Here is a 57,671-nt window from a genome sequence, read left to right on the forward strand (position 1 = left end):
CAGGCAGCTTTGAGGTGCCCGAAGTCAAGTGCTGTTGTCGATTGTATTCCGGTTATTTCAAACATCAAAAATTATATCGATTTAACTTCCGGGAAAGACTCGATTTCCGGAGACAAACTGGACCCTGTCGATAAAGTAATCACAGTCATAGGGATCGCCTCCGGCCCAGGTAAAAAACTAGGTGGTGCTCTGAAAGGATTTTTTAATGGAGGAAAGAAATTCTTGAAGAGATTCGGTATCCATATCGATGATCTGGCAGAGCGGTTGGGGTTAGGCCCCAGACTGCAGCCTGCTGGTGGCCCTTCGCATATTCCCGAAAAATCTCAGGTGAATAAGTTAGAAGGGACAAACGGGGGAGGGGGTAGTGGCTCTGGAGATAACAGAAAAGGTGGATTCATAAAGGTTGATGAAAATAAAATAATCCAAACAGCCATGAAACCTAAAAAAGGTGGAGAAATGGTTGTAGGCCATGCATTACAGAAACATGCTGGCAGGAATCCTCATATTTGGGGGAAAGTAAAAGGAGGTCCAGATCAAATTAATCAAATGGCTTTAAATCATCTTCGAGAAATATTGAATGGGCCAGGTGAATTTATAAAAGTTAAAAATGCTAGAGGGATTGAGTTTCTTGAAAAGAAACTTCCTGATGGAAGAGGAGTGCGTTTGAATATGGACGGAACTTTCAAAGGTTTTATTGATCAGTAAGCGAGGTTAAAAGGAATATGGACAATATAGAAATCGTGATAAAAGATTTCAGGAAAGAGAATATCAATTCATTTATTTATGAAGAATTGAGGTTGCCTGCTTTAACGATTAAGTCATCCCATTTTTATGATCATCAATCAGAAAGAGATCTTGAATTTGCCCAAGTGAAAAATATGAAAAAGATTTTGTCGCCAAAAGGAACTGGTTATGTTGTTTTGGAGAAAATCCTGATGGGGATAGAATTGCACAATGTGGTGATGGTTTTTTCTTTTGATGAGGAAAATGGGGATATTGTAATCAACTTTCCTGAAAATGAAATTTTTACGGGTGGAGTAAAGGAGATAAAATTAAAAGTAAAAAAAATACTCGATGATCTTATTAAGCTGAGAAACAGATATGAAATAGGTAAAATAATCATTGGTTACGAACCTGCGGAGGACCAAGATACCAAATTGATTGAACTAAACAATCAAGAGATTTGTTTAGAAAAAGTATTTGAAAGAATAATTAAGGGTATTTGATTTGTTTTGGATCAAATATTTACTGTTGGAGTTTACCATGAGAGAAATTGAAAATTGCCCGAAAGTAAACTTCAGACTTTAAAAAATACCTAAAGGTTGGTTGGTGGAATATCATACTTTACCGGAAATAAATCTCAAATCTTTAGATGAAGGGATATTTGATGGTTACATTTTACCCAAGATTTATTTCCAATAAATCGGTTTTGATTGATTTGGGATGGTATCCTGATTGTCTGTGAAAGGAAACTTTAAATTACAAGTTGCTAGGGATTTTAATTAGGAGCAGCCTGTTAAGCAATATGACTCAGATGACCTGGATGAAATTGTTGCATATATTGAAAAGATTTTAGAGCAGATATCGAATGATGAGTTTACTTTATAGTTTATTTTTTAACGCAAAGCGTCCAAAAGCGTATTGGAGAGAATAGAGAATAAAAAATGATCAGAGAAAAATAACCCCTCCCGCTAGTGCAAAGACCGTTCGGAGGGGTTTTTGGATCTTTATTGTTTCTGATCAATCTGATCCAAACTGAAAGGACTTTTTAATGGCGGAAAGAAATTGTTGAAGAGATTCGGTATCCATATCGATGATCTGGCAGAGCGGTTGGGGTTAGGTCCCCGATTACAGCCAGCCGGCAGCCCCCCGGACATTCCTCGAAAACCTCAGGTTGATCGGATGGATGGGAGCGGGGGTAGCTGGGGGACCATATTTAAGAATGGAAGAATATCCATTAAAGACATAGAAGATAATCCTCATTTATTTAGTGGAAAATCTGCCAACGATATCGCGAATATGTTGAGGGAAGCTGGATATGATGTAACAATTAAAGCTTCAACTAAATCACGTTCAGGAGCACAGATTATTAAAATTAACAATCCAGGCGCTGGCAAGAATATTACTCAAGTTCAGGTTTCACCTGGTGGAGGAAGACATGGATCAAGTCCTTATGTAAAAATAAGTACTAACGATCAAGGGATTATTAAAATTGTTGATGGTCTGGAGAGTAATTATAAAACTGATGGAAAAGAAACTGCCAAAATTATTTTTACAGGGAGGAAGTGAAATTGATAAAACTGGATGCACCTATTCTTCCTTGGAAAGGAATGGGTGGGATTAGACTATATAGTCACATTAGTCAATTTTATGATCTCATCGTACACTCAAAGAGTGAGCCTGTACTTTTAGGAAAGTTTTTAATAAGATACGAAATAAAAGATTCAGTCGATTTGTGGTTTAATATAATGAATGGCAAGTTGTTTAAGATAACAGCCTTGAAAAATTATAAAGGAAAGTTATTTGATAAAATCCGTATTGGAATGCATATCGATGAGGTATTACAACACGAACCCAGCTTTATCTATGATGATTTTGAAGAGGTATATTGCAGTCCGAAAGGTGTATTTATTGAAACTGATCCTGTTGAACATTCAGTATTATGGATTGCAGTATACGTAAAAGAACTGGAAAATGAAGATTTTGAAAGAGGAAAATGGTGAGCAGATAAAGTTTATAAAATAGTTGGTTTTCCAAAAAATATTCTTGCAAGGGACAGTGTCTGTCAGGCCTGCCCCTTATTAATTTAAAAGACCAATTTTATTACAAATAAAAAAGCACTTGACCCATTCATTTGCAGTCAAGTCACAAGCTCCTGTAACAAATATTTTACTCAGTAATTCAAATCCTTGTAATTCAATTTACCTTTCCTGTCAAATCAACACACCATTCTCCAAAAAAATTTTATGAGGTTTATTGAGCTTGGATAGTTCAAATAAAGTATTTTCTTTTAAGGCTTCACAGATGGATTTTTTCAACGGAAAGAATTTTGACAGCTAAAGCATAGTATTCCTCATAACCTTCATCTTCCAACTCTAATCCATTGTCCGTTTCATAACTTGTGTCTATCAAGCCTTGAATTCGCAAACCATTTTTCCATTCCAATATCATTTTCGTACCATTTGGATACCGGAGTAACGCCTTAATAAATTCATCAACATTCATTTTTTCTCCCTCACTAAGGTCTCGGGACAATATGAGCACCATTTTTCGAATAATAATACCTTTAGTAGTATTAAAGGCCTCTCCTGTATTAAGATCTACCCATTTCCCAATAATTTGTTTAAAATTTACTCGTTCTTTATTACTACCAATTTTTTGACCTGTTCCTGCATATTCATCCAAAAGTCTTTGGGCGTTACCTGTAAAGATACTTTTTCCCTTTTGATAATTGGGGTGACCCTGTATATACTTTCCTTGTTTTCCAGGATGGACCTTAGCTTCAAATATCATATGAAAGCAGAGCTTAAACTCAAGGCTCAAAAAATGATTTTCGAGATAACAAAGAGGTGAATCCTGACAAACCGAAATTCTTTAGGATGGATAAACCTGGAGGTTGAAAGACTAGGGGTTGCTTCAAGTAAACAGAGGTAAAAGATGAGGCATACAAGTAGGAAGTCACTTTGAAGACACATGAATTTGCTGCTATTTTTTTATTTCGCGGAAAGTTTCAGTTAAATCGGGTTCAGGGAGGATGATTGGCTTTTCAGATAATTGAAGGGTTGAAAAAGCAAAAAACTCAATAAAGCTACTATTTCGATTTTTAATCATAATCTTGATTTAGTATATAAAATAATACATTATATAATTGTAAGATATATTTAAACATATATTTATATTAAAAACAATACTCCTCTTAAAAAAATCTTACTAAAAGGTGGGATGATGGTGAAGTTAATCGCAAAGTTGGTCGCAGGGATCATTGCAGGTATTTTTATTGGCCTGGCTGGAATCGACTGGATTACTCGCCTGGCTATTACATTTAAGGATGTTTTTGGTGAATTTATTAATTTCGTTATTCCTTTAATTATTTTATTTTTCATTGCTTCCGGAATTTCCAAACTGGGCAATGAATCCGGAAAGTTATTAGGCATATCCCTGGGCGCGGCATATACTTCTACTTTGATCGCCGGGATTGGTGCTTTTTTTGTCGCGACGTTCATTATGCCTTTTATCGCTTCAGGAGGTGCGGTACCAGAAGAAGGAAAAGGGCTTGAAGGTTTCCTTACTTTTGAAATTGAACCGCTCATGGGTGTTATTACCGCATTGGTTCTGGCTTTTGTGTTTGGGGTAGGTATTGCCAAGTTGAACAGCCAGTTTCTCATGAAAGTTTTTGATGAAGGAAAGTCAATTATTGAACTGGTTATTGTTAAAATCATCATTCCATTGCTTCCTTTTTACATCGCTGGTATTTTCGCGGAACTTGCTGCAGCCGGAACGGTCTTCAATACACTGAAGGTCTTTGGGATCGTACTTGTTGTTGCCGTGCTTACCCATTGGGTGTGGCTGTTCATTCTGTATACCATTGCCGGAACCTATAACAAAAGAAATCCGTTTTCCTTGCTAAAAACAATGTTGCCGGCATTTTTTACCGCACTTGGTACCATGAGCAGTGCGGCAACAATACCTGTTACGTTAAGGCAAACAAAAGAAAACGGCGTGCGGGAGGAAATTGCCAACTTCAGCATTCCCTTGAATGCAACTATCCACCTTTCGGGAAGCACGATTACAATTACCAGTTGTTCGATCGCGGTAATGGCGGTCCTGGATGGCTATAGTATCCCTGGTTTTTCCCAGATGCTGCCTTTCATTCTGATGCTGGGAGTGGTCATGATTGCTGCACCGGGTGTTCCGGGTGGGGCGGTTATGGCAGCAACGGGTATTCTTGCCTCCATGCTCGGTTTTGATAAAGAGGCCATTGGGCTGATGATTGCCCTTTACATGGCGCAGGACAGCTTTGGAACCGCAACCAATGTAACGGGCGACGGCGCGCTCGCCTTAATTATAGACAAGTTTATGGCAACCTCAAAAAAATGATATTTTTCGGCCGATTCCCTGTCTTTTCGTCAGACAGGGGATTTTGTATGGGGCAGAAGAAAGGTTAGGCAAACCCCGTTTTCAGTATGTATAAAAAACATATACAGGAAGGCATTTTCAATGCTGCCCCTTTGCAATGGTTAAACCCGAACGGTCTTGGAGTTCCGTTCGGGTTTTTATGAAATATTTAAATGTCTGTTTTCAAAGATGACTTTATTGCGCCGGGCTCCAGCCAATTGGTATGAAATGTGCCTTCCTGATCAATACGTTCATATTTGTGTGCCCCAAAATAGTCCCGCTGCGCCTGGATCAGGTTGACTCCTGTTCGGGAGGAGCGGCAGCCATCGCAGAATGACAGTGCAGAACTGAAACACGGTAACGACAAACCGCTTTCCATTCCTTTCATTACAACCTTTCGCAACGAAGCCTGATAACGGTTTGTTTTCTCCAGGAAACAGGGTGCCAGCAGCAGATTGGCCAGGTCCCTGTTTTCCTTGAAGGCACGGTAGATCTTATTCAGGAAATCTGCCCGGATAATGCATCCGCCACGGAAAATCAGAGCAATTTCTCCCAGATCAAGAGACCAGCCATATTTTGCGGAAGCTCCCTGGTATTGATAAAATCCCTGGGCGTAAGTACAAAGTTTGCCCATATACAGAGCTTCCTTCACGAGATTCACCCAGTATTCCTTATCCATTTTCTCTTTGGCAGGGGAAGAGCCTGCTAGAAGTTTTTCCGCACAGATCCTTTCCGATTTCATGGAAGAAAGATACCTGGCGTAAACTGCTTCCGTGATAATTGTGGAAGGTACCCCAAGATCCAGGGCTTCCTGGCTGGACCATTTTCCCGTTCCCTTTTGCCCGGCTTTATCCAGAATCACTTCCATCATCGGTTTTCCGGTTTCCTGATCCGTTTTGGAAAGGATATTTGCGGTAATCTCCACGAGATAGCTTTTCAATTCTGTTTCATTCCAGGAATTGAACACATGAGAGAGTTCCTGCACTGATAAGCCATTTTGTTCCTTGAGAAACTGATAGGCTTCTGAAATCAGTTGCATATCCGCATATTCAATTCCGTTGTGAACCATCTTTACATAATGTCCCGATCCCGCAGGGCCGATATAGGTGCAGCACGGTTTCCCATCGACATGTGCGGCGATCTTTTCCAGAATCGGGGCGACTAGCCGGTATGCTTCCAAATCTCCGCCTGGCATTAACGCCGGACTGTTTAAAGCACCTTTTTCCCCGCCGGATACACCAACACCAAGAAACCGGATTCCATGTTCCCGCAATTCCCGAATCCTTCTGTTGGAATCATGGAAGTCGGAGTTGCCGCCATCCATGATGATATCTCCCGGCTCCAGCAAAGGAATGAGTAATTGGATAACGGAATCTGCTGCTTCCGCCGCCACCATCAAAAATATTTTGCGCGGGCTTTCCAGTGAGTAAATAAAGCTTTTCAGTTCATAGTGGGGGTCAATCTGACGATTGGAGTATTGGCTGGAAAATTTTTGGGTCAGATCAGGCTATAGTTACAGACAGCGACCTTTTCGCCTTTGCCTGCCATATTTCTTGCCAGATTGGACCCTATTACCCCTAAACCATAGAACCGATCGAATTTTTCAATGTATGCCACCCTTTAAACAAACAAATTGAGGATCAGGACCCCGGCCAGGCCAACAACGGAAATAATCGTTTCCAATAAGGTCCATGTTGAAAAAGTTTCTTTCAGGCTGAGGCCAAAGAATTCCTTAAACATCCAGAAGCCTGCATCATTGACATGGGAAGCGATCAGGCTGCCGGCACCGGTTGCCAGAACCATCAGGGCCGGATCGACATTGGTTCCCTGCATCAGCGGGATAACCAGACCGGCTGTTGTCAGTGCGGCAACGGTTGCCGAACCAAGTGCGATTCGCAAGATTGCTGCAATCAGCCATGCCAATAACAGCGGGGACATTTGGCTGCCTGCAAACAGTGCGGATACGGAGTCGCCGACACCGCCATCGATCAGCACCTGTTTCAGGACTCCTCCGCCGCCGATAATGAGCAGCATCATCCCAATGGCACGGATGGATTCTTCCGCGGATTTCATCACCTGTTTGATAGGGATATTCTGTTTTACACCCATTGTATAGACCGCAAGCAATACAGAAATGAGCAGGGCCGTTGTTGGTTCCCCAATCAGATGAATTACGTTGAAAAGAAAGTTGTCCGGCACATTGCCCAGATCCTGGATCAAGTCGACAATGGTTGTGACAGCCATCAGAATTACCGGCAACAGGGAAGTGAAAACACTGATCCCAAACCCTGGAGTATCCTCCAGTTTAAAAGATTTGGTCGTGCTGATCGCATCAAAGTCCCCGGAAGCGGTTTTATGAAATGATTCAGAACTGATTTTTTTGACCAGTTTGGTGAATAATGGACCGGCGATAATTACAGCCGGAATAGCAAGAATGATTCCATAGATTAATACCATTCCAATATTTGCTTCATACTGTTGGGCAATAACAGTTGGACCGGGATGCGGAGGCAGGAATCCGTGGGTAACCGATAATGCCGTAGCCATTGGGATACCCAGATACAAAACGGAAACTTTTGACTGTTTGGCGATTTGATAGACAATTGGAACCAATAATACAAGGCCTACTTCAAAAAACAGGGCGATGCCGATGATAAAGGAAGAGATCACAACTGCCCATTGAATGTTTTTTTGTCCAAATTTATCAATTAACGTAACAGCAATTCGCTGCGCCCCGCCAGCGTCTGCAACCAGCCTGCCAAGGATGGCGCCAAATCCGAAGATTAATGCAATACTGCCGAGTGTAGCGCCCATTCCGCCCTCAATCGATTCGACAATTTTGTCCAGCGGCATGCCTAATGCCAGAGCAATCAAAAAGGCCGTAACAATAAGTGAAATAAACGTGTTCAGCTCTATTTTCGTGATCAGAAACAATAAAACACCGATTCCGGCAGCAACGATCAATAGCGGCAAAATATGTTCCATTGTTTTCACTCCAATCATGTTTTAATTGCCTATTGCAGGCTTTACTTTGTCAACTCTGACTGGTATTGGGCGATCTGTTCATATTCTTTTTCCAAGGTCCGCGAAAGACGGATAAAAATCGGCACCAGTTTGCGATACTCCTTGACATTGGAGGGTTCTGGCTTGTGTTTGTGTGTTTCTCCAATCAAGTCTTCCACAACATCGAAGGAATCAATTTTCCCAAAGGCCAAAAGCCCCAACAGACAGGCTCCCAGGCAGGAAGACTCGTAACTTTCCGGAACAATTACTTCCTGGTCAAAAATATCGGCCAGCATCTGCCGCCATAACTCTGATCTGGCAAAGCCGCCAGTTGCTTTTATGGAAGTGACGGGATGATCCATTACTTCGACCAATGCCAGAAATACGGAATACAGATTGTAAATAACCCCTTCCAGGGCGGCCCGGATGAGATGTTCCCGTTTGTGACTCAAAGTCAGTCCGATAAAGGATCCGCGAACATCCGCATTCCAGAAAGGTGCTCTTTCTCCGGACAGATAGGGGAGAAACAGCAATCCATCCGCACCCGGTTTGATCAGGCTGGCAATTTTGGTCAGTACATCATAAGGATTCATTCCCAGCCGTTTGGCTGTTTCCGTTTCACTCGCTGCCAGTTCATCCCGAATCCAGCGAAATACAATGCCGCCGTTATTGACCGGACCGCCAATGACCCAGCAGTCTTCGGTCAACGCGTAACAGAAAATCCGGCTTTTCGGATCGGTTTGCGGTTTGGGGATCACCGTCCGGATCGCCCCGCTGGTTCCGATCGTTACGGCGATTTCGCCTTTTTTTACCGCTCCGACACCGACATTGGACAGGACGCCATCACTTGCCCCAATGACAAATGGCGTCTCCGGCAAGATTCCCATCTGCCCGGCCCAGGTTTGATTGCAGCCGGTAAATACCTCTTTGGTGGATACAATTGGGGACAATTTATCTTCTGTGATTCCGGCAACTTCCAATGCTCCCTGATCCCAGTCCAGGGATGCCAGGTTCATCAGTCCGGTACAGGATGCAATTGAATAATCCACTGCATATTTATGGAAAAGTTTGTAGAACACATACTCCTTGATTCCGATATATTTTTTTGTTTTGGAGGCAATCTCCGGAACATCATGCTCCAGCCAGGCAATTTTGCATAAAGGAGACATGGGATGGATCGGTGTGCCCGTCCTGGTGTAAATGTCATGTCCATGAAGCCCTTGTTTTATTTTGTCCGTCCATTTGGCACTGCGGTTATCCGCCCATGTAATACAGCGTGTCAGAGGCCGGTTGTCTTCATCGACAGCAATCACGCTGTGCATGGCGCTGCTGAATGAAACAAACGACAGGTCTTTGGGATCGATGCCTGATTTTTTCATTACATTGCCAATAGACAGGAGAACCGCCTGAAAGATGTCTTCCGGATCTTGCTCGGCAGTATAAATGTCCGGAGTGTACAATTCATATCCGTTATTTTCAGATGCAACAATTTCTCCGTTCTCGCGGAACAATACTGCTTTGGTGCTGGTTGTCCCCAAATCAACACCAAGCATATACCTGTTTTTATCCATGATAGTCATTCGCCTTCTTTAAAGAGTCCGGGTTTGTCCATAATCCGTCCGATTGTTTCTTTACATCATTAAAGTTTCTGTAAAAAGCCTCATCCACCAATTTGAGGTCTTTTTTCTCAATTGGGGTTCCGCCGTCAAAACGCGGATTTTCCCCGCTAAGCGATCAAGTAATATAAAATCCCTATAACTGTTCTCCACCACAAAGGATCGCCACGGGATGAATATTCAACCGACCTGCTTTTTGTTCTTCTGCTAATATATCCATCACGGTTGGATAACCTCCCATCACAGTCGGTTGGTATTCATTCAGTTCTTTGACCAGTGTGGAAAGAGGGGATTGAATCGAAAAAACTCTGATTTTCTCATTTGAAGGCTGTTTTAAGCGCATGCGTTCAGCCGTGCTGTATGCTGTGAAATGTCCCGCTGTCGAACATACTGCCGCATTTCGTCCGCCTTTAACCCCTATTTCCACAAGTCACTCCATTTCAATTTTGTTGTTCCGCGAATAGCCATCAATATTTTCATAATCGTATCTGAACCTTTATCTTGAATAAAGATCCCAGGCACTCCAGTTGACCCCGAAGTGGTCGAAACCATATAGCGTCCTAAATAAAGCTGTCCGATTAACGACATATCTGACACGAATTCTTTTACACTTTCTATGGTTACAGCCGGGTCCGTCACCCATTCATTAAAATGGGCCATGAGTTCTGATTTGGTGACGGTAGGGGTTTGCTGTAAGTTGGTGATGTTTTCTGGTAACTCTCTGTATTTTTTTGCATAATATCGGGAGTTCAATCTCGCAAAACGGATGAGGTCAGCCAAACGAGATTGTTGTCGGGAAAGAATGTCTTCTGGTTTGCCACTCTTCATCCTCCAGATATCTATAGCCGTTTTCAACGGTGTAAGATTCTCCATCGTGGTATCCTCCATCTCTCTTCTGTTAAAACTCCATTGTCAGTAAGTGATCTGAGGGTGAAAACAGCCGATTGCCTTTTATTTCTGGAAATCGGCTGTTTTCAGTTTTACTCCTTCACCTTTAACAATCTCAGTCCATTTAAGGTTACAATCAAGGTCGCTCCCATATCAGCGAAGATCGCCATCCAGAGAGTGAGCCACCCTGGAACAATGAGTAATAGGGCTACTGCTTTAATCGCTAAAGAGAATGTAATGTTTTGCTTAATAATGCGTAGCGCTTGACGGCTTAATTTGATGGTAAATGGTAGTTTTCGTAGATCATCTGCCATGAGAGCGATATCCGCTGTTTCCAAGGCAGTGTCTGTACCAGCTCCACCCATGGCAATTCCTACGGTTGATGATGCGAGAGCTGGAGCATCATTGACTCCGTCACCGACCATCGCAACTCTGGAACCATCTGAGCGAAGTTGCTTGATAAACTCTAACTTTTGATGCGGAAGAAGATCAGCTTGAATTTCTCCGACTCCTAAACGCTCCCCAATCGCCTTTGCAGTTGCTTCGTTATCACCCGTCAACATCACGGTTTTCTTAATTCCTAATTGGTGAAGTTGTTGAATCACGTCTTTACTGCTTTCACGAACTTCATCTGCCACCGCAATCAGAGCAAGAGCCTCCATTTCAGTTCCCAAAACCATGACCGTTTTTCCTTGAGTTTGGAGTTGAAGAATCAAGTCAGACTGATCCTCAGACAACCCGTTAGGTAATAACTCATTGAACAAAGCTGGACTTCCCACATAATAAAGGGTTCCTTGGACTTTGGCTTGAACCCCTTTACCCGTAATGGAGGTAAAGTCTTCTACTGCCAATGATTGAATATCCATTCCTTTTTCTTCTGCTTTTCGAACAATCGCGGAAGCAAGAGGATGTTGGGAGTTTTTCTCGATGGCAGCTGTAATCGCTAAGTATTCATCCTCTTTTTCTTTCACAAATGCCACGATGTCTGTTACCGCAGGGACACCTTTCGTTAAGGTTCCTGTCTTATCGAAGGCGATGGCAGAGAGTGCTCCTGCCTCTTCTAAATGAATCCCACCTTTAATGAGAACTCCATTTCGAGCCGCATTTCCAATCGCTGTCACAATCGAAACAGGTGTTGAAATGACTAAGGCACAAGGACATCCAACCACTAGCAGAGCTAGCCCACGATAAATCCAATCACTCCAATCTGCATTGAAGAGAAGAGGCGGGACAACCGCTAGTAGCAAACCAGCCACTAAGATCGCAGGAGTATAGATTTTCGCAAATCGATCCACAAACGCTTGAGAAGGAGCCCGTTCCGCTTGTGCTTCTTCAACCAAATGAATGATCTTTGCGATCGTAGTATCCTCAACCCGCTTCGTTACTTTCACTTCCAATAGACCTTCTTCATTCAACGTTCCGGCAAAAACCTCATCATCAACTGTTTTGGCAACGGGGATCGACTCACCTGTAATGGCTGCCTGATTGATGGAAGAGGTTCCTTTCACCACAACCCCATCCATAGCTAACTTCTGCCCAGGCTTGACGATCATGATATCCCCAATTTGAATCTCGTCCACTGGAACCGTTAATTCTTCGTCTCCACGTCGGATCAGAGCTTGTTTAGGAGCAATGTCCATCAGAGAGCGAATGGATTGACGGGCTTTGTCCATCGAATATCGTTCTAAGGCTTCACTAATGGCAAACAGGATGACAACGGTGGCTCCTTCTCCCCATTCACCAATCGCCGCTGCTCCTATAATGGCAATCGTCATCAACGTACCCATATCAAACTGGAGACGGAATAAGTTTTGGATTCCTTTGATAAAAAGTCGGTATCCACCAATGAGAATCGAGGAAGCATAAAGAAGAATCGTAAGTAAGCCCTCTTCGCCATAAAACTCGCTGGCTCCCCAACCTGCTAACAGAAAAGCAAGGGAAAAAAGGAGTCGGATGTTCTCTTGGTTTTTCCAGAAAGGAACACGTTCCACTTGGATTTCTTGATTCTCAGGAACGACTTTCAGATTCTCAAAAGACCCTGCTTTCTCTAATTGCTCAATCGTGGGTTCAGCCCCATATACCGAGATTTTAGAGGCTCCAAAGTTGACCTTTGCATCTGTCACACCGGGTATGTCTTTTACGTTTTTCTCAAACTGCGCTGCACAGTTCGCACAAGTAAAACCTTGAACCCGATATACTTTTTTATCTTGTGCTTGCTCCATTGCTAGTCATCTCCTTCTGATGTTCAAACGCCAACTGAACAAATTGCCTTACATGATCATCATCAAGGGAATAAAAGACTAATTTCCCTTCTTTCCGATACTTTGCCAATCCCATATTTCGTAGCAAACGTAAATGATGGGAAGCCGTAGCCAACGTGGAATCAATGATATTCGCTACGTCACAGACACAAAGCTCATCCTCTTGTACTAAGGCATATGCAATTTTTAAACGAGTTGGATCTGCGAGTGCTTTAAACAGTTGGGCTGTATCTACAGGATCAACCGTTTCTAAGGAAGTTTGAACTCGCTTGACCTTTTCTTCGTCATAACAATATATTTCACAGCGTTCTTCACTCAATGATAGACACCTCACTCTAACAATCAAATATTTATTTGATTATAGTGTAATCGAATGATAATATCATAGTCAAATCATTATTTGATTGTTTCCTAAGGCACTTAGGTTTATACCAAACTCTAGGAGGGATCTAGATAGCTCAGAATACTCATCATGTTCGCTATCAGAATATGACGAGTTTCGGTATGATGAAGATATCCAACGCTGTTTTTTGGGATATTTAACTGCATTGAATCTCGTCATGTTCTACATGAGTGGATGGAGGGTGCTTGTAGAATGAGCAAACAAATCACACTGACCGATTATTATGCCTATTTGGAGAAGAAAGGATTGAGTAAATCGACTGTCGCAACTTATAGATCATCCATCAACCGTTTCGTTGCTTGGTTGGAACAGAAAGAGGCTCACGAAATGGCAGATGGAGGGCTGACTGCCTTGCAAAAGGCGTTTCAAAAACATATCCAACTGTTCAAAAAAACAGCAGGAAAAGATCTGAAATTAAAAGCAGGAACTATCAACCTTACCATTCGTCATTTAAAGCAGTGCTTCTCATGGATGTTAGCAAATAAGCTGGTTCCAGATAATCCAGCCCAGGAAATCAAGTATATCCCAGAGGATCGATTAAAGACAAAATGGATCACAGAACAACAGGAGCGCAAATTATTTGCAGAATTACGGTTACTCCTAGGCAATCCGAAACAGTATCGGAAAGTGATTCGTGAATATGCCATGATCGCACTGATGTATTTCACCAGCGCGCGAGTAGAAGAATTATGCAATATTAAATTGGTCGACATTCAAATCAATGAGAGATCTGGCTGGGTTTACTTATATGGAAAAGACAACAAGCAGCGCAAAGTAGACCTAAACAAATCCATCCGCAAATTATTGACACAATATTTAAACGAGTATGAAGGTAGCTTAAAAAGTGGATATCTCTTTGATTCACAACGGTCAGGTCAAGTGACCACTAGGGCGGTTCAGTATATCGTCGAAAATTACGCCAAACGACTCAATATGTCAAATCTCACTTGTCATGCATTACGGCATACCTGTTTACACAATCTTGTAAAGGCTGGAGTCCCTCTTTCAACCGTTGCGGAGATCGCTGGTCATTTGAAAGCAGATGGTACGCCTAATATTGATATGACTTTACGTTATATCAAACCTGGAGAAGAAGAAAAAGCTGATGCAATGGAAATGATTAGTTGGGATTAATCCATCCTAGAAGGAGAGAAGGAAACATTGAGAGGAAAGGAACTTCTAACACCTGAGCAAAGACTTGAATTGATGCAGGTTCCTATGGACATTGATGAAAGAGATTTAGGCATTTATTATACGCTTACCTCACAGGATTTAATGTTTATTAAGAGTAGAAGAAGAGACGTTAACCGGCTTGGAACAGCTATTCAAATTTGTGTCCTCCGTCATTTAGGTTGGTCACTCCCCAACATCAAAGTAATTCCAGACAAAGTGATTGAGTACGTTGCTCGCCAACTTCAAGTGGATTCAAGCGTTTTTTCCAAATACGGCCAAAGAGAAAATACCCTTTATGAACACTTAGGAGAAATCAGAGAAGAGTACGGATATATCTCTTTCTCTCCTAAAGAATACAGGAAAGGGATCAAATACTTAATGAACCGTGCTTTAGAAAATAGCGATACCATGTATTTAATTCATGAGACTCTGTCAAATCTAAAGCAGAATAAAGTGATTTTGCCCGCAATGACCACCATTGAACGCATGGTATGGTTCGCAAAAATGATAGCTGAGAGACGGATTTATCGGATACTTACTCAAGCTTTAACCGATGAACAGAAGAAACAAATAGATGAGATGCTAGAAGTAGCTACTGACAAAACCATTTCTACTCTTGCTTGGCTTCGCCAAGATCCAGGACAACCTTCGCCCGATTCGTTTAAAAGGGTATTAGATCGATTGGAGTATTTGAGGAACCTTCAACTCAAAGTGGATGTATCTTCGATTCATCCACGGCGTTTACGTCAACTTGCACGTATAGGTGCTCGTTATGAAGCACGATCCTTTCGACGTTTTAAGGAAGAGCAACGATATGGGATTCTTGTTGCTTACTTAATCAATCTCATTCAAGATTTAACCGATCAAGCGATTGAAATCAATGATAAAGTCATTAATATCTTTTTTCGAAAGGGAAAGAAAGCACAAGAGAATATGCAGAAGGAAAACGGAAAGGCTTTAAACCAGAAGTTATTGCGATTCGTTGATTTAACAACCGTTTTGCTTGAGGCAAAGGCAAAAGGCGATGATTTGGACCATGCGATCCAGTCATATATCTCCTGGGATCAGTTGAAGCAGGAAAGAGATGAAGCACAAGACTTAGCTAGACCTATCAATTACGATTATATTGATTTATTAAAAAGTCGGTTCCGCTATCTGCGACAATACACTCCTATCTTGTTAGAGAAGCTGGAGTTCAAATCAACTGAAGCCAATGAATCATTGATTCAAGCCTTACATGTAATTAAGGATATGAATGAAACAAACAAGAGAAAAGTGCCAGATGATGCACCGTTAGACTTTGTTCCGAAGCGTTTTCAAAATCATATCTTTGATTCAAAAGGAAATATTGATAAAACCTATTATGAGTTGGCTGCTCTGACAAAACTGAAAGACTACATTCGTTCAGGAGACATTCACGTTACAGACAGCAGGAAATACAAAGATTTGGAAGAATACTTTGTGCCCGAACAGGAATGGGTTGAAGCTAAAGAAAAAGGAACAACAGGCCTCTACGTTCCTTTAACAGCTAAGGAATACATAGCTGATCGGAAAAGAGCATTAGCAGATCGTCTATATTGGCTTTCCAAAAACATCAACTCTCTTGAAGGTGTAAGTCTGGAAGATGGGAAAATCCATGTAGATCGTTTAGAAAAAGAGACCCCTGAGGAAGCCGAACAGCTCAGCAAAAAACTCTATTCCTTATTGCCCCGAGTAAAATTAACGGATCTGCTCTTGGAAGTCGATAGCTGGACACATTTCACTCGTCATATGACACATGCGTCTACTGGGCATGAACCTACAGCTAAGGAAAAGAAAGCACTTCTTGCCGCTTTGATGGCATTAGGAACGAATATTGGCTTAACTAAAATGGCTGAGGCAACTCCAGAGTTTACATATAAACAGTTAGTTAATGCTTCTCAGTGGAGAATGTATGATGATGCCTTAAATCGTGCTCAAGCTACACTCGTAAATTTCCAACATCGCTTAGCCTTAGCGTTTTATTGGGGCGACGGAACAACTTCTTCCTCAGATGGAATGCGCGTTCAAGTAGGTGTCTCCTCTATGTACGCAGATTCAAATCCTCATTACGGACATGGGAAAGGAACCACCTTTTACCGCTTTGTCAGTGACCAACTGTCTTCCTATGGAGTGGAGGTCATTCCTTCCAATGCACGTGAAGCCATCCATACCATTGACAAAATCCTTCACCATGAAACAGACCTGCAAATTAAAGAACATTACACGGATACCGCAGGGTACACGGATCAAGTCTTTGCCTTGAGTCATATTTTTGGATATCGATTTGCACCCCGAATTAGAAATGTCGGTGAAGCTCAATTATTTTCTATTGATCCGCCCAAAGAATTCAAAAGAATACAGTCCTTACTCAGGAAAATTAAGACGGACGTCATTATTGACAACTATGACCATGCTCTTCGTGTTGCTCACTCTATCGTCAAAGGAAAAGTAGCTGCGTCTTTGGTACTCAACAAATGGGGATCATACAATCGGGAAAATAACGTCTCTAAAACAATTCGGTATATGGGGCAAATTGAAAAGACCCTATTCATTATTGACTATGTCACAGACGAAACATTGAGACGGCGGATTCAGAGAGGCTTAAACAAAGGAGAGGCAATGAACGCTTTAGCACGAGCTGTTTTCTTTGGAAAACGTGGAGAGTTAAGAGAACGATCCTTAGTTGCCCAGCTCCAAAGAGCCAGTGCGCTTAATATCATCATCAATGCAATTAGTGTATGGAATACCATATACCTTGACGAAGCTGCCAAGTATTTAGAGAACCAAGGGCTCCTAGATAGAGAGCTACTGAATCATGTTTCTCCTCTTAATTGGGAACACATAAACTTTCTGGGGGAATATTCATTCACTAGCAAACCAACTTCGTTAGATTCTCTTCGTTCGCTAAATATTAATTAAGTCCACAAAAAAAGACTAACTTATCTCCTTAGAGGTATTGAAAGTTAGTCTTTTTTGTGATTTTCATCCTTAGCGGGGAAAATCCGCGTTTTGACGGCGGGACCCCCAATTGACCGGATCAGCAACTGGTGATTGACAAGCACCCGCTGAAAATCATCATAGTTGTTTTTCATTCTGTGCCGCATATCCAATAAAATCAGGCACTCCATTACCGGTTTGATATTGGACCAAAGGATCCCGATATAACGATGATTAATCGATCTGATGATGGTTTCATGAAATTCAATATCCCGAAAAGAGAATTCATCGGCATCTTTGTATTTGACCGCGATTTTCATCATTTCCAGTATTTTGTTCAACTCTTTGATCAGACTGTCGTTATTTTCTTCTTCCAGCAAATGTTTGAAAACAAATGACTCCATCATCAGCCTTACATCATAGATTTCATCAATATCCTTTTCGGTAATCCCGATTACCTTGGCACCCATGCGTTTTAACTGAACCAGATCTTCCCGTTCCAACACGCGCAAGGCTTCCCGGATCGGGGATCGGCTGACATTGTATTCTTCAGATAATTTGTTTTCAGATAAAACGCTTCCACTTTTCAAATCCTTGGAGATAATTCTCATTCTTAAATCAGCAGCCACCTGTTGTCCAATTGAGGTTTCTGGTAATTTTTTTTCAGGATAAAATCCTTTCAAACGATCACCTCTTTATACTTGAATACTTGTATACTAGTATACTATCAAGAAAAAACAGTTTTGTAAACGGTTTCTGAAAATGAAATCATCAGAAAGATCCCTTTTTGGGGGAAACAGCCATTTTCTGGTCCGGCATATGAAAAAAGGCTAACTAAATCTGTTGATCCAGGATGCACAGTTTTCATTTTTTCCTTTTTGATGCGAACCAAACCGTGTGTCTCATGTGGGTGTTGAAGAGAATCATAAAAAAATTATATAAAACACAGTTGATAACTCAGAATAATATGATTAAAATATTGGCAACCAATGAATTTGTAAATACTCTTATCCAGAGAGGTGGAGGGACTGGCCAGGTGAAGCCTCGGCAACCATTGAAATTTTGTTCAAACGGTGCCAATTCCAGCAGATCCCCGATATCTGAAATATAAGAGGTTATGTTGCGATGTTTGCAGACTGGCGGCCTCTTATTTCGGGAGGTCGTTCTTTATTTCACATGCCCTTGGAAACCATTCTTGAGACACTGCAAATTGCCCCGGTTCAGCGAATTCCGGTAACAGAAATTTGTACCTGGCAGCAATTTTTGTGTTTTCAGCTTGTAAGACAAGGCAGGGGCCTGTTGCTGACAGGTTCCTTTTCTATTATGGTTACCCGTCGCAAATCAGGAAAGGGATCTTTTTTTGGTTGAAAAAAGGAGCCTGACAGCTCCTGATTTAGGATCAGACCATATCCCGATCCGGTTTGGCTGGACGAAACGGCTCTTCCAGACTTTGATTGTACTCCGGTGCCAGGACGATATTGGTATATGTTCCCCGGCCTGCAATGTAGCAATAGGCATGTGCAACTCCAGCCGGGATAAATACGGAAACCGGGCTGTGAACTACCTTTTCTTCGTTCCCCACTTGTACTGAGCAGATCAGACCGGTGCCGTCGGGAGTATCTCCCCAGAAGAGAAAGACGCTGTCGCAATGGTGGGTGTGCAGGTCGACATGGTTTTCCGGCGGATTATCGTTGAAAAAACGTTGAATGACATACAGAGTGGAACGCGGATCAACCCGGTTGTCCATGAGTACCCATCTGGTTCCGGGACCATTGCGGTGATATTTTAGTTCGGAAGCCCCTTTTTCAAATGGCTTTCCGATTTTCAAGTTGTAAGGAAAGACGGGAACGCCCAGTCTGGCTCGCTGTGGCAAAACGGTGCGGGAGCGGCCAACCCGCACTGGCGGATAAGGTTCATAACTGCGGGAATCTTTTCCCACCGCCTGTACATGATATCTGGACGTATGGGTAAAGGCGTTTTTCCCGGTCACCGGTTTTAAAGGTTCCGGACGAAAGCCGGTTATCCATTGCACCGATTGTGACAATCCGGGAATCTGTTCCAGCGGAAATTTGCGGCAATCTCTCTTTTCGTGCAAAAGTACAGCCAGCTGGAGCAGATCCACAATACCGGTTCTTTCACCAATCCCCAAAATGGAGGTATCGACGACGGTTGCGCCGGCGTCAATCGCGGTCAAAGCGTTGGCCAGTGCCAACCCCAAATCGTTGTGCAGATGGATTTCAATGTCCGGATGCAATTCCTTGATTGCTTTTTTCACCACATTTGCACAAGTCACAGGCTCCCATATCCCGGTTGTGTCGGCAAGGCTGATCCGGTCCGCTCCCGCATCGACGGCCGCTTTTCCCAGATAGCAAAGATCCTCCCATGAAGTTCGGGAAGCATCCTCGATGGTAAACCGGACCTGGAGTCCCAGCCTCTTGGCTTCCTCGACCGCACTGGCGACCTGGTCCTTAACTTCATGCCGGGTTCTTCCCCGAAATTTGGAGGCCAGCGACACCGGATTGATTGAGGCCCAAATTCCGACCCAATGGGCTTTTGCCCGGGATACTGCCTGAATCTCGCTTGAAACAGCACGGGCATGCATCAGGATTTCCGCCTTGTGTGCCTTGCCTGCCACTTCCTTGCAAATCTGCTCATCTTCCGGAGAAATGCCCGGATGGCCAACCTCCACAAGGTCTACCGAAAACTCTTCAAGAAGGCGAAGGAGATGGATTTTATCCTGACTGGTGAAGCGGACTCCGGGATATTGTTCGCCTTCCCTGAGTGTGGAATCGAGGATTTTAAGATTTTTCAACCCTTCCACCCCTCTCTCTTTAATGCTGCCTTAAAAACCGGTCGGTATTTTCCAGCAATATGTCCCTGTTTTTTTCGTACAGGACCCAGTGGGTTGCTTCCGGGATGACAACTTCTTTCTTTTCTTTTGTACCAGTTAATTTTCTCAATACTTTTTTTTCGGCAAAAAAATCGGAATCGCCATAGATGACGAGTACCGGCGAGGTGATTTTGGACAGGTCGTAAAGAGGACGATTGGTCCAGATTGAGTACAGATCTTTCAAAGGGCCCATCGGGCGGCGAATCATCCGGCTCGCCCCGTTTTTGCCGGTTGGGTCTGATTCGGCAAACACGTTTTCAACTTTTTCCATTGCTTCGCTGGAGGCAAGCGGTCTTCCATTCATCATCATGTGCCAGTGATGCATTCCCGTTTCAAAATCGACTACCTGGTAAGCCGGGGCTTGCGGATTGAACTTCCCGGGGTTTTGTTTGCTTTCAAAAGGCTCGGTCATGGAAGGAAGCCGGAATCCGTGCATAAAGCCATACAGGACCAGTTTATTGACGTTTTCCGGTTGCAAGGCGGCATATTCCCCGGCAACAACAGCCCCCCATGACCAACCGACCAGATTGATCCTGTCCACGTTCCGGTTTTTCTTGATTGTTTCAACAGCTGCGGCCAGATCTTTCAAAGCTTCCCGATGGGTAACGACAGGTGGATTTTGCCCAGGGGGAGCATTCATTTCCTTTGGACGGTCAGATTGCCCGAATCCCCGGAAATCCATGGCCCAGGTGTCGTATCCCTTTTTGGCGAAATCATTCATCCAGGAATATCCGGGCACATCAAACGCTTTGGCAGTCGGGATACTGAAAGGTTCCAAAAAGAGTACGACTTCATCCGCTTTGGGAGTTTCCTGGCGGGCCAGCTTCTTATGGCGCAGGTAGATTTTATAGTTCCCGTCTGTGCTGGGGATTCTGATTTCTTCCAATACGATGTTTTCCGGTTTGATCTGGGCGACAGAACTTAGGTTCAGGTTGGTCTGGCATCCGCCCACGATGCAGGTCAGACTTAAAATAACGATAATTTGAAGGAGCAATGTTCTTTTGCGGCTTCTCATAATTCCCTCCATCTACGATGAAATGAAATATTTGCACAAAGCGACAATTCCGGCAGCAATGATTAAACCGGCAGGGAGTCCGCGAAAAAAGAGCACACCGACCAGTGTACCGGCCAGGACACCAAACAGGATGACAGGCTGGGAAGGCAAGATTCCAAGCCCTTTGCCGCCGATAAAGGAAACGGTCAGCCCAGCGAGAAAGGCCATGATCCCGGCCGGGCTTAACAATTCTTTGGTCATTTCCATCGGGTCAAATTTTCCGCTGGCCAGTGGAAACAAAAGAAAAATCATGAGGAAAAAGATCCCGATATCAAATGAATACTTCTGTAAAGCAGTTGTGACCGGCCTGATCTGGAGCAGGTGGACAACCAGCAGGAGGATGGCTGCTGAAGACAGCAAATAGTCCCTGAACATTGCAGACATCAGCGCAATCAACAAAAGGGAAATCAATGCCGGAGTCATAAATTTTCCCCCGCTTCACAAGAGCGTGTTGTCCCAGCTGCCTTCAGCCGGGGTTTGTACTTCGACCATTAGGCGGCTGGCCAGATTTACCCGGATCAGATCCGGACCAATTACAGGTTTCAGTCCTTCTCTTTGAATAATAAACTTGAATGCCTCAAAGCTGGCCAACAGCCCGACAATATTGGCTACCGGAGCTATGACGGCCCAGGGGCTTGTCCTGTTTACATAGGCGCCGGCCCATTTTGCATCCGCTCCATGCTGCACGGAATGAAGAGCCCGTCGATCTTTCAAAGCGTTGATTTTTTCTTTCATCTCATCCGTTAAAGGCTGCTTGTAAGAAGGATGACGGAGTACGATTTCATACGGAGAAGAGGCAGGAGTAAATGACATGACCCCGCCCCGAAAAGGCGGTGTCACCGCTATCCAGATTGAGGGAATACCGATTTTGGCCGCTGCCCGGTGGATGATTACCCGGGCAACCAGATGATCGGTTGCATCAATGATGACATCGGTATCTTTAAGCAGTTCTTTCGCGTTTTCCTCGGTAATGAACTGTTTGGTTATTCTGACTTCGATTTCCGGATTGATATCTTTTAATGTTTCCTGGGCTGCCTCAGCCTTGCTTTTATTCAGGCGACTGACAAAACTTAACATTTGCCTGTTCAAATTGCTTGCTTCAAAAACATCTTTTTCAATGACATGAATCTGGCCGACCCCCATCCGGGCAAGCTGAATGAGGGCGATTCCTCCGACTCCGCCCGCCCCGACGACGGTAACACGGCCACGCTTCAGCCTGTCCTGTTCTTCCCTGGAAATCACTCCAATATTGCGGGAAAAGATTTCTTCATACCGATAGTGATTTTCTGAATTGGCCATGAGTTGTACTCCTTTTGCCGGATTTTTACAGATGTGCGTAATTCCAACCGCTGTCCGGGGCGGTTTTGACTTGTACCGGATGCTCAGAATCCAGATTGATCAGGATTGCTTTTGGTGCGGGAGCCATGGGGATTTGGCCTGTCAGTATCTGGACGGCTTCATGAAAACTGAAGGTAGCCAGGAGCATTGCCCGGACAGGAGTGATAATCCAGCCGGCTTTGCCGGAGCAAAATGCTTCTGCCCATTCACGGGGAGCTCCCTGTTCCACGGAATACCAGGCCCGCTTCTTTTTGATATTCGCAATCTGTTTCCGTAACTCTCTGTTGGTCAGTTTCATCCCTTTTCCCGGCAGATTCAGGATATCTTCGTAATGGATCCCGTCTGGAAAGAAGGAGGAAACGAATCCCCGATGGGGAGGACTGCCGGACATGCCGACACTGGGAATGCCCAATTCACGGGCAGTCCGGTGAATGATCACCCGGGAGGGCATGTCATCGACCGCTTCAATAACCACATCATGGTTTTTAATCAGGTCAGCGGCATTGTGTTCATCCACGCTCGTCTGGACAAACCGGACGGAGATCGAAGGATTGATATCTTTCACCGTATCCTCGGCAACTTTTGCCTTGGCTTGTCCCAATACCGAAACAGAGGCCAGCATCTGTCGGTTCATATTGGAGATTTCAAATTCGTCCGGATCAATTCCCGTAACATGACCGATTCCCATGCGCGCAGCCAGGATTGCCTGCACCCCGCCGACTCCGCCCAAACCAAAAATAATCAGTTTCGATTCCTTTAACTTTTGCTGTTCTTCTTTCGAGTAAACCCCAATGTTCTTTCTGACCAATTCCCAGTAAAAGTCCGGATTGTTGATGAATGGTTGCAATCTGTTTTCCTCCTGTTGTAAAGAGATCAACCACCATTAGTTTATCTTTGAACAAAAAACAAAAAAATAGTGAAAAAGAGCTATTTTTTGTTTATTTACAATTTTCTATCGACTATATATTCAAAGACTGGCTTGAGTGGTTTCAAACAGGTAAAGTTTTGCCTGTATGACATAAAGTGAGAGATCTTGATGTTGAACCGAATAATAAATAATAAATCTATTCATTTTCATAATAATAGTTTGATTATTTAGAAATGTTAATATATAATTATTACGAAAAACTCAAAGGAGGTGACTCTTGTAATGAAAAAAGAGAATGTTTTGGTATTTGAAGTTAAGGATGCTGAAAAGCCAACCAGTTGGGTAGCTACTTAAAAAATATGTTTTTTCGTTACTCAATGTTTTCCTGATTGAAACCTGAAGGCCCTCGCTGAATTATCGGTTTTCTGGCAAAATAATTCAGCGAGGTGCCTTACTGCAATGTTCAAAGGGGACATATTGTTGATAGTTGATTCTTATATTAAAGGAGATGTAATAAATTGAAGACAGTGGAGTTTTCTCTTTCCAGTAAAATAGAGTTTTTTCCATTGGAAGAGGTGGAAAAATATTCACCAAAGATGTTTTTTATTAATTCCATGACAGGGGGTCTCATCGTTATAGATAAAGATTCCATTGCTTACCGGCTGTTATCCCGCTTAAGAACAATGGAAGGGAAAAAAAGCATTGAGGAGATCATCGCTCTGAATCCGCAATTCGACAGAACCTTCATTATTGACTTTATTTATACTCTGGTAAAAAGAGGAATCGTATCGATTGATCAATATCTCAACTCCACTGTAAGCAGCGAACATAATTATGAACGCTTTCTCAGACCAACTGCAAGGCACATTAACTTGTGTATTTTCCATATTCATAATTATTGCAATCTGGCCTGCGCATATTGTTATTTGGCCGAACCAGGAACCAGGAAAAAAATCAGATTGGAAACCATGCTTGAGGCAGCTGAAAAAATATATGATTCTGGCAGCAAGTCTATTACTTTTGAGTTTCATGGTGGAGAACCCACGATGTCGATGGAAGTTATCCAGCAATTTGTAGATCGTGTGAAAGAAGAATTTAAAACAAAGTTTCATCATATTGGTTTTTCCATTCAAACAAATGCATATCGTTTGACAGATAAACATATTGATTTTCTGACGCAAAACAAATTTAAAATTCGTGTTTCCATTGATGGGACCAAAGAGGTGCACGATTCCTACAGGGTAACACATAGTGGAAAAGGGACTTTTGATATAATCTTGAATAATATTGCAAAAATGATTAAAAAGGGGCTGAAAGTAGAAGCATGTGCAGTTGTTCACAGTAAAAATCTGGACTGTCTGGAAGAAATGTATCATGTTTTATCCAAAACAGGAGTGCAAGGAATCCGTTTTTTGCCGATCTTTAAAGTAAGCGAATTAAACTCGGATTACTATCTGGATGGGAAAAAATATTTCAGCAAGTTTTTTGGCCTTATTAAAGAGCTGTATTCCAAAGACAAGGATTCCCTGGGCATTTTCAGTAATCTGGTAATTGGCGAAATCAATGCAATTCAATCATTTGACAGAACTTATATGTGCTTGAAATCATCTTGCGGGGCAGGAAATGAAATGATTGCCCTTGATGTTGATGGTGAAGTTTATCCATGTGAAGAAATGATCGGAATGCCTGAATTTTTATTGGGAAATGTGTTTGACATCAGTTTCAGAAATATGAAACAACACCCGATTGTAGCTGAGATCCATAACAGAAAAACAAATCAGATTGAACAATGTAAGGTGTGTGAATGGAAAGAGATGTGTCATGCCGGTTGTCCGAAAAAAAGTTATAACGTTTTTGGAAACTTACATTCACCATCAGAAATGTGTTCTTATTATAAAAACATGTTTCCGGCGCTGGTTGATTTACTGTACAATCATAGAGAGGAGAATGGCTTATATGTTATTAAAAAATAAAACTATTATTATTTCTGGAGTTTTAGGGGATATATCGAATCACTCTTTGAGAATTTTAAAAGAAAATGGTGCTTATATCATTGGTTTTGATAAACGCTCTCCTGATCAGGACGACAACATGGATTATATTGATGAGTTTTTTCAGGGAGATGTTATGGATGATGAATTCCTGGAGAGATTAAAAAGAGAATATTCCTCAAGTATTGATGTTATTCTCAACAATATTGGAGAAGGCGATTCAAAATATTTTTCGGAAATTACTGACAAGGATATGCTGACTATGTTTCAGGTAAATTGTTTATCAGCTGTGCGTCTTTCAAGGCTGTTTTTAAAAGGGATGATGGAGAAAAAACAGGGATGTATTATTAACTTTTCCAGCATTCTGGCAAAAAATCCCGTTCCGACGGTTGTCCATTATGCCACCTCCAAGGCAGCACTTATCGGACTTACAAAGTCTTTGGCCATTGAATTTGCTCCATACAATATTCGTATAAATACCCTGTTATTGGGATATTCAGATACAATAAATAATAAAGCCTATTTTGCCAGTGAAGCCGGTAAAAACTTTATTGACCGATTTATTCCGACAAAAAAACTGGTGGATAAAAAAAATATAGGTCACTTGTTAACGTATTTATCTTCTGACGCTGCTGAATCTATTACTGGCTCAGCTATTGTAATTGACCGGGGGCATACAATATGGTAACCAGTCTGACTGATTGGAGGGAATTCCCGGATGAATTGAGAATTTTAGGCGGCGGGAATGATCACGGGGTTCTGATCGGATTGATCCCCCATGAGAATGAACCGTTAGGTGCACTTGTTTTTAACGATTCATTCTGTAACATGGTACAAGGTTTTGAAGATCAAATCTCTTTTGCTCTTAATCTGGATATTCCGCAAAAAAAATATCGCTTTCCAATACCAATTGATTTTAAAAACTTTTTTTTTCAATATCATTTAAGTCCAATTGAAAACCAGCTGGAATTTTCTTATACAGAGGATCCTGAAACAGATGTTGAAAAACGTGCATTTCAATTTTACAAAATTTCCCGGAATAAAGAATTAATTATCTTACTGCATAATGATCCGGTTAGAAACTTTTTTTATGTCTATGCAAATGAAGACAACGAAGAATTAAATAATACAATCAAGCGTGTAAATAATAGCATTTTGAATACAAATTTAACGTTGGGTGAGGCGGAGTACACGGCAAAATTGAATGATTATATATATCAATATTTTCGATTGTGTAAGATTGAATCTTTAAAAAACTCTAGAGAGTCCTGTGGAATCTTTTTTCGGGAAAAAGGATTGAAAATAATTACGATCGAAATCCCCATGTTTGCCTGGGAATTGGTAAGCACAAAAACACGTGCCAATCTGCACAACCTTTATTTATACAGTGTTGCGAACAACCTTGCTCCTGCGGAAAGATCCTCTCTGGTCTCTGAGAAAAAAATGAATATACCATATATACCGATGATCGATTTGAATAAATTAACTTCGGGTTTAAATGACATAGTCTATTCAATAATGAAAATGTGGCGAAAGGATCTTTAACCGATGAACATTGAATCAAGAATAAAATATTATATGTGTTACCGCTTTTTTACAGGCTTTCTGTTTTTCATGCCTGTCTTGCTGAGTATTTATTTGAAAAGAGAGATTTCATTAGAGGATATTTTTTTGATTGAATGCTTCTATTACTTGTCTATTTTTTTATTTGAAGTTCCAACGGGGTGGTTGGCAGATCGCTTTGGTCATGACAAAAGTGTATTTATTGGTTTGGTCGGATTGTTTATCACATATTCCATTTTCAGTGTTACATACAGTTTGGTCGGAATTATCGCTTGTCAAGTGGGATTGGGGATTTTCACTACACTCATTAGCGGTTCGGATCGCGCCAGCTTTTTTAATTTAATTTTTGAGGGAGACACGGAAAAGTCATTTTTACTTCAGAAAAGGGCCCATATCTTATTTATAGCAGCAAATTTGCTCAGCTTTGTCATTGGAGGCTTACTGTATATAATCGATTCAGAAGGATTCTGGATTTTGTTATTAACAGGGGTATTTCATCTGTTGGCCGGTATTTTCTACTTTTTATATTCCAAAGGATTGAATGGCAGCAAGGAAGCCGGCAGCCAGGATACAAGGACAAACTCCCCAACGCGAAGAGAAATAAAAAAAATCCTCTTGCCTTGTACTTTTGCCGGGATCGTACTCGGCTTTTTGGCCAACTTCTACTGGATCACCCAAATGTATTATGACCATTTGCATATTACCGAAGATTGGCGAGGAGTGCTATTTGCAGTAGCCAGCTTGACTACTATTTTATTTTCACGGGTGAGGATATTTAAAAACCATTCTGTTTCCAGACTGCTTGTTGTTCTCTTTCCGGCGTGCTACTTTATAGCCGTGACGGAAAATAGATGGATTCTTCCAATCTATATTATCATCTATTCATTACTTAAAATTGAAGCTCAGCCCTTTGTAGAGAACTATATATTGTCCATCGCCAGCGATAAAAAAGCATTTGCTCTTTCAATCGCTTCCTGGATCTATAATTTTGTGGATGTACTTCTAATGATCCTTTTTTACGCCTTGTTCAAGTATTTCCAATATTCTGCAGTAATGATCATACTGGGAGCGCTTGTTACCCTGATCATTCTTTTGGCTTATCTCGTATACAAAATAAAACGAAGTGTTTTTCGCTTTGACAGAAGCTGATTTGCTTATTCAGGCATGAACGTTTTCGAACTCAGCAAGAGGAAATCAGCAGTACTTTGCAGGATTGGGTGAAAAAATATTCATTTTCCCCAAGTATTTCCCCGATGCCATTTTCAAACACACAAACCACTTCCCAGCCCTTTGATTCAGCCTTGAAAAGTGGTTTGGCATTTTCTGACTTAACAATATTAGCATTTAATACTTTAGGTGGGGCATAGCGGGTTGAACTGCTGACTTCTACACTGCCAGTGTAGGATTAGTGCTTTTATAATGTATTTTGCCCTCTGATCTGTTCAAAAGTCTTAGGAAAATGCCTATTTTATTTAGAGGAATGCGCACACATATGTAAGATACGTTTGCAATATGTTTGCAATCGTGCTTTATTGATTTTTCGTTATTAACCGCAAAATTTTTCCTGTTGATGGAAAAGCGAGTTTATCCCATGGAATTTGATCAAAAGCAAAAAAACAACCTTTCTGACTTTCAATGTTAACGGTGATTTTCTCGTGTTTGGCAATTGCTTTATAGGTCAATTGGATGATCCCTTCAGAAGCTATCGACTCTGTATTAATTATCTCAAGCACTTCTATAGAGAGCCCTGTCTCTTCTTTTACTTCACTCTTTATTGTTTCAAAAAGATCGTGCCCACGTTCTACATGCCCACCTGGAAAAGCCCACAACCCTTTTCCAGGTTCTTCGTTTCGTTGAAGCAATAAGACTTTGTTTTTCTCTTTGTTCAGTACAGCCGCTACAACTACAAGTTTGGGATCTATGTAGAAAACAAATTGACAATTATGGCAAATTAGCTGTGGCTGGTTTGGAATATGTAAGTCTTCAAGTGAAAAACGTTGTCCACATCGAGGGCAAAATTTTAAGTCCTCTTTTTTGTACTTCCACTGATATTTGAAATACAGTTCTTTGTTCATCGTTAAATTAAATCTCCTTAACAATAGATTTGTTTGCCCACATTGAAAAAAATTTACTTTTTACTTGCTCGAATAATGAGTCCTGATCATTATTTTTAATTAATGTAAAGCGAGGACGGCTTTTTTCGGGAATGTAGTCAACAATCTCTACAACCATCTTTCCTGTATTACCATCGTCAAAACCTGTGGCAATATATGGGAAAATAGTGCTGTAGGTCTTTATCTTGAAGTTAGGAACGATTTTTTGTGGTAGAGATTTTCGAAGTTGGTTAAGTTTACGGATAGAATTCCGGATTTCATGGTGAAAGTTCATCCTATCTTCCTTATTACTAATAAAAGTGAGAATGGAATGGTTTATTTCAATCCAGTCGGGATCAAGAATTAGCAAGTATACATTTCCTGTATATAACTTTTTTTTAAGTATATCGCTAGAGTCTTCGGATAAGTGAATCATTGATGTTCCTGAAATAAAGCAATTTCCTTTTGCTTCAAGTAGACAGTTTTTATAGTCTGAAATGCGATCGATAGGTGAATTAGTAAACTTGACTATACCGTAATGATTAGATTTACTATGTGCTATTTGGTTTGGATTAAATGGATCGTAGTCTGAGAGTCCCATTTTCCACGGGGGAATATGTAATATTTCACATAAACACCGAAGTGTTTTAATATCCGTGATTTTCTTTATACCGCGTTCTACGTCAGATACATAGTTTACACTTACTCCTGTTCCCCCTTTAGCTTGTGGCCATAATTCAGCTAGCTGTGCCTGTGTCATCTTCAAACGTTCTCTACCCTCACGAATTGTTATTCCATAATGGTACTTCATGCTGTAGCCTCCATTCAAACCTATTAGTGTGAATAGGGCAGATTATTTCAAACTATTGGGGTTGTTCCAAATATAATTGATAAAAAGTATGATGTTATTAGGCTTATTGTCCTCCTATGTTTAAATGTGAACTGTAGGAAGGGTGGGAAAATGAGCGAATTTAATGACATAAAAGTATTAGAATCAAAAAGTAATGAAGGGATAAATTTAGAGATGATTATTGATTGTCTCATTGAAGAAGGATGGTTTAGTATCAATGAAATCAAGAGATTAAATGATTTTCGTTTTAAAATAAAAAAAAGAGATTAGTTTAGGTGTTTTCATTTCCCTTGCGTTTTCTTTCAATTACAAGTCGGATCATTTTTGCTATGAAATCACGATCTTCTTCTGTTAAATTGTATCCTCCGAAATGTGCCTTTCCCTTTTCAATCATTTCAATTGCTTTTTCAAGATCAAGAATACTTACTTCATTTTTTTTTAGTTCGTCTGTTTGATGTTTCAGTGGTAATGGATTATCAATTTGACCCAGCAAATAGTCTACGGAAACATCGAAGAAATCAGCGATTCGTCGGACAATATCAAAATTAGGTTCTCTTTTCCCAGTTTCATACATGGCTAAAGTGCTTTTAGCAATATTTATGCGAGAAGCCAGTTCGGATTGGGATAAACCTGATTTTGCCCTTAGTTTTCTAATTCGATCACTAAATGTGCTCATATACATCACCTATTTATATAATACATCACGATATGTGAGAATGAAAATATATTCACAAAAAGTGATTTTAGGTGTTGATATGATCACTATATGTGAACTATACTAAAAATGTAACGGTCACATATGCCAACTATGGGCAGGATCAATTTGAACAGGATCTAAAAGCGATCCATGCCAGGACAGACGAAAACGTGTTACCAGAATTAATTTTTTGGGAAGTGTAGAAACGTTTTGCGGCTTCCTCCCCGGATCGGAGCTAAAGAGCGGGAGAGAAGGGGAGGAAAGCCGAGATTAACGGGGGTTCGAAATCATTAAAGAAAGGGAGGGTTCGACCGGAACCTTTCGGCGAACCCTCTTGTACCCGTTTCAGGCTGTCGGCGAAAGGATGTCAAGGGCGGGAGTCCTGGCCGAAGAATGAGGCCAAGACGACCGGCGAAGCTTTACCCTTGACAGAGTGAAGACGACGGACTACCCCAGAATGAGCAGAAAAAAATAAACGCCTTTCCGGCATTGGTTTGCGGCCCGATCCAGAAAGGCGAATAAAACGAAAGGAGACAATTTAATGTCCCTAGACCTTAGCATACGAAAAAATAACGCTATGGTAAAGCCCCCGTTTAGTAACACGGGGGCAGAACATACAAAACAAACTGGTCTAAACCATGCTCGGTACGCTTGTTAATCCGAGAAATCTAGTGAGAAGTTTTAAACGGATACTAAAAAGTGCGGGTCTTCCAAAGCTTCGATTCCATGACTTACGTCATACACATGCTACGTTGATGCTAAGGCAGGGGGAGCATCCAAAAATAGTATCGGAAAGGTTAGGTCATTCAAATATACGCATTACAATGGATACCTATAGTCATGTATTACCTAATATGCAACAAGAGGCGGTGGAACGGTTTGAAAAAATGTTTCTTGAAGATGAGGAAAAATAACATCTTTTAAATCATATGTTTGCAAATTGTTTGCAATACTTTTTTACCACAATCTCTCTTTTGCACAATGAAATAAAAAAAACCGCGAAATCTCGCGGTTTGTCTTTGGTGGAGCATAGCGGGCTCGAACCGCTGACCTCTACACTGCCAGTGTAGCGCTCTCCCAGCTGAGCTAATGCCCCATGTCGTTTTTAACAAGTTACATATAACATTATAATATCCAGAAATGACTTTTGCAAGGGGAAATTTTAAATTTGTATCCGCAAATGCATTTTCATAAAAAATATATTAAAATAAAAATAAAATATTTTATTATTTGTTTGAATAGCATGAAAGAAGGAACACTATTCTTTTTGGAACTGGATCATGTCCAGGTTGCGGTTTATCAGGGTTAAGGAGGAAGCCCGCCGATTTTACGAGGAGATTCCGGAAATGCAGGAGATTCGGAAGTCACACAACCTGAAAGCACGTGCGGGAGTCTGATTTCAGTGCGGGAGGCACCAGTTGCATATTGGCGTCCAGGAAGATTTTCAACCCTCCCGCAAAGCACATCCCGTTTCTTGTGCAAAACCTTGCTGTGTTTTGCAAGCATCTGGCCAAAAAAGGGATTGCGGTTATTGAGGATGAGCCGCTACCAGGAGCGAACCGCTTTTATGTCCATGATCTGTTTGGCAACCGGCTCGAGATCGTGGAATGGATTGATGAACAGGGATAGATATCAATCCTGCGGCTGGTGGAGACTCGCTCCGATGTGCAGTAATTCCACAACCTGATCCGCAGACTTTTCAAAATCGAGATCGTCAATACCGATTCTCAGGTGGTGCATGGAGTAGGCTGCGGAGCGCTTCCTGAAAAGCTCTTTAATTTCTGCCAGGGATTTGTTTTGAAGAACCGGACGGGTATCCACGATGAAGGGCAGGCGGTTTTTAAAAGCTTCCCAGGAAAGGTCCAGAAAACAGACGATGCACCGGTTCAGGCAAACCTCTCTTACCTCTTCCTGCAAATAAGCTCCGCCACCCAGTGAAATTACTTTTAAGCAGGTGTTCGTACAAGTATCAAGAATCAGTTCCTTTTCCAGTTGGCGAAAACGGGACTCCCCGAATTTGCGGAAAATTTCCGGGACCGGCATCCCGTATTTGTTTTCAATTTCAAGATCAATATCTATAAAATCACGGTGCAGTTTTTTGGCAACCAATTGGCCGATAGTCGTTTTGCCGGCCCCCATAAAACCAATGAATACAATATTTTTTTTCCAAGACGGGATTTGGATATTTTCAGTCATATAGCAGCCTCTCCCAATTTTGTCACCCATGTGCGCAGTTTTATTTACAACTATAATATGGTTCTGCGCATTTCTCAAGGGCAAGGGGCATGATCTCTTTTACAGGAGGAATGATGGTGATCCGAAGGCTTGGAATAAATGATCATGAGCAATGTATGGAGTTGTTAAAGCCCAAAGCAGCGGAAAATCTGTTTATTCTGGGGGATATTGAAGCTTATGGATATGAACAGGATTTTCAGAAGCTGTGGGGTGACTTCGATGAAAAAGGAAATTTGCGGGCTGTTCTTTTAAAATTTTATAAAAACTATCCCCTATGCCGCTGATGCCGATTTTGATCATGAGGGGTTGGCCTCTGTTATTTCAAAAGATCCGGAGTTTCGCAGCCTAAATGGTTTGAAAAACGTGACATCTCTCCTCATCCCGTGGATCAGGCGAAAACAGATTGACCGTCGGGAACTTTACTATTCCAAATGTGACCGGCTGCAGGAGATGATAACCTGTTGGCAGGTGAAAATTGCCGGTGTACAGGATATTGACCGGTTGATGGATTTGTACAGACAGATTCAATCATTCGTTGATGTCAATCCGGTGGCCAAAAAGACCGACATGGAAAATGGAGTGGCCCGTGTATATTATATTGAAGTGGGCGGGCAAATGGTTTCGTCCGCTTCAACGGCTGCGGAAAATACGATGTCTGCCATGATTGTGGGTGTTTGTACATTGGATGCATACCGGGAAAAGGGGATGGCTTCGGCCTGTTTATATCAGTTGTGCCGGGATGTGATGGCTGAAGGAAAGAAGCTTTGCCTGTTTTACGAAAACCCGGTTGCGGGCCGGATTTATGAACGCCTGGGATTTGTCAGCAGCGATAAATGGATGATGTATTCTTTTGAATGATCCTGCTTAAAAGCACCCGGGTCCGGGTGCTTTTTTCTTCATGTGTCAAGCAGGTTTTCATTGTCTGCATAGGTGTAACAGGAGGAGCTGTCCATATGGTGGGGATTGTGCCGGTATTCACCATAACGTGTGGGCCAGCGACAGCCGCCGCCGTAACGGTCATAACCCGGGCGATCATTATCACATGGCCCGCATCTCATCGCTTTTTCAATATACTCGCAGGCCTTTTTGCAATAGTGATGGGCTTTGTGCAGATATTTCCGCTGATGGTAACTTCCATCTGAATGGTACATGTGATCACTCCTTGAAGGATTGGTTACAAAACCATCCTATGTGATACCAATCCAGCCCGTATTAAGATGAATGCCTAAATTGGCGCGGAAATTGGGAGTGTTTGTCCGGAATCAACGATGCAAAAAGCAGATTCAGTCTTTAAAACGAATAGGTGCATGCTCCAGGGGAAAGCCTCGGGGCCAGCAGCAGGGAGAACGTAAGAAGCAGAGTCCGCCGTTTGGATAGCTGTTGCCGCTCTTTTTTTCAGCATCGTCTGCTTGATCTGATTCAGGTTTTCCGGCTATTCTTTTTGTGCGGTTTAACCAGTTTACGCAACCATGATTTCCTTTTGCTCTCGTCCTGGTTTCGTTTTAGCAACCAGCAATGTCCGGGCGTTCATCCGGCTGTTGATTCTCTCCTGGTATCCTCTTAGTCTAAAACTGAATAATTTATATGATACCAATGATATCAATTGATAATGAAGGGAGAATTTGAATAAAGAACGGAATTCTTGTTCACGGATCAGAGAAGACACACCCTGATGAGGAATAACTGTGATATGATAAAAAAACAGACAGATCATTTGACAGGAAAAAGGGAGATTGAAAATGGACCGGGAACACCGCCCACAGAAACAGGAAGAAAAAGAACGTCGCGTACTTGTGGTTACTTCCGTCGATACCGAACGCGATGCCATTTTACGTGGAATGGGGGAAATGGGGGATAAAAACCAGGTTGAGGTTCATACTGCCGGAGTAGGCGTGGCGCGGGCCACCGCTGCTACCGCACTGGCCCTTTCGGCCGCCAGCTACGATTTGGTGGTGAGTGCAGGCATCGCCGGCGGATTTCCCGGCCAGGCTGAGGTGGGATCGCTTGTACTTGCAAGTGAAATTGTTGCGGCAGATTTGGGAGCGGAAACGGCTGAGGGATTTTGCCGCTTGGATGAATTGGGACTGGGACCCGTCTGCATACATATGGATGCATCGCTGGTAAAGCGCTTGGAAAGTTCCCTCCGCTTGCGGGGATTAGACGTAAAAACGGGCCCCATCCTTACGGTATCTACTGTAACGGGCAGCAAAGAAACGGCGGATGAGTTGGCTGTTCGCATTCCCGGAGCGGCAGCTGAAGGGATGGAGGGCTTTGGTGTAGCAACCGCGGCACAACTGAAAGGAATCCCGGTGCTGGAGATGCGGGCTGTTTCCAATTTTGTCGGTCCGCGGAATCGCTCGGCATGGCGTATTGATAAAGCGTTGGAAGTATTGGAAAAAGCCAGCGGAGGATTGATGGAGGTGATAATATGAAAATTGCTTTTTCTCCTTGTCCAAATGATACATTTGTTTTTCATGCCTGGGTACACGGGCTGATCCCTGGTGCCCCGGAACTTGATGTGACTTATGCCGATATTGATATTACCAACACCTTGGCAACACGGCCGGACGGTCCCGACATATTGAAAATTTCTTCTGCTGCCTTGCCCTGGGTACGATCTGATTACACCCTTCTTCCATGCGGCGGGGCTATGGGAAGAGGTTGCGGCCCGCTTTTGTTGGCTGCAAATCTTGCCGAAGAGATGGATTTGACCGGCAAACGGGTGGCTGTTCCCAGTGATAGATCCACCGCATATTTGCTGTTCCGTTTCTGGGCAGCCAAATATGTCCCGGATGGTGTTGAAATTGAGGTCATCCCCTTTGACAAAATCATGCCAGCGGTGCGGGATGGGCAGTTTGACGCCGGTTTGGTGATCCATGAAGCACGGTTTACCTATCCTTCCTATGGACTTCATAAACTGGTCGACCTGGGAGAATGGTGGGAAGCAGATACTGGCCTGCCCATTCCTCTCGGTTCCATCATTGCCCGCCGTACGCTGGATGTGGAGAAGGTTGCCCGCTGGATCCGCGCTTCGGTGGAATATGCCTGGGCCCATCCGAAAGTATCCCGGGAATATGTTATGCATCATGCCCAGGAGATGGACCCGGAAGTAGCCAGGCAACACATTCAGCTCTATGTCAATGATTTTACCGCCAATCTCGGCGATGAAGGGCATAACGCTATTCATTACCTGCTCGATCGGGCAGCCCGGGAAGGAATTGTTCCCGAAGTATCTCCGGAAATATTGCGTTAGGAATCGGCAAAAGAAGTGCAGATGGCCGAAAAAGGTCATCTGCGTTTTTTTGTCTTTTGTATCAAATTTTATTCAAAAAATTGATATTGTATTGCAAACAGAATATCCATTCGGTATCCTTTTTTGAAAGATTAGCTAAAGGGGACCCAGAAATCCAGACCGAATTTTTGGCGGGAGGTACAGTTGGCATGAAAACTCCGATTCGATGGATGGTTGTCCTCTTGGTCGCAGTGGCAGGACTTAGCATTTTCGGAAGTGGCACAGGCTATTGCGACCCGGGCGGAGGAAGTTTTGACGTTCCGAAAGTGCAAGAACATTTTGAACAATTCCCGACCGCAAACAGAAATACCTGTTACCCCAACTGTGCAGGCTGAAGAAAGAGGAATCCGGGAAGAAGATCAGCAGGCCATTTAAAAGTGCCTGGGACTGGTTGAAAAATAACTGAAATTATATCCTTTTCTTTACATCTTTGATTATTAATTTACTATGAGGAATACTTGGCATGTTAACCATACTGTAACTTAAATCTTGATCAGGAACTTCATAATCTAATTGGTTAACAAGAAAATTCAGGCCAACTTTCATGACTTCAATAGTGACCCATTCTCCTGCACAGCGATGACCCATGAAATAATCACCACCACCTTGCGGAATGAAGTTGAAAGGGCTTCTATCCCACTGGGCAAACCGATTGGGATTAAATACATCGGGATTTTCCCAAACTTCAGGGTCATGATTGGTACCATAAATATCTAATAAAGTTAATGTGCCTTCTTCAAATTTATATCCGTTCCAAATGAAATCTTTTTTTACTAGTGCCATGATAAACGGAAAAAACGGATAAAAACGACGGACTTCCTGAATAAACATTTGAGTATATTCTTCACCACCTGATTTAATTTTCCCCTTTTCTTCTGGAAAATTGTACAATGTTAACAGAATAAAATTTAAAAATACAGCGATTGCAACTATTGGTCTCAATATATTGATTACTTCCACAGCAACGGTTCTGGCATCCAGTAAATTCCCATCCAAATCACGGTGCATGGCAAATTTGTTTAAGACAGTATTTTCAGGCGGGTTTAATGTTCTGTTTCGAACCTTATCAACCATTTCTCCAATCCACTTTTCTACGCTATTTCGTGCTTTTCTTCCCAGCCAATGAGTTGGTCCAATGACACCTGCTGACTCGAACATTGCTCCTAAATCATTTGTCAGATTCCTGATCTCATTTTCTTGAACGGGTACGCCTGCCCACTCACAAGCTGTCCGACACAAAATTTCCTTGGCCTCTTCATAAAAAATAACCTTATCCATATGTTCCCATTTATCTATTGCTTTCTCCCATTGTTTTTTTGTAGTGTCAGTCAGTTTATTGATTCTGTCAGGAGACAAAATTGACATAAACATTTTTTTTCGGTGTTTATGATTTTGCCCATCCAGTACCTGAACACTATTCTTGCCAAACAGTGTTTGTATCGCCCGATTTGGTGCTGCACCGTTCCTTTTGAATTTCTCATTATCATAAAAAACTTTTGAAGCCTCTTTTCCCCCCATACAAATTGCTTTCTTTCCAAATAATCGGGTCTCAAAGACATCAGAATTAAAACTGCGGCGTCTATTTAATATGTACATATATCCTTCTCTCATTAAGCTTAAAGTATGGTCTATTCCTTCTTCCCTAGGCATATTTTTTGAATTCAACATAGAAATCATCTCCATATTTATGAGTTATAGTCCTATTATTTGTAAATACTCCTTGTTTATTCTCAAAAAGAGAGGCTTGGTTTTTATATAATTTTATTGAAAATGAGGGAGAATAATTGGCCAAGTTCTTCCTGAACCTCCTCCACCGGCTGTTTGGAAAATGGTGAAGTCCGTCCCTTTTGAACCACCTGCCAGTTTGCTCGTTTACACGGGCAAAATGACGGATCAATTGAATGTTGAACCTGATTCGATATTTAAACGCTTGTGTGCATGAAATGGAGTTGGTCTCAATGTCCCTAGGCAAAACTGCTATAACTGATTTAATCAAATCGGATTTGTGTACAGTTGATCCCTTCATTGCGAAGGCAACAGGAATCGGATTTAGGTTATGTTGCTCTTCAAAATCAATCTCGCTTTTTTAAGGAGACATAACCAATGTTATACAATTTCCACGATTTACAACCTCAAACGGGAAAATAATATAGTCTTTTGAAATATAAAATTGCTCCCTGGTTTAGTCCGATCAAATTGTAAACACATGTTCGTGCGTGTTTTAGATTACTTTTCTTCATGCATATAGTATAAAAAATAAGCCAAAAGACCTATTATTACTGGTTTTATTTAATTTCATATGGTTTAATTTACAGCAATAAAATTGTTGCTCTAAGCATCCCCCTGCAAGGGGGACACCGAGCAACGCCTGCTTTCATCTCCTTATTGAAATGAGGAGAATTCCCGCTCGCTTATCCTAATCACGAAAAGAGGTCGCCCATTATCATACTCTGTTTAAAAGATCTGATTATATCTACTTATGAAGTCTCGCTTATACCAAGACATAAAACGCCTGCAGCGGGCCATGAACCCCGACCACCAGATTCATTTCGATGTCGGCAGAGTTGCTTGGGCCTGAAATAAAGTGAATGCTGGAAGGAGCAGGTTCTCCGTTTCCGATGGCACGGTTCATGTCATGAACGGCTTGTGTCAGACGCGGTACCAGTGTATGGCGCGGTACGATGGCGATATAGTTGGCCGGCAGGTAGTGCAGGGCGCGCCCCAGGCCTTTTTTCGCTTTTACACAGACGGTGCCCGATTCGGCCAATGTATAGTCGCTAAATAAAATGCTGAAATTGGATGTTTCCGCCGCTTTCAGGTTTTCTTCCCTTTTTTTGGCCTGCCATTGATAAACAGGAACATTTTCTTGCGGCCACTCCTGCTTTAACAGGCGGGTAAGTCCGTATTCCTCAAACCGGGAATCTTCGGGGATGATCACAGGTCCGCCGCCATTTTCGGAAACCAGTTTCTTCAGGACTCCGGGCAATTGCGTTTTCGATGTTTCAATGACAGCAGTGTGGATGTTCCGGCACTGTTTCTTGAAAACTTCAAGCAACTGTTCTTCTGTATAATCTTTCATCACTTCCCATGGAGCGTCATGTTTCCAGGCAGGACGTGTTATTCCCGCTGTTCTGTGGTCTCGGCCAAGCTGGCTGGCAATATGGTTTAAAAATGAGTCACGATTATGAATGGTTCCTTTCATCCGTCGTCCCTCTTTTCTTATGATCTATGAACCAGTCGCGGAAACGCTCCTTGCTTGGGGCGGGTAACTCGCGAATATTTACCCAGTTGTTCAGGGGTCCGATTCCTTTGCCGAACCGGCCATCGGACGTAAACGGGCTTACCACGGACGGAGCAAGCTTTGAAGCAAGTTGATACAGCGAAGGGGATGCCGTTCCCATCCCAAACATTTTCATGGCCAGTTTTTCGGCCAGCGGTGAGTGTCCTTCTTTTTCAACAATGGCCTGACGGTGTTTAAGAATTAATTCATGCAGCGGGATTTTTACCGGACACGCATCCGTGCACGCTCCGCACAAGCTGCATGCATACGGCAGTTCCCTGAAATCATCATAGCCTTTCAGCAGAGGGGTTAAGACGGCCCCGATCGGCCCCGGATAGATGGAACCATAGGAAAAGCCGCCGATATGACGATAAACCGGACAAACATTGATGCAGGAAGCACACCGGATACATTGCAATACCGGTTGGAACCGGGATCCCAGGATTTCCGAACGTCCGTTGTCAACGATGACAAGATGAAACTCTTCAGGTCCGTCGCCTTCTTCTCCCGTAACCGGACCTGCGACAGTAACATAGCTTGTCAGCTTTTGTCCGACGGAACTCCGGCATAGCAAACTGACGAGGACGTCCAGTTCTTCCATGGTGGGGACAATTCGCTCCATTCCCATCACGACAATTTGTGTTTTTGGAATGGACATCACCAGATCGCCGTTTCCCTCATTGGTCACAAGACAAATCAAACCGGTGTTGGCGACGGCGAAATTGCATCCGGTTACTCCAATTTCGGCTTCCATGAATTTTTTTCGCAAAATCCCCCGGACAAATTTTGTCATTTCATAAGGATCATCCGATTGTTCATATCCCAGTTTTTTCTTGAGTACATCGCGGATTTGCGATTTGTTTTTATGAAGGGCGGGCACGACGATATGGGATGGCGGCTCATTGTCAATCTGAAGGATGTATTCCCCAAGGTCGCTTTCTACTACTTCACAGCCGGCATCAATCAACGCTTCATTCATGCTGATTTCTTCGGTGACCATCGATTTGGATTTGACAATTTTCCTGGCTTGTTTCTGTTCGGCTACTTCTTTGATATATTGAACTGCCTCTGCCCCGGTTTTGGCAAAAAACACATGGCCGCCTCGCCTGGAAACGTTTTCGCCAAGCTGCATTAAATAGTAATCGAGATTTTTCAGTACGTGCTGGCGGATCTGTTCTCCAAGCGATCGCCATTCCTCCCAATTGCCAAGTTCTTCGGCAGCAGACAGACGCCGCGTATACATGCGTTCCTGTGCGGAAGAGACGGCGCCGCGCATGAAGGAATCCTGAAGCCCCTGACTGACCCGGTCATCAAACTTTTCCTCATTGATTTTCAAAGCCATGATAATTCCCTCCCTGGCGGCAGTTTAGAACTTCTGCAATGTGCATGACTTTGACCTTTTTCCCCAAACGTTCCAACCGTCCCCCGATATTCAAGAGACATCCGCTGTCTGCCCCGATCAGGTAATCGGCTCCCGTTTTCAGCACATTGTCCACTTTTTCATCCACCATCTGTTCGGAAATCCGGGGCATCTTCACGGAAAAGGTTCCCCCGAAACCACAGCAGTTTTGGGAATTTGGCAAAGGTTCGACCTCGAGTCCTCTGACATGGGACAAAAGTGTAAACGGGGCGTCTTTCACTCCCAACAACCGCATCATATGGCAGGAAGTATGGTAGGTTGCTTTTCCTTCCAGTCTGGCGCCAACATCCGTAATGTTTAAAACGTCAATGATAAATTGTGTAAGTTCGTAAGTTTTGTCGGCCAATTCTTTTGCGGGATCATGCCATTTCGGGTCATCTCTGAAAAGATCCGGATATTCCTGAAACATCGCTGCACAAGATCCCGATGGGGTTACAACATATTCCGCTTTTTCAAAAGCACGAATCATGTTTTTGGCGGCCTTTTTTGTTTCTTTCACATAGCCGGTGTTATAGGCTGGCTGTCCACAGCAAACCTGTGAATCGGGGAATTCCGTCTCCACGCCCAGATGTTCCAGCAATTCCACAGTTGCTTTTCCCACGTTTGGCCGGAACATATCTGCCAGACAAGTAGCAAATAACGCGACTTTCATCATGATTCACCTCTTGGGCTGAGTTTTCATACCATAAAATATTAATTTGCAAAGTATTAATGTGATCATGTCATCTGATGACTGTAGCAAAAATAATACGTCCTTACGTTAATCAAACAATTCTCTTTCTACGCCAAGCAAATGGTTCAGCATGGCTTCTTCTGCCTTTTTCGGGTTTTTGCCCGCAATTGCTTCAAAAATATTCCTGTGTTCAGCAAGAAGCTGTTCCGGATATCCTTTGGTTTGAAACATTTTTTCGCGGCTGGCTTTTAATGCTTTTCCCATTGTTTCGGAAATGGACTGCATTATGAATTCCAGAACCGGATTATGGCTGGCTCTGGCGATTTCATAATGAAATTTCAAATCGGCCTTGTCACCCAGCTCTTCTTTTGCTACGGCCTGTTCCATCTCTTTCAGCGCCTCTTCAATGTTTTTCAGTTTTTCTTTGGACCGTCTTTCAGCGGCCAAACGGGCGATTCCCGTCTCGATGATTTTGCGGGCTTCCAGGAGAGACAAAATATCCTGTTTGGTAACCGGCTGAATCTGCTCAAATCCAGACATGATTTCCTCCGGATCAAAGCGGGTAACAAATGTACCTTCCCCATGGCGAATGGTTACAAGCCCCATCGTTTTAAGGGAACTGACAGCTTCCCGAATCGTTGACTGGCCCACCCCCAAAAGTTCGCTGAGTTCCCGCAGAGAAGGCAGGCGGTCTCCGGGCTTGTAAGTTCCGTTCATAATCTGTTCCTTCAGGTAATCTGCTACTTCATCATATGTTTTACGTACCTTGAATTGTGGTATCGCTTTCATTTTCGTTCACCCTTCACCTCTTATGATTATCTGATGAGTACTCTGTAAAATCATACTATCTGACTCGTCTATCATTTGTCAATTGGCATTACTCCAAATTATGTTACGGGTGAGGAAAATGAGAACATTCAAATGAATGCTGGATGTCCTGCCTGGCGTTAAATATAACAAGTAACTGGCAATCAAACGTTCCGCTGTGAAATGATTGATTGCCATTATTTATATGGAGAACAGGAAAAACCGGTTATTACGTCTGGCATTGTTTTTGCAAAAATGTCAGATGAAAGCAATGATAAGGGGGAACTGAGATGAAAAAGGTAACAGGCGAGCAGAAATGGGGCTTTTCTACACGGGCGATTCACGCGGGGGTGGATTATAAACAGATGAACGGTTCGCTGGCAACGCCGATTTTCCAAACATCGACATTTGTCTTTCCTTCCGCCGAAGAAGGCAGGGAACGTTTTGCCGGAAACAGTGACGGATACATTTATTCCCGCCTGGGAAACCCGACGGTTCGGGTCCTGGAAGAAAAGATTGCAATGCTTGAAGGCACGGAGAAGGCTTTGGCCTTTGCTTCCGGAATGGGAGCGGTAGCTTCGGTTTTGCTGGCAATTCTCAGGGCAGGGGATCATGTGGTTTGTTCGAAGGGCCTTTATGGTTGCACATACAGTCTGTTTCAGTGGCTTCAGGAGCGGTTTGGAATTGAATTTACCCTTTGTAACATGAATGATGAGGAAGAGTTCAGGCGGGCAATCCGGCCTGAAACCCGGTGTCTCTACCTGGAGACCCCGATCAATCCGACCCTGGAGCTGATTGACCTCAAACAGGCAGTAAATGTCGCCAGAAAGAATGATCTGATTGTTATTGTGGACAATACCTTTATGTCTCCTTATCTGCAGCGCCCCATCGAGTGGGGAGCAGATATCGTTGTACACAGCGCGACCAAGTTTATCGGAGGGCATGGCGATGTCGTTGCCGGATTGGCGGCGGGTCCGCGCAAATTGCTTGAAACGGTTCAAATGACGACCCTTAAGGATTTGGGCCCTGTTCTCTCTCCGATGGATGCTTATTTGCTGATTCGCGGTTTGAAAACCCTGGGAGCCAGAATGGACCGCCATTGTTCGAATGCGCTGGAGGTAGCCAGGTTTCTGGAAGCACATCCAAAGGTGGAGTCTGTCTGTTATCCGGGTTTGCCTTCATTTCCCCAACATGAGCTGGCCAAAAGGCAAATGGAGGGGTTTGGCGGTTTGATCAGTTTCGAGGTTGGTGGCGGATATGAGGCGGCCCTGCGGCTGCTGAATCATGTTTCGCTCTGTAAACTGGCAGTGAGCCTGGGCGACGTTGATACCCTGATTCAGCATCCCGCTTCAATGACACATGCGGTTGTTCCGCCTGAAGCACGCAGGCAGATGGGCATCACAGACGGATTGATTCGCCTGTCGGTGGGAATTGAGGATGTCGAAGATATTTTGGCTGATCTGGAGGAAGCGTTGGCATTTGTATAAGATGGTTTGCATCCCTCCTTCCTGTTCTTTGCTAAGATAAGAACGAAGGAGGGAAATGAAATGGAAACTATCAGTTTGCGGCTGAAGACGGAAGATCGGGTTGGCATTACGCATGATGTGATCTCTTGCTTGTTGCCGTATCATACAGATATTGTACGGATGGAGGTGAAACCGCACTTCATCCATCTGAAAATTGGTTCCATTCCTTCCGGTTTGTTCAAAAAGCTGCTTGCTCAAATGAATGGGATCGACGGTGTGATGCAGGTGGAGTTGGATTGCTTCCTGCCATCTGAAGTGCGTGAGGGTCAGATGGACACAATTTTGAAAACGGTTTCAGAAGGGATGATCCTGCTTGACAGGAACTTGCACATTCAGGCGATGAACCGGGCCGCAGCTGAAATGCTCGGTCTTTCTCCAGAGTCAGTAAAGGGGAAAAGTTTTTCCTCCATTTGGGAAAGTGGAATTAAATCGTGCCAGGGGTGTCTGGAGACTGGAAAAGAAGTGTTAAATGTTCCCGTTGTTTTATACCGGAAACATAGAACCATCCAGCTCATGGCCAGTTATAATCCCGTCCGGACCGGTGAGGAATGGAAACAGTCGGGGCTGGTGGTTGTGATTCGGGACATGAAACAGATTAATCAGCTGCTTCAGTCGGCAAAACAGAATGGCATGATCCAGTTCAGCGATATCATTCACCGTAGCGAAGCAATGAGAAAGTGTATTGAGGCTGCCAAAAGAGTGGCGGAAAAGGATGCAACCATCTTTTTATGGGGAGAAAGCGGAACGGGGAAAGAATTGTTTGCGCGTGTCATTCACTTTGCAAGCCGTCGCGCAAACGGACCGTTTGTTTCGGTAAATTGTGCGGCGATTCCCGATGCATTGCTGGAAAGCGAATTGTTTGGTTATGAGCCGGGTGCATTTACGGGAGCGGGAAAGGGAGGCAAAAAAGGACTCTTTGAAATGGCCCAGGACGGGACATTGTTTCTGGATGAAATCGGTGAGCTTCCGCTTCACCATCAGGCGAAACTGTTAAGAGTGCTGGAAGAGCGTTTGCTCAGGCGGGTTGGCGGAAACCGACCGGTTCCCCTTCGACTGCGGATTATTACGGCAACCAACCGGGATTTGAAAGAACTGGTACGTCGTGGCCAGTTTCGCGAAGACTTGTATTACCGGCTCCATGTGATTCCAATTAATATCCCTCCCTTACGGGAACGGAAAGAGGATATTTCCCTGCTGTCCGTTTATTTTATTGAGCGATATTGTACAAAGGCCGGGCGCGCCCCGCTGGTTCTGTCACAGCAGGCACTGGCACGCCTGGAAGCACATGGCTGGCCGGGCAATGTGCGGGAATTGCAGAATGTTATCGAGCGAAGTGTTTACCTTTGCCCCGACAAAGAGACGGAGCTGAAAGAAATTTACCTGGGCGTGGAGCCGGAACCGGTCCGGGATCATTCCCGCCTGAGCCTGAAGGAGCACGTCGAACGAGTTGAAAAACAATTGGTGCAGGCGGGGTTGAAAAGGTATAAAAGCGTCCGCAAGACGGCACGCCATTTGGGGGTCAGCCATACTGCCATTCTGAACAAGATGAAGAAATACGGGATTTCCAAAGAAAGCTGTTAATGAGTTGCAGGGTAATGGATGATCCTGATCTTTCATATATTGTTCAATACAGTAAATGAAAAAGCTGATAAAATAAACGTTGTTGCTCCAGATAGTTGAAATATCCGTAAGAAAGGGAAGCGATGATGGGAAAGACAATTTTGTTTACAGGCGGCGGAACCGCCGGACATGTGATGGTTAACCTGGCGCTGATTCCCAAATTCCGGGAGGATGGCTGGGAAATCATCTATATCGGTTCAGAAAACGGCATTGAAAAAAGCCTGGTTACCGATCTGGAAGGAGTAACCTATTACAGCGTTTCAACTGGAAAGCTGCGCCGCTACTTTGACTGGAACAACTTCAAGGATCCGTTCAAGGTCCTGAAAGGCATTTTCCAGGCATACCGGCTGATTCGCAAACATAAACCCAATCTGATCTTTTCAAAAGGAGGCTTTGTTTCTGTTCCCGTTGTTTTGGGAGGATGGCTGAACCGGGTGCCTGTCGTTATTCATGAATCGGATATTACTCCCGGTCTGGCCAATAAAATAGCCATTCCTTTTGCCACAAAGGTTTGCACCACGTTTCCGGAAACAACCAGACACTTTGATAAGGAAAAGGCCAAATATGTGGGAGCCATTATCCGGGACGAACTGAAAAAAGGGGATGCTGAGCGGGGACGCGCACTATGCGGTTTTAACAGGGAGAAACCGGTGATTCTGATTATGGGCGGAAGCCTGGGATCACGCATTCTGAACCAGGTAGTCCGGAAAAATCTGGATTCCCTTTTGGCCCGGTTTCAGGTGGTGCATCTGTGCGGGAAAGGACAGGTTGACGACACTCTGCAGAAACCCGGTTATTGCCAGTTTGAGTATTTGTCGGAACCGTTGGCTGACGTTCTCAATATGGCGGATTTCGTAGTGTCGCGTGCCGGTTCCAATGCAATTTTTGAATTTTTATCCCTGAACAAACCGATGCTGTTAATTCCCCTGTCGAAAGCAGCCAGCCGGGGAGACCAGATTCTGAATGCACGCTCCTTTGAAAAAATGGGTTACGCGCAGGTTCTCATGGAAGAAGATCTGAGCGACGAGACATTCCTTGAACAGATTGACCGATTGCTGGAAAACAAGGACGTTTATCGGGAAAAAATGAGCAAAAATTCTCCTGAACAAAGCATGAATGAAGTGATCCAGTTGATTAAACTGACCGCCAGGTCTTATTGATTGGGGAAGGACCGGGCAAACCCGGAAAAGCCTTCAGTGATAAGTTGACATTTCTTAATATATAAAAGAATCATGGACAAAAAATCTTGAAATATAAACTATGACATTGAAATGAAGCAAGGAGGGGTTCCCTTGCTTCATTTTTTTTGCCACGATACTATATGTGTAAAGTAGAAATCTATTTTTATGCACAAAGGAACGGTTTTTTCAGGCCATTTTGTAAAAGGATGGTAAACATGTTCGCATTAGTTCCTTTTATGTTTGAAAAGGTAGGAATCATCTTTATTCTTGCTTTTTTGCTTTCACAGATGAAATCATTCCGGCAATTGGTTCAAAATGAACATAAAATGAATGAAAAAATCATGCTGATTCTTCTTTTTGGCGTATTCGGGATTATCAGCAACTATACCGGAATCGAAATCTATCAATATACCATTAATACACATGAATGGAATTCAGAACTCAATCCCGAGTCGGCCCTGGCAAACACAAGGGTTATGGGGGTCGTGATCGGGGGACTCGTCGGCGGACCTTTGGTCGGATTTGGTGCCGGGATGATTGCAGGAATTCACCGGTTGCTATTGGGCGGGTTTACGGCGTTTTCATGCGCTTTCTCTACGTTCGTGGCAGGGATTGTATCCGGATATCTGGGCCGCAAACGGATCATGAAGGAGAGAAAGCTTACCCCTTTGTATGCTGTTTTGACAGGGATTACACTGGAAACGATCCAAATGCTCATTATTCTGGCTTTGTCCAAGCCATTTGAGCAGTCATGGAATCTTGTCCGGATTATCGGATTTCCGATGATTTTCGTGAATGGGTTTGGAACACTGCTTTTCATGCTGATCATCAGATCCATCATGAGTGATACCGAACGTACGCGTGCCAACCAGACGAATCTGGCCTACAAAATTGCCGATCAAACCCTGCCTTTTTTCCGGCAGGGATTAAATGCCAGGTCCTGCAAGGCTGTCTCGGAGATCATGCTGAAACTGACCAGTGCCGACGCAGTGGCGGTCACCAATAACTGCAAAGTCCTCGCCCATGTGGGGGCTGCTTCTGACCATCATATTCCCATGAAAAAGCCTGTTACCGGATTGACGAAAAAAGTGCTGAAAACCGGGGAGATTTCAATTGCTACCTCGAAGGAAGAAATCTTTTGCATGAACAGCCATTGCCCTTTAAAAGCAGCTATCGTTCTCCCTTTGAAAGTTCATGCCAAAACGGTGGGGACACTGAAAATGTATTATACAAAGGCTGACAAACTGGACAAAGTAGAGGTTCAATTGGCTGAAGGGCTTGCCAATCTGTTTTCTACGCAATTGGAACTGGCCGAGGCGGAACGGCAGACAAAACTTTTAAAAGACGCGAAAATCAAGGCATTGCAGGCACAGATTCATCCGCATTTTTTATTTAACTGTCTCAACACCATATCCGTACTGTGCCGGACCGACCCGGACAAAGCCCGCAAACTGCTTCTAAAACTCAGTTCCTTTTTCCGGGGGAATCTCCAGGGTGCCAGACAGAAACTGATTTCACTGGGAAAAGAACTGGAGAATGTCAAATCCTATTTATCGTTGGTACAAACCCGCTTTCCGGACAAATACCTCATTTCATTCAAAATCGAACCCCATCTGGAAAATGTCCTGATCCCCCCATTCCTGTTGCAGCCGATTGTGGAAAACGCGATCAATTATGGTTTTCCCGGGAGTAAATACGGCGGGAAAATAACCGTTCATGTTTTTTCGAAAAATGGTCAATTGCATATTCATGTTGAGGATGACGGAAAAGGGATTCCTCTGGAGAAGGTCAGAGACCTTGGCAAAAAAGTGGTAGTTTCGGCAAAAGGGAATGGAACGGCACTTTACAATATCAGTGAGCGTTTAAAAGGAATCTATGGATGCCAGGCCAGCTTGACCATTAAAAGTGAAGAAAATGTTGGCACACTTGTAGCGATTTCCATTCCTCTCGACAGTAAGGGGGTTTTTGAACATGAAGCTGAAAGCGTATATAGTGGATGATGAACCTTTGGCCAGAGAAGAATTGAAATACCTGCTCAATCAGAGCAAACAGGTGGAAGTCGTGGGAGAAAGTGATTTTGCGGATGGTGCTTTAAGGGACATTGCGAGGCTGAAACCGGATATCGTTTTTTTGGATATTGAACTGGACGAAGAGAACGGGCTGGATCTGGCCAAACAGTTGGAGAAGCTTAATCCGACTCCGGCCATTGTTGTTGCCACCGCTTATGATGAGTATGCTTTGCAGGCATTTGACACCAATGCGATTGATTATATCCTGAAGCCGTTTGGCGAAGAACGAATTATGCATACCTTGGAAAAATTGAGGAATCTGCAAAAAATCGGAAAAGGTGTTCCAGTTCCTTATTATTTGAAAAATGACCGTAATGGGAAAATCGCTGTTTCAGCGAATGATAAAATTGTCCTGCTCTCTTTTGACGAAATTCTGTTTTTCGAATCGTTTGAAGGGAAGTGCATTATCAAAACGCTGAAACAGGAATACAAAATTAACGAAGCCCTGGTAGAAGTGGAAAAAAAGGTGAATCATGCCCAGTTTCTTCGTGTTCACCGCAGTTATATTGTCAATTTGGATCATATCGAAGAAATCCAGCCATGGTTTAACTCCACATGCAATTTGATCATGAAGGACAGTTCCAGGGTTCCCGTAAGCAGGACCTATATGAAAGAGTTAAAGAGAATTATTGGTTTTTAATGTAATTGCAATTCAACCTGCGATTTTTGCTTTTTATCCTCCGTTTCATGTATTTCACCGTGAAAAAATAAAAATCATCCATTTCAACGTTATCATTAAGGTGAATCAATGAAGAAGGAGGATTGCAGGATGAATGCGGTTACAATTGTGGTTGGCACACTCTGTATCCTGGCCATTGCCTATCGTTTATATGGCACTTTCATGACCGTCAAGGTTTTGAAAATCGATGAATCCAGGCAGACACCGGCCCATAAACTGGAAGACGGGCAAAACTACGTGCCAACGAATAAATGGGTGGCTTTTGGGCACCATTTTGCAGCCATTGCTGCCGCCGGTCCGTTGGTAGGTCCGATCCTGGCGGCGCAGTTCGGTTATCTGCCGGGCTTGATCTGGCTGTTGGTGGGTGCTGTTATCGGTGGCGCTGTTCATGATATGGTTGTCCTGTTTGCTTCCATGCGCAGAGATGGAAAATCCCTGTCTGAAGTAGCCAAGGATGAACTTGGTCCTGTGGCCGGATTTCTTACCGGTTTGGCAATGTTATTTATCATCATTATTACGATGGCAGGGTTATCAATGGTCGTTTTGGGAGCGTTGGAGAGAAACCCGTGGGGAACATTTGCTGTCGGTATGACCATTCCGATCGCCATGGGTGTCGGTTTATATTATAAAAAGACAGGCAACCTGAAGCTTGCCACAACCGTTGGTTTTCTTCTGATTATGTTTTGCGTGGCGATTGGACATTATTTAAATGGTACATGGCTGGGGGAGCTGTTAACTTTTGAAAAAAGCACTCTTGCCATTATTCTGCCTGTTTATGCCTTTTTTGCCGCAGCATTGCCTGTCTGGCTGCTCCTGGCACCGCGCGATTATCTGAGCACTTTCATGAAAATCGGGGTGTTTGGCGGGTTGATTGTTGGGGTTTTCTTTGTCAATCCAACTGTTCAATTCCCCGCAATCACCGAATTTGTTCATGGCGGCGGACCTATTGTGGCAGGACCGGTCTGGCCGTTTATCTCGATAACGATTGCCTGTGGAGCAATTTCAGGTTTTCACGCATTTATCAGTTCCGGGACAACGCCAAAAATGTTGGATCACTGGAGAGATATCAAGCCCGTTGCCTTTGGATCGATGCTGGTCGAATGTGTAGTGGGTGTCATGGCTTTGATCGCAGCCATTTCCATGCAGCCGGCCGATTATTTTGCCATCAATTCAACGCCTGAGGCGTTTAATAAACTTGGTATGGAAACCGTTTATCTCAATGAGCTGGAGCAGCAGGTTCAACAGGATCTGAATGGAAGAACAGGCGGAGCCGTTACATTGGCTGCAGGGATGACATATATCTTTACCGAGTTTCCTTTCTTCCAGAAAATCGCGGCATATTTTTACCAGTTTATTATTCTCTTTGAGGCGGTCTTCATTTTAACGGCCATTGACGCGGGGACGCGGGTTGCCCGTTATCTGATCCAGGACTTTCTCGGCGACTTTATCAAACCGTTAAAACGGACAGATTCCATTCCGGCAAACATTATTGCCAGTGCGATTGCCTCCTTCTGCTGGGGATATCTGTTGTTCTCCGGAGATATCAGTTCGATTTGGGTGCTTTTCGGAGTTTCCAACCAGTTGATGGCTTCGGTAGGCTTGATCATTGGCGCGACAGTTATTCTCAAGATCGCCAACAAACGCAAATACATTCTTACCTGCCTGATCCCGCTTGCATACATTTTTGCAACCGTGATGGTTGGCGGTTACTGGATGATTGCCAACGTTTACCTGAATCCGGGAAGCGCCGGATTCAGCATGGTCAATGGAATCATTTCCATCGTCATGCTGATCCTGGGTGTTGTGATTTTGCTCGCTGCCATTAAGAAATGGAGCGAGCTTTGGAAAATTCCGCAGGCAGAACTGGTGCAACGGTCGGAAGCGGAAATTGCCTGAAATGAAGCCCAAGCCCCCATCCACTTCTGAATGGGGGCTTTTTTATCTTCACCTGTTGCAATATCTTTTCCCAATCAGGATTTATTCACTTTCTTTTTCCACAATCCGAGGCAGACTGCGCTAATCACAGATCCTGTCAATATGGCCAGAATATACATGATCGGCCTGTTTACCAGAGGAATGACGAAAACGCCGCCGTGCGGGGCCGGCAGGGTAATCCCGAACATCATGGTGACGGCACCGGCGACAGCGGAACCAATGATGCAGGAAGTGAGAACGCGAAGCGGGTCAGCTGCCGCAAATGGAATGGCGCCTTCGGTAATAAAGGAAGCTCCCATGACGTAGTTTGTCAATCCGGATTTCCGTTCCGCATCGGTAAACCTGGACTTGAAAAAAGTAGTGGCCAGGGCAATGCTCAGCGGCGGAACCATTCCACCCGCCATAACCGCCGCGTGGGGTGCCAGGTTTCCTGTTTCAATGGCGGCAATGCCAAAGGTAAAGGCGGCCTTGTTGATGGGTCCGCCCATATCGACGGCCATCATTCCCCCGAGGATCAGCCCCAGGATTACGGCATTTGCCCCGGTCATGCCATTAAGCCATTGTGTCAGCCACTCGTTTAAGGCAACGACAGGTGTATTGATCACCGTGACCATTAAAACGCCTGTAATCAAAATGCCAAAAACAGGATAGAGAAGGACCGGTTTGATTCCTTCCAGACTGTCGGGCAAAGTGGAGAATACTTTTTTAAGCAAAATCACCATATAACCGGCAAGAAAACCGGCAATCAGTCCTCCGAGGAATCCTGCACCGGCATTGGCTGAGAGAAATCCGCCCACAACTCCCGGGGCAAAACCGGGCCGGTCTGCGATGCTGCTGGCAATAAAGCCGGCCAGAATCGGAACCAGGAAATGAAAGGCGCCTTCACTGCCGCCGATTTTCATGAAGAGTTCCGCTATGGGGCCCTTGGCCTCAATTCCTCCGAAAGCAAAAGCGAGAGCGATAAAAATACCTCCGCCTACCACAAAGGGCAACATATTGCTGACGCCATTCATTAAATGTTTATAAATCCCGAATGAAGAACGTTGATGAGTGCCTGCTGTTTCCGGAGTTTTTCTGCCGCTTTGATAAACAGGGGCATCCTGTTTCAGGGCTTTCGTGATTAACGCTTCCGCTTTATGGATTCCATCTGCTACAGAGGCCTGGATTACCCTTTTTCCATGAAAACGGTCCATTTCCACCTGTTTGTCGGCGGCAACGATGATTGCGGTTGCCCGCCCGATTTCTTCTGCGGTCAGCCGGTTTTTTATACCTGTTGACCCGTTTGTTTCAACTTTGATGGAAACCCCCAATTCCTCCGCTTTTGCCTTCAGGGCATCGGCGGCCATATAAGTATGGGCAATCCCTGTGGGACAAGCGGTTACCGCCAGCAAAAGGGTTTCAGACTGACTGGCTTCTTTCGGGCCGGTTCCCTGATTTTCCGTTACTTCCTGATTGCGGACTGTCTTGAGAATCTCCTCTTCGGAAGCAGCCTGGAGCAACCGTTTGCGAAAATCTTCATTCATGAGCAGGACTGACAGACGGGATAACGTTTCCAAATGTGCTTCATCAGCCTCGTCCGGTGCTGCGATCATGAAAAACAAACGCGCAGGCTTCCCGTCCAATGAGTCATATTCAATCCCGGATGTACTGCGGCCAAAACAAATAGCCGGTTTTTTGACAGCACCGGTTTTGGCGTGGGGGATGGCAATCCCGTCGCCAATTCCTGTGCTCCCTTGACTTTCGCGGGCCCAAATCGCTTCCTTAAAAGTTTTTTTGTCTTCAAGACATCCGGCCTTGTCCAGTTTTTCTGCCAGTTCATCAATGACCCCTGCTTTGGTGGAACCTTCAAGCTCCATGATCAGTGTTTCTCTGCTCAGTAAATCGGTAATCTTCATAAGGGGCACCTCCTTAAAGGGAATAAAGCCTGATCGATTTTCGGAAATGTTCGACTTGTTCCTTGCGGCACAAATCCTGGGAAAAGGCGGTTGCGCTTCCTGCCGCGACCGATGTCTGAAATGCCGATACAATATCTCCCGACTGGTCATAGGCAGCTATAAAGCCGGCCACCATGGAATCGCCCGCACCCACGGAGTGGACTACATTTCCTTTTGGCACGTCAGCCATGTAAACCGCTTTCGGGGTAAACAGGAGCGCACCCTTGCCGGCCATGGATACAATCACGTGTTCCGCGCCCATTTGCTGCAGGCGCCGGCCGTAAGGAATTACTTCTTCTGCTGTTTCCAGTCTGGCATTGAATAACTGTCCCAGCTCGTGATGATTGGGTTTGACCAGAAACGGGCGCCTGGAAGCTACTTTGGCCAGCACCGGACCCTCGATGTCGACAACCACCCGGATTCCGCGATCACTTAAGCGGGAAGTCAATTCTTCATATAAAGAAGGAGATAACGACCGGGGAATGCTCCCGGCCAAAACGACGGTATCCCCCGGTTTTACCTGAAGAAGCTTTTCCTCAAACTGCCGGTACTGGTCCGGTGAAATAAAGGGGCCCTGTCCGTTGATTTCGGTTTCTTCCCCTTTTTCGTTTTTCAACTTGATATTAATCCGTGTATCTTCCCCGACATAGACGAATTGAGTGGAGATCCCTTCTTTTTTTAACCAGTCTTCGATAAACCGCCCGGTAAATCCGCCTGCAAAACCCAGCACGGTCGTGTCTGTGCCAAGACGATGGAGAACACGCGAAACATTAATCCCTTTTCCTCCGGGAAACTTCTTCTCGTTTTTTATTCTGTTTAATTGGTTTAATCGCAGATTTTCCACTTCGACCAAAAAATCAATCGAAGGGTTAAGAGTAACGGTGTAAATCATGCTTTATCAACCTCAAACACATAAGTTTTTTTGGAATATATTTCTTTTGTTTCCGGAGAAAGGGGAAGAGTAATTAATGAAGCCGCATTTAAATCGGCAATTTTTGCAAAGGATATTTCTGACAGCTTACTGGGATCAGCCAGTACGAAGGATTGGCCGGAAAGCTGGAGAGCGGTCCGCTTCAGGATCGCTTCTTCGGGATCTGGAGTCGTATAACCCAAATCCGGATGGATTCCGTTGGTTCCCAAAAAACATTGATCAAAACGGTAATGGCGGATTCCTTCCAAAGCCATTGCCCCGATCAGCGCTCTTGTAGAGGTTTTCATTTTTCCGCCCAGGACGTAGGACTCGATCTCATATTCAACCAGCAGTTCCAAATGAGTCATTCCATTGGTTACGACGGTTACCTGTTTGCCTGTCAGAGCCGGAATCATTTCCAGAGTCGTGCTGCCGGCATCCAGGTAGATACAGGCGCCGGGTTCAACCAGACCGGCGGCAAAAAGACCAATCTCTTTTTTGGCCTGGGTAAACCTGGTCGCCTTTTCCTGAATGGGGCGTTCCACACCTTTGCTCTGAAGCAGGGCGGCACCGCCATGAACCCGTTTTAAAAGATGTTGTTGTTCCAGCTGATCCAAATCACGGCGAATGGTTGACTCGGAAGCGCCAGTGGAAAGAGCGAGTTCCTGTACTTTGACAACACCCTGTTTTTTTAACAGTTTCAAGATTAATTGGTGTCTTTGTGGTGTAAGCGTTTGATCATCACCTCTCTCCAGTTTTTTAATCAATTTTAACAAAAACAGCAAGCAATAATCAATCATATTTGATCATTTTTTATCAATTTAAATCAAAAACAATCAACAACTGAGAAGGAACGATCCGATTCCCAAAATGATCTAAAAAAATGATTAAAAATGAATTTGTAAGGGAAAAGAAGGAAAAAAGAAAAATCCAGATAGAACAGCCATTATTTACCATATATTTTATTAAAATAAATAATATTTTCTATCACATAATATTTAATGGATCTATATCCAATTAAAACTTCACGTTCATCCCCATTTTTATAAATTTCTATATAGCAGGCGCAGATGCCTGGTATTACCAGGGTTCCTGGACCCTGGCGGCTTTTGCCTGAAAGGTTGTTTCAATGCGTATTTTTAAGGATATGTCAATTGGTATAAATTACAATCCATAAAATGTAAATTTTTAATTAATCATTTCTTTATAAAATAAAAAAGATGAAGTAATATAGAAATAACAATTTTTCCGAAAGGACAGATCGGTTATGAACATATTGGAAATGAGTGAAATTGGCAAATTTATTCGTAAAGTTCGAAAAGAAAAAGGGTTAAGATTGGAAGATTTGGCAGACGAACATATTTCTACGGCAACGATCAGCAATATTGAACGCGGTGTGTCGCATGTCAATAAAGATAAAGTTTTGTATTTGATGAGTAAACTGGAACTCGACTTGAATGAGATTCCAGAAATGATAGAAAAAGATACGGAAACTCTGGAAAGCATGCAGGTGAAGTTTGCTGCGATTGAAACGATGATCCAGATGGGGATGCCTGAGCGGGCACTCGCTTTACTTTCAAATATATCCGAAGAGTCTCATTCCAGACATCAGGCAACGATTTACTATCTGAAGGGAAAAGCATTCATTTTCACAGGGGATTGGCGAAAAGCGGAACGGGAGTTGGGTGAGGCAATACGCCTCGCATACCAGGACCCCTATTCGCCAATGAGCAATCTGGAAGCTGCCGGCTACAGCGAGCTGGCCTATTGCCGGTTCCGGCACAAGGATTATGAACAGGCACTGAGATATGTAGAGCGCGGCCTGGAAACGATCGACAAGGAAAAAAATGACGGCTGTGACAATCGGACCTATTATATGCTGCTGATTTCCCGGATTATTTATCTGGAAGGGTTGAATCGCACCGATGAAGCTTTTCGCTTTCTGGAGGAAATGTGGGCAAAAATTCCACAAATTCAGAGTAAAGACATCATTATTAAGATGTATGTATCCCGCATGCGGCTGCTGAAGCGAATGAAACTATACCATGATTCGATTCGCTATGCGCGCGAGGGCATCCGGATGTCGATCGGTAGCAAAAACACGGAAGAAATCTTTCAGTTGTGGAACGGATTGGGACAGGCGTATATTGAAATCAACCAACTGGATGATGCCGCGACCTGTTTCCGATTTGTACGGGAGTTGGCTGACCATGTGGAAAACCAGACCGAGATGACGCGTGCATATTGCTATCTGGGAAAAGTATACTTCATGCAGGGAAAAAATCACGATGCGTATAATGTACTGAAGAAGGCGCTGGAACTGGCTGAAAAACTATATGATCCCCAACTGCTCAACCAGTCCCTCTTCATGATGGGGAAACTGCTGAAGCAAATGAAACGTTTTACCGATGCGGTTGAATATTTGAAAGGGGCTGCCCAGATCGCTTCCAAAAATAAAATGAAATCCAGGGTGTACGACAGTTATTATGAACTGGCGGGATGTTACGAGGCACTGGGGGACACGGAAGGATTCAAATCAGCCACGGGGCAGATGTACAAGGCACAAGCAGAGTTGGAACAGCAACAAATTTCCTACCGGATCGATTGACAAGTGCTAGAATGATCTATATATTAATAAAATAAACAAGTGGATTTAAATTGTTCTCTTATCCAGAGAGGCGGAGGGACTGGCCCAATGAAGCCCGGCAACCTGTTGGACTGTTTGTCTTCCAATGTGGTGCCAATTCCAGCAGAGAGAAGTTCTCTCCCTGAAAGATGAGAGTTTCAGATCGCAACACCTTTCATCTTTCAAAGATGAAAGGTGTTTTAATTATGCTCTGGTTGCGGACAGTTTTGAATTTTGGTACAGGGATGGCGGTCAACTGTGGAAAAAAAGCGAATTGAAGAGCGGTTTCGCGAAAAAATCATGATCCTGGATGGCGCCATGGGCACCATGCTGCAACAAGCGGGATTGACAGCTGAAGATTTCGGGGGAGAAAAGTTTGAAGGATGCAATGAAATATTAAACCTGACACGGCCGGATTTGATTGAAAAGATCCACGACACTTATTACAGGGCCGGCGCTGACATGGTGGAAACCAATACTTTTGGCGCGACACCGTTGGTTCTGGCTGAGTATGATTTGCAGGACAGGACAGAGGAAATTAATCTGGCGGCCGCCCGTTCGGCAGTAAAAATGCGGGACTTATGGTCGACTGATGATCATCCGCGCTATGTGGCCGGTGCCATGGGGCCAACCACGAAAACTTTATCTGTAACAGGCGGCACGACGTTTGAGGCTTTGGCAGAAGGATATTACCGGCAGGCAAAGGCTTTGATCGAGGGAGGA

The 57,671-nt window shown here is 43.6% G+C and carries 54 protein-coding genes, 1 tRNA gene, 2 pseudogenes and 2 riboswitches (1 of these 59 running past the window's edge); of the genes and pseudogenes, 29 read left to right on the forward strand and 28 right to left on the reverse strand.

Going from position 1 to position 57,671, the window contains the following annotated elements; genetic code table 11:
* From H2C83_RS07355 to H2C83_RS07370, 4 genes are all read left to right on the forward strand, one after another.
* The coding region (locus tag H2C83_RS07355) for a tRNase toxin domain-containing protein (RefSeq protein ID WP_181739306.1) at nt 1-705 on the forward strand (705 nt) is incomplete at its 5' end.
* 17 nt (nt 706-722) lie between these two features.
* Nucleotides 723-1,226: a Cdi1I family immunity protein gene (locus H2C83_RS07360; RefSeq protein ID WP_181739308.1), complete on the forward strand. Its 504-nt coding sequence runs from the start codon at nt 723-725 to the stop codon at nt 1,224-1,226.
* Nucleotides 1,227-1,902: 676 nt separating this feature from the next.
* Nucleotides 1,903-2,289 carry a hypothetical protein gene (locus H2C83_RS07365; RefSeq protein ID WP_181739310.1) on the forward strand — a complete coding sequence of 129 codons (387 nt, stop codon included), beginning with the start codon at nt 1,903-1,905 and terminating at the stop codon, nt 2,287-2,289.
* Nucleotides 2,286-2,723, forward strand: a complete 438-nt coding sequence (locus tag H2C83_RS07370; protein WP_312853875.1) for a hypothetical protein — start codon at nt 2,286-2,288, stop codon at nt 2,721-2,723. Before H2C83_RS07365 ends, H2C83_RS07370 begins: the two co-directional genes overlap by 4 nt.
* A 295-nt stretch (nt 2,724-3,018) precedes the next feature.
* Here the strand turns inward: H2C83_RS07370 and H2C83_RS17695 are convergent, their stop codons facing one another.
* Nucleotides 3,019-3,543, reverse strand: coding sequence for a YxxD family cognate immunity protein YxxD (locus H2C83_RS17695; protein ID WP_246333803.1), 525 nt, complete (start codon nt 3,541-3,543; stop codon nt 3,019-3,021).
* Between the two features lie 405 nt (nt 3,544-3,948).
* Between H2C83_RS17695 and H2C83_RS07385 the strand changes: the two genes are divergently transcribed.
* Complete coding sequence (locus H2C83_RS07385) at nt 3,949-5,097, forward strand: dicarboxylate/amino acid:cation symporter (protein ID WP_181739507.1); 1,149 nt, start codon at nt 3,949-3,951, stop codon at nt 5,095-5,097.
* Between the two features lie 187 nt (nt 5,098-5,284).
* Here H2C83_RS07385 and gnd read toward each other — a convergent pair.
* The 7 genes and pseudogenes from gnd to H2C83_RS07420 form a co-directional block, all read right to left on the reverse strand.
* A pseudogene (gnd, locus tag H2C83_RS07390) lies at nt 5,285-6,723 on the reverse strand (decarboxylating NADP(+)-dependent phosphogluconate dehydrogenase).
* A gap of 12 nt (nt 6,724-6,735) precedes the next feature.
* The gene (locus tag H2C83_RS07395; RefSeq protein ID WP_181739509.1) at nt 6,736-8,088 is read right to left on the reverse strand and encodes a GntP family permease; all 1,353 of its coding nucleotides are present in this window, start codon (nt 8,086-8,088) and stop codon (nt 6,736-6,738) included.
* Nucleotides 8,089-8,141: 53 nt separating this feature from the next.
* The gene (gntK, locus tag H2C83_RS07400; protein WP_181739314.1) at nt 8,142-9,689 is read right to left on the reverse strand and encodes a gluconokinase; all 1,548 of its coding nucleotides are present in this window, start codon (nt 9,687-9,689) and stop codon (nt 8,142-8,144) included.
* Nucleotides 9,690-9,870: 181 nt separating this feature from the next.
* Complete coding sequence (locus H2C83_RS07405; protein ID WP_022738242.1) at nt 9,871-10,161, reverse strand: hypothetical protein; 291 nt, start codon at nt 10,159-10,161, stop codon at nt 9,871-9,873.
* Nucleotides 10,152-10,607, reverse strand: coding sequence for a hypothetical protein (locus H2C83_RS07410; protein WP_022738244.1), 456 nt, complete (start codon nt 10,605-10,607; stop codon nt 10,152-10,154). The genes H2C83_RS07405 and H2C83_RS07410 overlap by 10 nt, the downstream gene beginning before the upstream one ends.
* A gap of 107 nt (nt 10,608-10,714) precedes the next feature.
* Nucleotides 10,715-12,844 (reverse strand): heavy metal translocating P-type ATPase, encoded by a 2,130-nt coding sequence (locus H2C83_RS07415; protein ID WP_077719565.1) that lies wholly within the window; start codon nt 12,842-12,844, stop codon nt 10,715-10,717.
* Entirely contained in the window at nt 12,825-13,202 is a 378-nt protein-coding gene (locus tag H2C83_RS07420; protein WP_022738247.1) for an ArsR/SmtB family transcription factor, read from the reverse strand. The genes H2C83_RS07415 and H2C83_RS07420 overlap by 20 nt, the downstream gene beginning before the upstream one ends.
* Before the next feature lie 276 nt (nt 13,203-13,478).
* Here H2C83_RS07420 and H2C83_RS07425 point away from each other — a divergent pair, with 276 nt between their 5' ends.
* On the forward strand, nt 13,479-14,420 hold the full coding sequence (locus H2C83_RS07425; RefSeq protein ID WP_169835476.1) for a tyrosine-type recombinase/integrase: 942 nt from the start codon (nt 13,479-13,481) through the stop codon (nt 14,418-14,420).
* Between the two features lie 27 nt (nt 14,421-14,447).
* Nucleotides 14,448-17,399 (forward strand): Tn3 family transposase, encoded by a 2,952-nt coding sequence (locus H2C83_RS07430; RefSeq protein WP_022738250.1) that lies wholly within the window; start codon nt 14,448-14,450, stop codon nt 17,397-17,399.
* A gap of 44 nt (nt 17,400-17,443) precedes the next feature.
* Here H2C83_RS07430 and H2C83_RS07435 read toward each other — a convergent pair whose 3' ends face one another.
* The 6 genes from H2C83_RS07435 to H2C83_RS07460 all read right to left on the reverse strand — a co-directional run bounded on the left by H2C83_RS07435 (nt 17,444) and on the right by H2C83_RS07460 (nt 23,546).
* Nucleotides 17,444-18,100, reverse strand: coding sequence for a GntR family transcriptional regulator (locus H2C83_RS07435; protein ID WP_181739316.1), 657 nt, complete (start codon nt 18,098-18,100; stop codon nt 17,444-17,446).
* A 321-nt stretch (nt 18,101-18,421) separates the two neighbouring features.
* A riboswitch (SAM riboswitch) is annotated at nt 18,422-18,531 on the forward strand.
* Between the two features lie 285 nt (nt 18,532-18,816).
* A complete protein-coding gene (locus H2C83_RS07440; RefSeq protein WP_181739318.1) occupies nt 18,817-20,229 on the reverse strand; it encodes a LeuA family protein in 1,413 nt (470 codons plus the stop codon).
* Nucleotides 20,230-20,248: 19 nt separating this feature from the next.
* Entirely contained in the window at nt 20,249-21,322 is a 1,074-nt protein-coding gene (locus H2C83_RS07445; RefSeq protein WP_181739320.1) for an alpha/beta hydrolase, read from the reverse strand.
* Between the two features lie 12 nt (nt 21,323-21,334).
* Complete coding sequence (locus H2C83_RS07450) at nt 21,335-21,784, reverse strand: DUF441 family protein (RefSeq protein ID WP_181739322.1); 450 nt, start codon at nt 21,782-21,784, stop codon at nt 21,335-21,337.
* 15 nt (nt 21,785-21,799) lie between these two features.
* Complete coding sequence (locus H2C83_RS07455; RefSeq protein ID WP_181739324.1) at nt 21,800-22,660, reverse strand: HesA/MoeB/ThiF family protein; 861 nt, start codon at nt 22,658-22,660, stop codon at nt 21,800-21,802.
* A gap of 25 nt (nt 22,661-22,685) precedes the next feature.
* Nucleotides 22,686-23,546 (reverse strand): HesA/MoeB/ThiF family protein, encoded by an 861-nt coding sequence (locus H2C83_RS07460; protein WP_220184061.1) that lies wholly within the window; start codon nt 23,544-23,546, stop codon nt 22,686-22,688.
* 548 nt (nt 23,547-24,094) lie between these two features.
* Here H2C83_RS07460 and H2C83_RS07465 point away from each other — a divergent pair.
* The 5 genes from H2C83_RS07465 to H2C83_RS07485 are packed head-to-tail and all read left to right on the forward strand — an operon-like array spanning nt 24,095 to nt 28,488.
* Complete coding sequence (locus tag H2C83_RS07465) at nt 24,095-25,540, forward strand: radical SAM/SPASM domain-containing protein (RefSeq protein WP_312853879.1); 1,446 nt, start codon at nt 24,095-24,097, stop codon at nt 25,538-25,540.
* Nucleotides 25,524-26,246, forward strand: coding sequence for an SDR family NAD(P)-dependent oxidoreductase (locus H2C83_RS07470; protein WP_181739328.1), 723 nt, complete (start codon nt 25,524-25,526; stop codon nt 26,244-26,246). Before H2C83_RS07465 ends, H2C83_RS07470 begins: the two co-directional genes overlap by 17 nt.
* A gap of 35 nt (nt 26,247-26,281) precedes the next feature.
* Nucleotides 26,282-27,103: a hypothetical protein gene (locus H2C83_RS07475; protein WP_181739330.1), complete on the forward strand. Its 822-nt coding sequence runs from the start codon at nt 26,282-26,284 to the stop codon at nt 27,101-27,103.
* Nucleotides 27,104-27,106: 3 nt separating this feature from the next.
* Nucleotides 27,107-28,270, forward strand: a complete 1,164-nt coding sequence (locus H2C83_RS07480) for an MFS transporter (protein WP_181739332.1) — start codon at nt 27,107-27,109, stop codon at nt 28,268-28,270.
* Between the two features lie 56 nt (nt 28,271-28,326).
* Complete coding sequence (locus H2C83_RS07485; protein ID WP_181739334.1) at nt 28,327-28,488, forward strand: hypothetical protein; 162 nt, start codon at nt 28,327-28,329, stop codon at nt 28,486-28,488.
* Nucleotides 28,489-28,650: 162 nt separating this feature from the next.
* Here H2C83_RS07485 and H2C83_RS07490 read toward each other — a convergent pair whose 3' ends face one another.
* Together H2C83_RS07490 and H2C83_RS07495 are read right to left on the reverse strand one after the other, a co-directional pair.
* The gene (locus H2C83_RS07490) at nt 28,651-29,196 is read right to left on the reverse strand and encodes an NUDIX hydrolase (protein ID WP_181739336.1); all 546 of its coding nucleotides are present in this window, start codon (nt 29,194-29,196) and stop codon (nt 28,651-28,653) included.
* A gap of 7 nt (nt 29,197-29,203) precedes the next feature.
* Entirely contained in the window at nt 29,204-30,025 is an 822-nt protein-coding gene (locus tag H2C83_RS07495) for a helix-turn-helix domain-containing protein (protein ID WP_181739338.1), read from the reverse strand.
* Between the two features lie 150 nt (nt 30,026-30,175).
* Here H2C83_RS07495 and H2C83_RS07500 point away from each other — a divergent pair, with 150 nt between their 5' ends.
* Nucleotides 30,176-30,334, forward strand: a complete 159-nt coding sequence (locus tag H2C83_RS07500) for a hypothetical protein (RefSeq protein WP_181739340.1) — start codon at nt 30,176-30,178, stop codon at nt 30,332-30,334.
* Between the two features lies 1 nt (nt 30,335).
* On the opposite strand, the gene H2C83_RS07505 is transcribed toward H2C83_RS07500, so the two are convergent.
* On the reverse strand, nt 30,336-30,740 hold the full coding sequence (locus tag H2C83_RS07505; RefSeq protein ID WP_181739342.1) for a helix-turn-helix domain-containing protein: 405 nt from the start codon (nt 30,738-30,740) through the stop codon (nt 30,336-30,338).
* Nucleotides 30,741-30,832: 92 nt separating this feature from the next.
* On the opposite strand from H2C83_RS07505, the gene H2C83_RS18115 reads away from it, so the two are divergent.
* Entirely contained in the window at nt 30,833-30,964 is a 132-nt protein-coding gene (locus H2C83_RS18115) for a hypothetical protein (RefSeq protein ID WP_281364116.1), read from the forward strand.
* 432 nt (nt 30,965-31,396) lie between these two features.
* A pseudogene (locus H2C83_RS07510) lies at nt 31,397-31,675 on the forward strand (site-specific integrase); the annotation flags it as partial.
* 106 nt (nt 31,676-31,781) lie between these two features.
* Here the strand turns inward: H2C83_RS07510 and H2C83_RS07515 are convergent.
* Nucleotides 31,782-31,857: transfer RNA gene (locus H2C83_RS07515), tRNA-Ala, on the reverse strand.
* Nucleotides 31,858-32,252: 395 nt separating this feature from the next.
* Here H2C83_RS07515 and H2C83_RS18335 point away from each other — a divergent pair.
* Nucleotides 32,253-32,390 carry a VOC family protein gene (locus H2C83_RS18335; protein WP_312853876.1) on the forward strand — a complete coding sequence of 46 codons (138 nt, stop codon included), beginning with the start codon at nt 32,253-32,255 and terminating at the stop codon, nt 32,388-32,390.
* 3 nt (nt 32,391-32,393) lie between these two features.
* On the opposite strand, the gene H2C83_RS07525 is transcribed toward H2C83_RS18335, so the two are convergent.
* Entirely contained in the window at nt 32,394-32,957 is a 564-nt protein-coding gene (locus tag H2C83_RS07525; RefSeq protein WP_181739346.1) for a shikimate kinase, read from the reverse strand.
* Nucleotides 32,958-33,067: 110 nt separating this feature from the next.
* Between H2C83_RS07525 and H2C83_RS17700 the strand changes: the two genes are divergently transcribed.
* On the forward strand, nt 33,068-33,280 hold the full coding sequence (locus tag H2C83_RS17700) for a hypothetical protein (RefSeq protein WP_246333805.1): 213 nt from the start codon (nt 33,068-33,070) through the stop codon (nt 33,278-33,280).
* 22 nt (nt 33,281-33,302) lie between these two features.
* The gene (locus H2C83_RS07530) at nt 33,303-33,854 is read left to right on the forward strand and encodes a GNAT family N-acetyltransferase (RefSeq protein WP_246333806.1); all 552 of its coding nucleotides are present in this window, start codon (nt 33,303-33,305) and stop codon (nt 33,852-33,854) included.
* Between the two features lie 38 nt (nt 33,855-33,892).
* On the opposite strand, the gene H2C83_RS07535 is transcribed toward H2C83_RS07530, so the two are convergent.
* Nucleotides 33,893-34,147, reverse strand: coding sequence for a hypothetical protein (locus H2C83_RS07535; RefSeq protein WP_181739348.1), 255 nt, complete (start codon nt 34,145-34,147; stop codon nt 33,893-33,895).
* 588 nt (nt 34,148-34,735) lie between these two features.
* Here H2C83_RS07535 and H2C83_RS07540 point away from each other — a divergent pair.
* The 3 genes from H2C83_RS07540 to H2C83_RS07550 all read left to right on the forward strand — a co-directional run bounded on the left by H2C83_RS07540 (nt 34,736) and on the right by H2C83_RS07550 (nt 36,623).
* The gene (locus tag H2C83_RS07540; protein ID WP_181739350.1) at nt 34,736-35,428 is read left to right on the forward strand and encodes a futalosine hydrolase; all 693 of its coding nucleotides are present in this window, start codon (nt 34,736-34,738) and stop codon (nt 35,426-35,428) included.
* Entirely contained in the window at nt 35,425-36,249 is an 825-nt protein-coding gene (locus H2C83_RS07545) for a 1,4-dihydroxy-6-naphtoate synthase (RefSeq protein WP_181739352.1), read from the forward strand. The genes H2C83_RS07540 and H2C83_RS07545 overlap by 4 nt, the downstream gene beginning before the upstream one ends.
* A 188-nt stretch (nt 36,250-36,437) precedes the next feature.
* Nucleotides 36,438-36,623 (forward strand): hypothetical protein, encoded by a 186-nt coding sequence (locus H2C83_RS07550; RefSeq protein WP_181739354.1) that lies wholly within the window; start codon nt 36,438-36,440, stop codon nt 36,621-36,623.
* A gap of 73 nt (nt 36,624-36,696) precedes the next feature.
* On the opposite strand, the gene cypC is transcribed toward H2C83_RS07550, so the two are convergent.
* From cypC to H2C83_RS07575, 5 genes are all read right to left on the reverse strand, one after another.
* Nucleotides 36,697-37,956, reverse strand: coding sequence for a CYP152 family fatty-acid peroxygenase CypC (gene cypC / locus H2C83_RS07555; protein WP_181739356.1), 1,260 nt, complete (start codon nt 37,954-37,956; stop codon nt 36,697-36,699).
* A gap of 823 nt (nt 37,957-38,779) precedes the next feature.
* The gene (locus H2C83_RS07560) at nt 38,780-39,490 is read right to left on the reverse strand and encodes a LutC/YkgG family protein (protein ID WP_181739358.1); all 711 of its coding nucleotides are present in this window, start codon (nt 39,488-39,490) and stop codon (nt 38,780-38,782) included.
* Nucleotides 39,471-40,910, reverse strand: coding sequence for a LutB/LldF family L-lactate oxidation iron-sulfur protein (locus H2C83_RS07565; RefSeq protein ID WP_181739360.1), 1,440 nt, complete (start codon nt 40,908-40,910; stop codon nt 39,471-39,473). The genes H2C83_RS07560 and H2C83_RS07565 overlap by 20 nt, the downstream gene beginning before the upstream one ends.
* Complete coding sequence (gene lutA / locus H2C83_RS07570; RefSeq protein ID WP_181739513.1) at nt 40,891-41,640, reverse strand: lactate utilization iron-sulfur protein LutA; 750 nt, start codon at nt 41,638-41,640, stop codon at nt 40,891-40,893. Before lutA ends, H2C83_RS07565 begins: the two co-directional genes overlap by 20 nt.
* Before the next feature lie 108 nt (nt 41,641-41,748).
* Nucleotides 41,749-42,450 (reverse strand): FadR/GntR family transcriptional regulator, encoded by a 702-nt coding sequence (locus tag H2C83_RS07575; RefSeq protein WP_181739361.1) that lies wholly within the window; start codon nt 42,448-42,450, stop codon nt 41,749-41,751.
* 308 nt (nt 42,451-42,758) lie between these two features.
* Between H2C83_RS07575 and megL the strand changes: the two genes are divergently transcribed.
* From megL to H2C83_RS07605, 6 genes are all read left to right on the forward strand, one after another.
* Nucleotides 42,759-43,955, forward strand: a complete 1,197-nt coding sequence (gene megL, locus H2C83_RS07580; RefSeq protein ID WP_181739363.1) for a methionine gamma-lyase — start codon at nt 42,759-42,761, stop codon at nt 43,953-43,955.
* 60 nt (nt 43,956-44,015) lie between these two features.
* Nucleotides 44,016-45,575 (forward strand): sigma 54-interacting transcriptional regulator, encoded by a 1,560-nt coding sequence (locus tag H2C83_RS07585; protein WP_181739365.1) that lies wholly within the window; start codon nt 44,016-44,018, stop codon nt 45,573-45,575.
* A 125-nt stretch (nt 45,576-45,700) separates the two neighbouring features.
* Entirely contained in the window at nt 45,701-46,774 is a 1,074-nt protein-coding gene (gene murG / locus H2C83_RS07590; protein ID WP_181739515.1) for an undecaprenyldiphospho-muramoylpentapeptide beta-N-acetylglucosaminyltransferase, read from the forward strand.
* A gap of 236 nt (nt 46,775-47,010) precedes the next feature.
* Nucleotides 47,011-48,795 carry a sensor histidine kinase gene (locus H2C83_RS07595; RefSeq protein WP_181739367.1) on the forward strand — a complete coding sequence of 595 codons (1,785 nt, stop codon included), beginning with the start codon at nt 47,011-47,013 and terminating at the stop codon, nt 48,793-48,795.
* Nucleotides 48,767-49,504, forward strand: coding sequence for a LytR/AlgR family response regulator transcription factor (locus H2C83_RS07600; RefSeq protein ID WP_181739369.1), 738 nt, complete (start codon nt 48,767-48,769; stop codon nt 49,502-49,504). Before H2C83_RS07595 ends, H2C83_RS07600 begins: the two co-directional genes overlap by 29 nt.
* Before the next feature lie 129 nt (nt 49,505-49,633).
* Entirely contained in the window at nt 49,634-51,439 is a 1,806-nt protein-coding gene (locus H2C83_RS07605; RefSeq protein ID WP_181739371.1) for a carbon starvation CstA family protein, read from the forward strand.
* A gap of 74 nt (nt 51,440-51,513) precedes the next feature.
* Here the strand turns inward: H2C83_RS07605 and H2C83_RS07610 are convergent, their stop codons facing one another.
* From H2C83_RS07610 to H2C83_RS07620, 3 genes are read right to left on the reverse strand one after another with little or no spacing between them, the layout of a single operon-like run.
* Entirely contained in the window at nt 51,514-53,373 is a 1,860-nt protein-coding gene (locus H2C83_RS07610) for a PTS fructose transporter subunit IIABC (RefSeq protein WP_181739372.1), read from the reverse strand.
* A gap of 13 nt (nt 53,374-53,386) precedes the next feature.
* Nucleotides 53,387-54,304, reverse strand: coding sequence for a 1-phosphofructokinase (pfkB, locus tag H2C83_RS07615; protein ID WP_181739374.1), 918 nt, complete (start codon nt 54,302-54,304; stop codon nt 53,387-53,389).
* On the reverse strand, nt 54,301-55,122 hold the full coding sequence (locus H2C83_RS07620) for a DeoR/GlpR family DNA-binding transcription regulator (protein WP_181739376.1): 822 nt from the start codon (nt 55,120-55,122) through the stop codon (nt 54,301-54,303). The genes pfkB and H2C83_RS07620 overlap by 4 nt, the downstream gene beginning before the upstream one ends.
* A gap of 467 nt (nt 55,123-55,589) precedes the next feature.
* Here H2C83_RS07620 and H2C83_RS07625 point away from each other — a divergent pair, with 467 nt between their 5' ends.
* Entirely contained in the window at nt 55,590-56,930 is a 1,341-nt protein-coding gene (locus H2C83_RS07625; protein ID WP_181739378.1) for a helix-turn-helix domain-containing protein, read from the forward strand.
* Between the two features lie 55 nt (nt 56,931-56,985).
* Nucleotides 56,986-57,104, forward strand: a riboswitch (SAM riboswitch).
* 144 nt (nt 57,105-57,248) lie between these two features.
* A protein-coding gene (gene metH, locus H2C83_RS07630) for a methionine synthase (RefSeq protein WP_181739517.1) crosses the window boundary here: on the forward strand, nt 57,249-57,671 show its 5' portion. Its footprint extends 2,988 nt past the window's final position; the window shows 423 of its 3,411 coding nt (coding positions 1-423); the start codon lies at nt 57,249-57,251; the stop codon falls past the right edge of the window.

Origin of the sequence: Thermoactinomyces mirandus (genome assembly GCF_013868055.1) — a bacterium.
Taxonomy (GTDB): domain Bacteria; phylum Bacillota; class Bacilli; order Thermoactinomycetales; family Thermoactinomycetaceae; genus Thermoactinomyces; species Thermoactinomyces mirandus.

Excerpts from the sequence above, each read along its gene's own strand:
- H2C83_RS07490 (WP_181739336.1), bottom strand. The coding sequence starts at position 29,196 with ATGAACAAAGAACTGTATTTCAAATATCAGTGGAAGTACAAAAAAGAG.
- H2C83_RS07540 (WP_181739350.1), top strand. The coding sequence starts at position 34,736 with ATGGACCGGGAACACCGCCCACAGAAACAGGAAGAAAAAGAACGTCGC.
- H2C83_RS07505 (WP_181739342.1), bottom strand. The coding sequence starts at position 30,740 with ATGAGCACATTTAGTGATCGAATTAGAAAACTAAGGGCAAAATCAGGT.
- H2C83_RS07585 (WP_181739365.1), top strand. The coding sequence starts at position 44,016 with ATGGAAACTATCAGTTTGCGGCTGAAGACGGAAGATCGGGTTGGCATT.
- cypC (WP_181739356.1), bottom strand. The coding sequence starts at position 37,956 with ATGTTGAATTCAAAAAATATGCCTAGGGAAGAAGGAATAGACCATACT.
- H2C83_RS07550 (WP_181739354.1), top strand. The coding sequence starts at position 36,438 with ATGAAAACTCCGATTCGATGGATGGTTGTCCTCTTGGTCGCAGTGGCA.
- H2C83_RS07600 (WP_181739369.1), top strand. The coding sequence starts at position 48,767 with ATGAAGCTGAAAGCGTATATAGTGGATGATGAACCTTTGGCCAGAGAA.
- H2C83_RS07525 (WP_181739346.1), bottom strand. The coding sequence starts at position 32,957 with ATGACTGAAAATATCCAAATCCCGTCTTGGAAAAAAAATATTGTATTC.
- H2C83_RS07545 (WP_181739352.1), top strand. The coding sequence starts at position 35,425 with ATGAAAATTGCTTTTTCTCCTTGTCCAAATGATACATTTGTTTTTCAT.
- H2C83_RS07610 (WP_181739372.1), bottom strand. The coding sequence starts at position 53,373 with ATGAAGATTACCGATTTACTGAGCAGAGAAACACTGATCATGGAGCTT.
- pfkB (WP_181739374.1), bottom strand. The coding sequence starts at position 54,304 with ATGATTTACACCGTTACTCTTAACCCTTCGATTGATTTTTTGGTCGAA.
- H2C83_RS07500 (WP_181739340.1), top strand. The coding sequence starts at position 30,176 with ATGAGCGAATTTAATGACATAAAAGTATTAGAATCAAAAAGTAATGAA.
- megL (WP_181739363.1), top strand. The coding sequence starts at position 42,759 with ATGAAAAAGGTAACAGGCGAGCAGAAATGGGGCTTTTCTACACGGGCG.
- H2C83_RS07450 (WP_181739322.1), bottom strand. The coding sequence starts at position 21,784 with ATGACTCCGGCATTGATTTCCCTTTTGTTGATTGCGCTGATGTCTGCA.
- H2C83_RS07495 (WP_181739338.1), bottom strand. The coding sequence starts at position 30,025 with ATGAAGTACCATTATGGAATAACAATTCGTGAGGGTAGAGAACGTTTG.
- H2C83_RS07455 (WP_181739324.1), bottom strand. The coding sequence starts at position 22,660 with ATGGCCAATTCAGAAAATCACTATCGGTATGAAGAAATCTTTTCCCGC.
- H2C83_RS07620 (WP_181739376.1), bottom strand. The coding sequence starts at position 55,122 with ATGATTGATTATTGCTTGCTGTTTTTGTTAAAATTGATTAAAAAACTG.
- H2C83_RS07425 (WP_169835476.1), top strand. The coding sequence starts at position 13,479 with ATGAGCAAACAAATCACACTGACCGATTATTATGCCTATTTGGAGAAG.
- H2C83_RS17700 (WP_246333805.1), top strand. The coding sequence starts at position 33,068 with ATGATGGTGATCCGAAGGCTTGGAATAAATGATCATGAGCAATGTATG.
- H2C83_RS07360 (WP_181739308.1), top strand. The coding sequence starts at position 723 with ATGGACAATATAGAAATCGTGATAAAAGATTTCAGGAAAGAGAATATC.
- H2C83_RS07410 (WP_022738244.1), bottom strand. The coding sequence starts at position 10,607 with ATGGAGAATCTTACACCGTTGAAAACGGCTATAGATATCTGGAGGATG.
- H2C83_RS07565 (WP_181739360.1), bottom strand. The coding sequence starts at position 40,910 with ATGGCTTTGAAAATCAATGAGGAAAAGTTTGATGACCGGGTCAGTCAG.
- H2C83_RS07470 (WP_181739328.1), top strand. The coding sequence starts at position 25,524 with ATGTTATTAAAAAATAAAACTATTATTATTTCTGGAGTTTTAGGGGAT.
- H2C83_RS07535 (WP_181739348.1), bottom strand. The coding sequence starts at position 34,147 with ATGTACCATTCAGATGGAAGTTACCATCAGCGGAAATATCTGCACAAA.
- H2C83_RS07480 (WP_181739332.1), top strand. The coding sequence starts at position 27,107 with ATGAACATTGAATCAAGAATAAAATATTATATGTGTTACCGCTTTTTT.
- lutA (WP_181739513.1), bottom strand. The coding sequence starts at position 41,640 with ATGAAAGTCGCGTTATTTGCTACTTGTCTGGCAGATATGTTCCGGCCA.
- H2C83_RS07625 (WP_181739378.1), top strand. The coding sequence starts at position 55,590 with ATGAACATATTGGAAATGAGTGAAATTGGCAAATTTATTCGTAAAGTT.
- H2C83_RS07595 (WP_181739367.1), top strand. The coding sequence starts at position 47,011 with ATGTTCGCATTAGTTCCTTTTATGTTTGAAAAGGTAGGAATCATCTTT.
- H2C83_RS07415 (WP_077719565.1), bottom strand. The coding sequence starts at position 12,844 with ATGGAGCAAGCACAAGATAAAAAAGTATATCGGGTTCAAGGTTTTACT.
- H2C83_RS07365 (WP_181739310.1), top strand. The coding sequence starts at position 1,903 with ATGGATGGGAGCGGGGGTAGCTGGGGGACCATATTTAAGAATGGAAGA.
- murG (WP_181739515.1), top strand. The coding sequence starts at position 45,701 with ATGGGAAAGACAATTTTGTTTACAGGCGGCGGAACCGCCGGACATGTG.
- H2C83_RS07445 (WP_181739320.1), bottom strand. The coding sequence starts at position 21,322 with ATGAGAAGCCGCAAAAGAACATTGCTCCTTCAAATTATCGTTATTTTA.
- H2C83_RS07575 (WP_181739361.1), bottom strand. The coding sequence starts at position 42,450 with ATGAAAGCGATACCACAATTCAAGGTACGTAAAACATATGATGAAGTA.
- H2C83_RS07605 (WP_181739371.1), top strand. The coding sequence starts at position 49,634 with ATGAATGCGGTTACAATTGTGGTTGGCACACTCTGTATCCTGGCCATT.
- H2C83_RS07560 (WP_181739358.1), bottom strand. The coding sequence starts at position 39,490 with ATGAAAGGAACCATTCATAATCGTGACTCATTTTTAAACCATATTGCC.
- gntK (WP_181739314.1), bottom strand. The coding sequence starts at position 9,689 with ATGGATAAAAACAGGTATATGCTTGGTGTTGATTTGGGGACAACCAGC.